Source organism: Plantibacter sp. Leaf314 (assembly GCF_001423185.1).
Lineage (GTDB): Bacteria > Actinomycetota > Actinomycetes > Actinomycetales > Microbacteriaceae > Plantibacter.
On the sequence record NZ_LMOB01000001.1, the window covers coordinates 1,869,059 to 1,923,948 of the forward strand.

The window sequence follows — 54,890 nt, forward strand, 5'->3', positions numbered from 1 at the left end:
CGCGCTCCTGGAGGATCGGGAGCGGATCGCCCGCGACCTGCACGACAACGTCATCCAACGGTTGTTCGGGGCCGGCCTGGCGCTCAACGGCTTGGACCTGCACGCCCTCCCTCCGTCGGCGCGCGCTCGCGTGGACGGGATCTCCGACCTGCTCGACGAGGCGATCGCCGAGATACGGACCTCCGTGTTCGCCCTCCGAGCGACCCATCGACCGGAAGCCGACGCGCGTCACCGCCTCCTCGATGTCGTCGGTGAAGCGGCCGGTTCCTTCCCGACGTCGCCACGGATCATCTTCGAGGGAGAGGTGGACCTCCTCGTGGCGGGCGTGCTGCTCGACGACGTCGAGGCGGTCGTCCGCGAGGGGTTGTCGAACGCCGCTCGTCACGCTCAGGCGACCTCGGTCACCGTCTCGATCACGATCGAACCGACTGCGGCATCACCGGCGAGCTCGTCCGCCGTCGTGGTGCGCGTCACCGACGACGGGCTCGGGCTCGGCGGCGACGGTCCCCGTGCGGCGAGCGGTATCGCCAATCTGGCCGCGAGGGCGGCCTCGCACGGCGGATCGAGCGAGCTGACCCCCGGTGCCGAACACGGCGCCGTCTTGACCTGGCGTGCGCCGCTCCCTGAACCTTCGAAGGACTCCTCCCGATGATCCGTGTCTTCCTCCTCGACGACCACGAACTGGTCCGACGGGGCATCACCGACGTCATCGAACGCGAACCGGACCTGACGGTGGTCGGCGAAGCCGGCACGGTCCACGACGCGATCTCCCGGGTCGATGCGACGACCCCCGACGTGGTGGTGCTCGATGTGCGACTTCCGGATGGATCAGGGGTGGACGCCTGCCGCGACATCCGCTCGGCTCATCCGGACCTCCCCTGCATCATGCTCACCGCGTTCGACGACGACGACGCCCAGCAAGCCGCGGTGCTCGCGGGAGCGCAGGGATGGCTCTTGAAGGACATCCGCGGCGCCGGTCTCGTGAGCGCCATCCGTCAGGTGAGCGCGGGCGCCCAGCTCATGGACGCGGAACTCGTCCTTCGTGCGCGCAGACGACTGCTCGATCACCCCGCGACCGACGAGGCGCGTCTCACCCTGCGCGAGAGCCAGGTGCTGTCGCGCATCACCGAAGGCATGACGAACCGGCAGATCGGGGTGGACCTCGGTCTCGCCGAGAAGACGGTGAAGAACTACGTGTCGGGGCTGCTCGGCAAGATCGGTGTGGAGCGGCGGACCCAGGCTGCGGTGTACGGGCTCACCCACACCAACCGTCCGAGGCCCTGAGGTCCTCAGCATCGAAGGGTGACCGCGGTCAGGGAGCTGAACGGCGGCCGGTCTCCGGTGGAGGACCGTCTGGCGCGGCGACCTCGTCGAGCGTGCCGTCGCGGTGTCGGTCGAGCGTGCCCTTGCGTGCGAGCCGCTCGCGGGTGGCGTGGCACAGCTGCTGCCATCGTGCGGTGTCCACCGTTCGTACCGTCATGCGTTCCTCGATCTGTCGTCGTGTCTGCTCAGGCAACCTCGCCCGAACCTGCCGCGGTAGGGCCGTTCGACCCTCCGTCCCGTCGAACAGCATCCGGAAACCCATGGGACTTTCGGCCCTCACCTCGCGAAGGACGAGCGACGACGATGGTCTTCGAAGGCGCCGCTCCTCCCCCGTCCGCGCAGAACGAACAGAAAGCACACACCATGAGCACCACGACCACCGACAGCGCTGCAGCCACCACGCTCACGTCCCGCACTCGCCTGCTCGCCCGGTGGGCTGGAATCCTCGCCATCGTCGCCGGGATCGTCATGATCGTCGCGGGCGGCGTGGTGTGGGGCGTCGTCAGCTCACAGCTCGCCGACCAGCACATCACGGTGAGCGAGGACGCATCGTTCCTCGCCAACGCGCCGGTGACGGGCCCGTTCAGCGCGTTGGCGCAGGCTGACGCGATCAACATGCACGCCACCGCGATGGCAGACGGCAAGACCTACGCTCAGCTCGAGAAGGACGACCCGATCCGAGCGACCGTGATGGACGCGTCGTTCCTCCGCGCTTCGCTCTTCACCTCGGTCGTGTCGTTCGGCGTCGCCGTCTTCGCCATCGGAGTCGGCATCATCCTCGCCCTCCTGGGTTGGGCCACGACGGCGCTCAGCCGGGCCGTCCAGGTGGCCGCACCGCAGACGGACCTCTGAGGCCTGTCGCCTCGTCGCACGTGGCGGATTCAGTCGTGGCGGAGCGCGGCACCCTCGACGGGTGTCGCGTTCCGCTGTCCTGTTCCGATGCCCGGGCGGATCCGACCGGGGCGCTGTAGGCGGCCTGGTCCCGCGGAGTGCCGGCACGCGCCCGGTAGCTTGGACATCATGGTTGAGATCTCCGACTTCGTCACACACGGCCCTGTCCCGGAAGAGCTCATCGAGGAATATCGGGGCCGAGTCCCGGACGAACTCGTCGAGGTGTGGGAACGCTACGGGTACGGGACCTTCGGCCACGGCTTCCTGCGCGTCATCGATCCGAAACGCTACGAGGACCAGGTCGGCGACTGCATCGGCAAGACGCAGGGTGACGGCATCGCCATCCCGATCATGGTCACTGGTCTCGGTGACCTCATCACCTGGGAGCCGAGCATGGGCGTCGTCGGCATCCTCTTCCGAGAAGGCCGGACGGTGGGACTGAACTCCTCCGTCGACAACTTCCTCTTCATGGTCGATCTCGACGGACCCGACGAACTGTCCGACACCCTGCACTGGGACATCTTCCCCGAGGCGGTCGCGGCGCACGGCGACCTGCCCTACGAGGAGTCGTTCGTCTTCGAGCCATTGCTCTCGCTGGGCGGCACGGCCACGGTCGAGAACCTGCACAAGCGCGAGACCATCGCCGCGATCCAGGTCGCCGTCGACCTCCAGGGCGTCATCGGCCACTGACCGCCGTGCGGCCGTGTCGGCAGGCCTACGGCGCCCACTCGGCATCGAGCCACGTCACCGTGGGGAGTTCTGCACCACCCGCCGGCGTCGGTACTCGACGATGGAGACGACGAAGAACACGACAGCCGCGACGACCATGAGCACGAGGGAGATCGGACCCCACCACGCGGGCAACTGCCGGGCGAAGAGGATCCCTGCGATGCCGGCGATGAGCGAGGCGGCCAAGACGTAGCGACTCCATGCGACCATGATTCGAGCCTAACCGCACCGCACGAGGCACTGTTCTCCGTGTTCCACCACGCGCTGGACAGACCCGCAGCCTGCGCCGACCTCGCCGGGTCAGGGTCGCACTCGACCGCGGCGAAGCCAGGCTGGGCTCGGGTCACGTCGGCTCCACGACGGCTGCCAGCGCGGCTACGTCCCGAGCAACCGCCCCGTCCAGTCGGCCAGAGCCGCCGTGGCGGTCCTGGAGATGGTGGCGTCCGGCATCATGCTCGTGAAACCGTGGAACGCACCCGGCCACACGTGCAGTTCCGCGTCACCACCCGCAGCCCAGAGCGCACTGGCGTAGGCGACCGTCTCATCGCGGAACACCTCAGCGCTGCCGCAGTCGAGGTACGTGCGCGGGAGCCCGGTGAGGTCGGTCGCCCGAGCCGGCGCGGCGAAGATGGAGACGTCGTCACCAGCACGCCGGGATCCGAGGTACGCATCCCAACCGAACCGGGTCAGCTGTCGATCCGCGACCCCCACACCGTCGATCTGCTGCGTCGACACCGTGGCGTCACGGTCGTCGAGCATCGGCGACACCAGGATCTGCGCCAGGAGCGCCGGCCCGTTGCGGTCCCGGGCGAGGAGGGCGGTGCCCGCGGCGAGTCCGCCGCCCGCACTCTGCCCGGCGATCACGATGCGCTCAGGATCGATGCCGAGTTCGTCAGCGTGCGCCGCGACCCACACGAGTCCGGCGTAGCAGTCCTCCACGGGGTACGGGTCCGGATGTTCCGGGGCGAGACGGTAGTCGACGCTCACGAGCACCACGTCGTGGTCGTTCAGGAGCCAGTCGTCGTAGGAGTCGAGGTTCCCGAGGTGGTGGCCGAACATCATCCCACCCCCGTGGATCGTGTAGACCGCGGCCGTCGCTCCCGTGCGACCGATCCGCTGAATGACCGCGAGCGTGATCGGATCCCCGAGGTGGCCGGGAACGGTGAGCGTGCGCCGCTCGTATCCCCGCGAGCGCAACCGCTCGTCGAGGGCCTCCTCGGTCAGCTCGAGGGCACGCATGTGCGGCAGCATCTCCGCCGTCAGGGTGAACGGGCCGCGCGCCTCGAGGGCGGTGAGGAAGGTGGCCAGTTCGGGATCGAACGGAGGTCGGGGCGAGAGGTCAGACATGGGAGGGCTCCTGGATGGTGGGTTCGGACGGGGTGCGACGTGAACGGTGGATGCCGACGGCGACGAGGGCCGCGGCGAGGCAGGTGATGGTGAGTCCGGCGATGAGGATCGCATCCTCGAACGACGCGAGCCGACCGGAGGTGGACGTCATCGTCGTGATGCGGCCGCCGACGAGCGCGGCGAGGATGGTGCCGGTCGCGGCGATCCCGACAGCCGTGGCCAACTCGCTGGCCGTGTCGACCAGGGCCGCACCGATGGACGTGCGGTCCGACGGGAGGCCGCGGAGGACGTTGTTGCCGGCGACTACCCCGACCACGCGCATCCCGGCGGCCACGAGCACCAACGCGACCAGCACCCAGGGGTACCCGAATCGGCCGAGGAGCGCGAACATGGCGAGCCCCGCGACCACCGCGGCAGCGCTCATCCAAGCGGCGCGATCGAGGCCTAACCGCTGCACGAACGGACCGACGAAGCGACCACTCGCCAGCAACACCACGACCTGCGGGAGCGTGCCGAGCGCGGCGAGGGCGGGCGGCCACCCCCACGCGAACTGCAGTTGCAGCGTCGTCAGGTAGGACAGCCCCGCCATCGCGAGTCCAGAGGCGGCCTTGTAGGCCAAACCGGACGCCACCAGAGGCTGGGCGACGAGCCGCAGATCAAGCACCGGGCGACGCGCGGTGCGCTCGCGGACCACGAACCCGACCGCGGCCGCCGTGGTCGCCACAGCGACGCCCCACGCCAGCGGAAGGTCGGCGCCTGCGACGAACAGGGTCGGCGTGAGGAGGGCGCCGACGATGGTCGCGGTGCCCAGGGAGGCGCCCACCACGTCGATGCGCTCATTGTGCAGATGGTCTCGCTGGTCGGCGGCGACTCCGGCGCGGATCCCGATGAGAGCGACGATCGCGATGGGCGCGTTGGCGACGATGAGCACCTGCCACGGTGCGACAGCGAGGACGAGCCCACCGATCGTGGGTCCGGCGGCGAGACCGACCAGTCCAGCGGTCGAGATGACCGTCAGGGCACGCACGCGCAGATCGTCCGCGTCGAACAAGCGGAACGCCAACGCCATGGAACCGGGGGTCGTCATCGCCGCGGCGACGCCCATCAGCGCACGCACCGCGATCAACTGTTCCACCGAGGTGACGAACACCGTCAGGACGCTCACGATCGTGAGCAGCACGAGGCCGATGAGCATGATCCGTCGCCGACCGAACCGATCGGCCACCGCACCGAACAGCAGCATCAATCCGCCGAAGGCGACCGAGTATGCCCCCGACACCCACTGCAGTGACGACGTGGAGGCAGTGAGCTCGCGCCCGATGGTCGGGAGTGCGACGTTCAGGACGGAGTTGTCGAGCATCTCGAACAGGAACACCGCCGAGAGACCGGCGAGCGCGACCCACGCGTCGCGGAGGCGAGCCGGTGGTGGTGGCTGGACCGCCGGGGAGGTTGAGGGTTCGAGCATGGACGCACTCCTTCGATGAAGAAGTGGCGACTCCCACGAGACGCTTGTGCGTTTCCGTCGGCCGAGGCGCGACGGGATTTTTCCCTCTGGGATGAGAGTAGCGCATCGTCGACCGGCCAGATCCCTCGTGCTCGCCTCGCGATGACATCATCGACCCATGACCACTCCCCCGATCACCCGCGAAACGCTGGCCACCGTGGACCTGGAGGGTGCGCCGTCCTTCGCCTCCGTCGAGGTGCGACGCATCACCATCCCGGCAGACGTCCACCCCGGTGCGCACTGGCACAACGGGCCCGTCTTCGGCGTGGTCGAATCCGGGTCCGTGTTCTTCCAAGTGGGAACCGGAGAGCAGACCGTCCTCCGCGCCGGCGACACGTTCCATGAACCGGCGAACGAGACGATCACCCGCTTCGACGCGACCGACGAGGGTGTCACCTTCCTCGCCTGGTTCCCGGTGCCGGCCGGCATCACGCCCGAGTTGACCATGGGCGAACCACCCGTCGGGAACTCCTCGTCCTGACGACGGAGGAAGACCACCGTCAATCGACGGGCGACACGCGGATCAGGTTGCCGTCGGGATCGGCGACGACGAACGTCCGACCGAAGACGTCGTCGTACGGAGGTTCGACGACCGTGACGCCCTTGGCGGTCCACGCCTCGAACAGCTCGTCGACGGCGGTCTCCGAGCCGGGGACCATGAGCCCGACCTCGGACGTGCGCGGCGTGCCAGGCACCGCGTGTTCGTTGCGTCCCGTCCAGAGCGCGAACAGGACACCCGGAGCCACCGGGAACGCCACGTACCGCGGGCTCGTGAAGACCGGTTCGATCTCGAAGAGCTCGCTGTAGAACGTCGTGGCGGCTCGGGTGTCCTGGACCTGGATCAGGAAGAGGTTCGGTGCAGACATGCGGATCTCCTATCGGTGTGTATCGAGGTGTTCCCAGCCAATCGACAAATCACGACAGTTCCTGTCAGGTTTCACCAGAACATTGATCCCATGAAGGCCTCCCGACTCCTGAGCCTCCTGCTCCTCCTCCAGACCCGGCAGCGCATGACCACCGTCGAGCTGGCCGAGCGGCTGGAGGTCTCCACGCGGACGATCCTCCGCGACATCGAAGCGCTCTCGACCGCGGGTGTGCCCGTGTACGCCGAGCGAGGCAGATACGGCGGCATCGTCCTCCTTCCGGGCGCGCGGCTGAACGCATCACATCTGGATCCCGCCGAGATGGACTCGCTGGCGGTCGCCGGGCTCGACGGCACGCAGCGCGAACAGTTGGGGATCGCGGCCGCTCACGACATGGCCCTGCGGAAGATCGCCGCCCGCCGCAGCGGGGACGAGGGCACGAACCTGGCCGAGCTCGTCATCGTCGAGAACTCGAGGTGGCTCGCCGCCGAGACCCGCGAACCGGACGTCGCGGATCTCGCGATGACCTTGCGCTCCCGCTCACGGCTGCGGCTCCACTACCGCCGAAGCGGTGCCGAACACGCCACCACCCGCGACGTCGACCCCTACGGGCTGGTGTCGAAGTCAGGCCGCTGGTACCTCGTCGCCGATGACGACCGGAAGCCGAAACTCTTCGCGCTCGATCGGCTCGAAGGGTACGAGGCACTCCCGGAACGTGCGGTGACACCCGACGGACACGACCTGCGCTCCGTCTGGACCCGACTCCGCGAGCGCACGGAAGCCCCAGGGCAGGTCGAGGTGACCATCCGGCTCCGAGCAAGTCGCCTCGACCTCGCCGCACGCATCCTGGGAAGTCGATTGCACCCAACCGGACCGGTCGACGACGACGGCTGGCAGACCCTGACGGTCACCTATCCGGAGGTCGAAGCCGTACGTCAGCTGCTGCAGTTCGGGGATCACATCGACGTCCTCGCCCCGGCAGCAGCACGGCGACGCATCACGGAACTCGCGGCAGACCTCGCCCGCCGGCACGACGACGGACCCGCTTCCAGCCCGGCACGAGCACACGAACCGACGCCGCAGTGAGATGCCGGCGCATGATCGCGTCCGAGTACCGAGAGAATCAGACATGCGCACACGACGGAACCTCCGGAACCTCTTGGTCACCCTGGGAGTCACCGCGCTCGCGGTCCCCCTCCTCGTGTCCTCCCCCGCGAACGCCGCCGCGGGACTGCCGATCGAGGGATACCTCATGACGGGGTCCGGCGCGCAACACCTCGCCCCGAGTGCCGCAGCCCTCTCGCTCGTCGGGATCGACGGCGTCAACCTGTCCTCCAACGGCGCGAAGGTCACGGCGACCCCGCGGGAAGCCGCGGCCATGGCCACCGAGGCGAAGCGGCACGGACTGAAGACCGAACTCCTCTTCGGCAACTTCGACGCGTCCGCGGGTGACTTCTCGCCCGCCATCGCCACCAAGCTCCTCAGCAGCACGGCGAACCGCAAGGCCGTCGTCGCGTCGCTCGTGTCCAGGGTCGAGCGGGGCGGGTTCGACGGCGTGCAGGTCGACCTCGAATCGCTCGACCGCACCCACACGGCCGGTCTCACGAGCTTCATGACGGAACTGCGCGCCGCACTCCCGGCCGCGTCGACCATCTCGATGGCCCTCATGGCGACCGACACCGCAGCCGGCTACGCGGACGAGGGCTACGAGCTGAGCGCACTGGACGCCTCCGTCGGGCGGTTCGTGCTCATGGCCTACGACCAGCACGGCCCCACCTGGACCAAGGCAGGCCCCATCGGCGGCACCCCCTGGGTGAAGAGCGTCCTCGCCGCGTTCATCGCGACCGGGGTCCCGGAAGCCAAGATCGACCTCGGCGTCGCCGAGTACGCCTACACCTGGCCGGGCGACGGCGCCGACGGCGTGCAGCTGACCGTCGCCCAAGCCCGAGCGAAGGCCGGGAAGCGTGCGACGTTCGACGCGAAGCAGCAGGAGTGGACCGCGAAGCTCGCCGACGGCACGGTCATCTGGTGGTCCGATGCCAAGACCCTCGGCCTGCGGAAGGCCCTCGCAACGCAGCAGGGGGTGCACGGTCTCGCCGTGTGGGAGCTGAGCCTCGGCGACCCGATCAGCTGACCCGTGGGCGGGCGGCGGCGGTCCGCGGGCGCCGAGCGCGATGACGGCGCCTGCCGAGAACGCTGCTCGCGCGCCAGCTCCGGCTGAGCCCACCCGCGTCATCACCGCTCGCGGAGACCAGGCTCACACCATGCGGCGCATCATCCGTTCGGCGATCCGCAGGCCGAACCGCTTCGGCAGGACGCGCGAGGACACCACGGCCAGGATGCTGTTCGCGGCACCGTCGACCACCGACGGTGCCGCCCCGCGCATCGCGCGCCACGCGGTGTCGACGACCTGCTCGGGCGTGCGCTTGTCGGTCGAGGGATTGGACCCCATGCCGGTGTCCGTGTCGCCTGGGGAGACCGCGAAGATCCGGAGCCCGAAGGGGCGGTTCTCCTCGGACAGGGCCTCGGAGAGGTTGATCACATAGGACTTCGTCGCGGAGTACGCAGCGAAGTGCGGCATCGGTTGATAGCCGGCCGCACTGCCGATGTTGATGATCGTGCCCGTGCCCTGGGCCCGCATGCGGATGACCGCCGCACGATTCAGGAGCGTGAGCGCCGTGACGTTCAGCGCCACCAGGTCGCGAAGGTCGCGCTCCGCAGTGTCCGAGAGATCCCCCTCGGGCGCGATTCCGGCTGAGTTGACGAGGTGGTCGACGCGCACGAGCCCGTCGCGGAGCTCGGTGACCAGCGCATCGACGTCAGCAGCGCGGGTCAGGTCGGCGACGTGCACCCGCGCGACGATCTGATGGGCCGAGGCGAGCTCGTCCGCCAGCGCCCGCAACGCCTCGCCGGAGCGGGCGACGAGGACGAGGTCGAACCCTTCGGCTGCATACCTGCGCGCGAATTGCGCGCCGATGCCGGAACTGGCCCCGGTGATGACGGCCACGGGGCGAGAGGAGTGAGGCACGATGGGCCTTTCAGTCGGAATGCGGATAACTTATCCGGACGGATACTCTATCCGCTGACACGCGTGATCCGGGTACGCTGTGACGATGGGTACCCCTCGGCGAGACGTTGCTCGGACGCGGCTGCACATCCTCGAGGCGGCTCGCTCCCTGGTCGCCGCAGGGGAGACGCCCGCTCTCAACACGGTCGCCCACGCGGCCGACGTCGGTGTCGGGACGGTCTATCGCCACTTCGCGACGGTCGCCGAACTCGAAGAGGCTCTGGTCTGGGACCGGTTCGACGCCCTTGCGACGATCCTCCGCCAGGCCGGCCCGGAGCACCTCGACCAGGCGCTCTCCGCGCATTTCCGCCTCCTCGTCGAAGACTCCCTGTTCGAGAAGGTCGTCTCGCGGCAGGAGGCGGCACTGGAACGGACGACGGAGTTGCAGACGGCGTTGATCCAGGACCTCGGGACGCTGATGCAGCGTGCCGCCGCGCTGGGTCACCTGCGACCGGACGTCGGCCCGACCCAGGTGCTGCTGCTCCTGTGCGGCATCGCCCACGCCGCTCGCACGGCCAGCATGGCGAGCGACGACCCCGACAGTTCGCTGATGCTGCAGGTCGTGCTCGAGGGCCTCCGCCCCGACCAGGCCGGGACAGGGCACCCGGTCGCCTGACCGCCGGCGGACAGGACGTGTCCTCGGCCTGGAGCATGCTTGGTCCATGTGGGATACGACGTCACGGACGTTCCGACTGCTGGAGCTGCTCCAGCGGAACGGGTTCATGGCCACCGAACGCTTGGCCGGTGACCTCGGCGTGACGACGAGGACCGTGCGCCGCGACGTGGCACGGCTCCGCGATCTCGGGTACCCGGTCGACACGCGCCTCGGGGTCGACGGCGGGTACTCGATCGAACCGGGCGCGGTGCTGCCACCGATCCATCTGACCACGGAGGAGGCGCTCGCCTGCGCGCTGGCGCTCCGGCGTTGGCAGGACGACGTCGACGGGACCCTCGCGGCCGGTTCGCTCGGGAAGATCGTCGCGTCGCTGCCCCCTCGGGCGCGCTGGATCGTCGACGCGGTCGCAGCCGTCACCCTCGACACCCCCGTGGACGTCCTAGAGCCGATCGACCATCCGACGGTCGACATCGCCCTCCTCGGCGACCTCGCGAGGACGTGCCTGGTGCGGCGCCGAGTCGGGTTCGCGTACACGGGGCGCGACGGGACCTCGACCCCGCGCCGCGTCGACCCACGGCGGCTCGTCAACACGGCACGGCGGTGGTACCTCGTCGCCTTCGACCTCGACGCCGACGCGTGGCGCACGTTCCGCGTCGACCGCATCACCGGGTTCGCGGCGACCGAGCTGCCCACGAGGGAACGTCCGCTCCCGGACCCGGACGTCGAGGGATGGGTCACCCGACAGCTCACCGTCGGCTGGCAGCAGGTCACCGGCACCGTCCGCGTCCACGCGCCGATCGAGGCGGTGCGCCGGTGGGTCGCACCGGCGTGGGGCAGCGTCGAAGCGGTGTCGCCCGAGGTCACGGTGGTGCGCGCCGGAGCGGACAGCCACGACGCGATCGCCCGGTGGTTGCTCCTGGTGCAGGCCGACGTGGAGGTGATCGAACCCGACGGGTTGCGGGCCGCGTTCGGCAGGGTGGCGGAGCAGGCGGGCCGGGCGTCCGAGTCGAGCCCGGCCAACCCGCCACCGGTCACCGGAGCGGTCTGAAGAACTCGGTCAGATCGTCGATGAGTACCGCCGGCTCCTCGAGGGCGGCGAAGTGACCGCCGCGGTCGGTGACGTCGGTCCACCGCGTGATGGTGTGCTCCCGCTCGGCGTAGCGCCGGATCCCGACGTCGTGGGCGAACATGATGACGCCGGTCGGGACGCCGGACGGTTCGTCGACCGCACCCCACGCCGTGTGCTGCGCGTACCCGACGTAGGCGGCGGTGCCGGCGGTCTCGGTGAACCAGTACAGCGAGACGTTCGTCAGCAGACGATCGAGCGGGACGACCGCCTCGGGAAGCGCCTCGCGCGGCACCGTCCACGCGTGGAACTTGTCGATGATCCACGCGAGCAGGCCGACCGGTGAGTCGACCAGTGCCGCTCCGATCGTCTGCGGCCGGGTGGACTGGATCGCGATGTAGCCGTACTCGTCACGCATGAAGGCCTGGACCCGTGCGAGACGGTCGAGTTCCAGCGGGGTGAAGCTCGCCAGCTCCGCCTCGCTCGGCGCCCGCAACGGCATCCCCAGCGAGCCGTTGACGTGCACGCCGACCACGCGGGTCGGCGCCGCCCTCGCCACCTGGGGTGAGACCGCAGCGCCGATGTCGCCGCCCTGCACGCCGAACCGTTCGTAGCCGAGCCGCTCCATGAGCGTCGCCCACGTCCGCCCGATCCGCGCCGCATCCCAACCGCCCTCGACGACGGGGCTCGAGAACCCGAAGCCGGGCAGCGAGGGGATGACCACGTCGAAGGCGTCAGCCGCCTCCCGCCCGTGAGCCTCGGGGTCGGTGAGCGGGCCGATGAGGTCCAGGAACTCGACGAACGACCCCGGCCAGCCGTGCGTGAGCACCAGTGGAAGCGCTCCGTCGACCGCCGACCGGACGTGGAGGAAGTGGATGGTCTGCCCGTCGATGACCGTCGTGAACTGCGGGAACGCGTTCAGTGCCTCCTGCTGCGCACGCCAGTCGAAGGAGTCCGCCCAGTGGTCGACCAGGCGGCGGAGGTAGTGGACCGGAACCCCCGTCGACCAGTCGTCGCCCGGCAGCGTCGGCGGGAACCGGGTGGCCCGGAGTCGACGCGTGAGCTCGTCGATCGCATCCTCGGGGATGTCGATCCGGAACGGCTGGATGTCGGTGTGCATCATGGTTTCCTTCCCTCGCGGGTGGACTCCGCTGAGCCGCACCACGCCGGCGACGATAGGGACGAACGAGGACAGCACCTGTCCGCCGACGGCGAGCGCACCCGCACCAGTAGGCTTCGCGCATGACGATCTGGCGCGAGCCCGGGTACCGATCCGGGCCGGTGGTGTTCGGCTGGGCATTCACAGTGATCGGCCTCGGCATAGCGGGCGGACGGCTCCTCTCATGGACCGGATCGGCTCACGACATCCACGGTGTCGTGCTGGGCGGTCTGCAGTTCGCGATGGGAGTCGGCACCCTCATATGGATCCGAGGCGTGACAAAACGCGCGCGCGAGGAGGAACGCGTCGACCGTCCCGCGGAGGACGCGACGCACCCGGAGAGCGCGCCGTGACGCCGGCGACGCGTCGGACTGTGGCGGTGAGGTTGGCGATCGTGTTGCTCGCGCTTGCGGCGGCGCAACTCGGAGTGCTGTTCGCGGCCGGATGGTCAGGCGACCCCGGCGACGTCTTCCAGCTCGTCCTCGCGGTGGCGCAGCTCACCCTGGCGACCGTCCTCCTCGTGGCGGGTCTCCGCGCTGGCCGCGCCCAGAGCCCGCTGGCCGACGATCCACCGCCGGACGCGCGAACCGACTGACGCAGCGCGCCGGAACCACCGGGAGACTGCCATGCTCGACGCATGCCCCTCCCCGAGATCGAAGCACTGACGTCGGACCGCCTCACGCTGGAGCCGCTCTCGGTCGACCATGCCGCGGCGATGGTCGACGTGCTCGCCGACCCGGCTCTGTACACCTTCACCGGTGGGGAAGCGCCGTCGCTCGACACGCTCACCACGCGGTACCGGACGCAGCTGCGGGGGCCGGCGGACGATTCGGAGGCCTGGCTCAACTGGATGGTGCGCCGCCAGGACACCGACACCCTCATCGGGTTCGTCCAGGCCACGGTGCGCGCCGAGGGTGAGGGTGGTGTGGACAAGGGCACGCTCGCTGAGATCGCCTGGGTCATCGACCCGGCCCACCAGCGACTCGGGTTCGCCGCCGAGGCCACCAACGCGATGGTCACCTGGCTGCACGCCCACGGGGTGGAGCGGTTCGCCGCGTCGATCCACCCGGAGCACACGGCGTCCCAGCGTGTGGCGCAGCGGCAGGGCCTGCGTCCGACGTCGACGGTCGAGGACGGCGAAGTCCGGTGGGAGTCGTCCGCCCCGGAGGCACCCGGGCAGCACGGAGGGACGAGACCCGGTCCGAAGCACTAGCGACGCGGCCGCCAGACCTCGGCGCAGTCACTTGCGATGATCGCAACCCTCGGCGTAGAGTTGCGATCATGGAAAGTCACTTCGAGGACCCTGCGCCGGACCGACGCCCGGCATCTTCCAGCACCTCGCCGTCCGAGGCGCAGACTGCACTCGACGACATGACCCGCGATCAGCAGCACCTCGCCACCCGCATCATCACGCCGTGGTGGTACCACCCGGCGCTCGGACTCATCAGCGCCGTCTTCGCGGGCGCTCACGCTCTCCCCGGGGCCTGGCCATTGGGTGCGATCGCCCTCGGCATCGCCGCGATCCCCGTCCTGACCACGGCGTACGCCCGCACGGCTGGTGTCGTGGTGACGAAGCCGGCCGGCCCGCGGAGCCGACGGCTGCTCCTGGCGACGCTCCTCGTGCTCGTCGCCGCCATGTCCTGCAGCATCGCGTTCAAGTTCCTCGGGGTCTCCCCCTGGTGGGCGCTCATCCCGGCCGGCGTGACGTTCGTGGCGACCGTCGTCCTCGGACGCCGATACGACGAAACGCTCCGCCAGGAGATCGCCGCTCCGACGGCGCGACCCGCCCGATGAGCACACCGGCACCCGCCTTCAACGAGGTGATCCACGCGCCCCTCCGGCTCCGGATCTGCGGGCTGCTCCGCGCCGTCGACGAACTGGAGTTCTCCGTCGTCCGCGACGCCCTCACCATCGACGACGCCAAGCTCTCGAAGCATCTGAAGGTGCTGGTCGACGCCGGCCTGATCACCCTCCGCAAGGAACGGTCGTCGACACGGACCGACTCCCGGCGCCTCACCTGGATCGCCCTCACCCCCGCCGGTTCGGTCGCCCTCGAAGCCCACCTCGCCGCCCTGTCGAGCATCGCCGCCGGGATCCCGGTGGAGTGAGCCGGGACACCGTCGAACCCCGGTGGTCCGTGTACGAAGACGACATCCGAACGCCCTTCGCATGGGCCGGGGACACCTACGCCGTCCGGAGCCGTCGGGGCAGACTGGCGCTCGGCGACACGCACAGACAGGAGCAGGCATGCACCGCCCGACCGCGCTCGATCCCGCCGACCTCGATCGCCTGACCGCCCTCCGTCGGTGGCTGCACCGTCACCCCGAGCTCTCCGGCGAGGAGGACGGCACCGCGGCGGCCATCACCGCCTTCCTCGCCGACACCGCGCCCGACGACGTCATGACGGGACTCGGCGGACACGGAGCGGCGGTGGTCTACCGGGGTGCCGAGCCCGGCCCCACGCTCCTCCTCCGCGCAGAACTCGACGCCCTGCCGATCACCGAGGTGACCGAGGTGCCACACCGCTCCGTGCACGAAGGCGTCGGCCACCACTGCGGTCACGACGGCCACATGGCGATCCTCGCGGGGGTCGGCGTCCTCCTCGGGCGCCACCGACCGACGCGCGGCCGAGTCGTCCTGCTGTTCCAGCCCGCCGAGGAGAACGCCGTCGGCGCCGCAGCGGTCCTCGCCGACCCGGCCTTCGAACAGGTGCGTCCCGATCTGGCCCTCGCGCTCCACAACCTCTCCTCACTGCCATTCGGCCAGGTCGTGCTCGACGAGGGGGTCGTGAACTGCGCTTCGCGCGGGCTGCGGGTCATCCTCGAGGGCGAACCCACGCACGCGTCGGCACCGGAAGGCGGCGTCTCCCCCGCATCGGCGCTCGCGAACCTGCTCACCTCCCTGCCGGCGCTCGCGCGAGGGGACGGGATCGATGCGGACTACCGCCTCGTGACGGTGACCCACGCCGTCCTCGGCGAGCAGGCGTTCGGTGTCGCGCCCGGGCACGGCGAGCTCTGGGCGACCCTCCGCACCATGACCGACGCGGGCATGGATGCGCTCCGTGCCGACGTCGAACGCCTCGCCCTCGGAGCAGCGGACGAGCACGGCCTCCGCGTCACGTTCGAGGAGTCGGACGTCTTCCACCACTGCGAGAACCACCCGGAGGCCGTCGCGCTCCTCCGAGGCGCACTCGACCGCGAAGGGGTCTCCCACACGACGGGCGTCCTCGAGCGGGGGTCCGAGGACTTCGGCCTATTCCGGACAATCGCCCCATCGGCCATGTTCTTCATCGGCTCGCGGCGCACGCCGGAATCACCCGCCTTGCACCACCCGGACTTCGACTTCCCCGACGAACTCATCGGCACCGGCACCCGGGTGTTCGCCAGAGCGGTCCGCGACCTCCTGGGGTGAGGCGATCGTGGCGGGCCGGCGGCACCGACCACCGGCACCGCCCCACCTCACCGACGGTCGAAGCCGGGATCCTCCTCGGGCCGGTCCGCGCCGACCGTCGGAGCCGTCGTCGTCGCGGTGGTGGGCGTCGATGCCGTGGCCGCCGCGGCGACCGGACGCACCCGCGCCCCGCGCGACCCGCTCCGCGACCGACGCCCGCCGGCCGAGCGCCCGTAGACGAGGTACATCGCGACACCCATGATGATCATGAGCAGCACGGTGTAGACGAAGGTGATCGACATCGAGTCGAGGTTGTTCTCGCCCTCGGTGCTCGCCTTGATCGCGATGCCGAGCGGTTCGAACAGCGGCTGGTACAGGAACACCGCGGCGTCGTAGTCGTCGAGCAGGCTGTTGAAGTTCAGCGCCGTGATGGCCGCAGCCGTCGGCAGCACGAGCGGGAACAGCACCTTGCGGAACGTGAACAGCGACTTCGCGCCGAGGATCCGCGCGGCGTCCTCGAGCGAGTCGGGGATCCCGGCGAACGCCGCCTTCAGCAGGCGGAGCGTGAACGGGATCTTCACGATGATGTACGCGACGAGGAGCAGCACCGTCGTGCCGGTCAGGACCGCGCCGCCGAGCAGCGGGTTCGGCCGGTCGAACGTCATGATGAGCCCGAGCGCGATGAGGATCGTCGGCAGGATCCACGGGATATGCAGCAGGTACTCGAACGTCGCCGTGACCCGGTTGCGGTAGCGCTGGATGATCCGGGAGACGAAGAGCAGCCCGCCGACGACGATCACGGAGGCGAGGGCGCTGTAGACGATGCTGACGATGAACGGTCGGAGCACCGACGGGGTCCCGAACACGGTCACGTAGTTCGCCAGGGTGAAGTCACCGGGGGTGATCACGCCGCGCTGGATCGCCGTCGAGTCGAGGAAGGAGAACAGCACGATGAGCAGCACCGGCGTCACATACAGGAGGAAGAGCAGGTAGGCCACGACGTGCACGACGACGCTGCCGAGGCGACTCTGGATCCGTTGCTTCTGCAGGGGCGTCGCCACCTTCGCGACCGAGAAGTACACGCCGGACTTCTCCACGCGGTTCATGATCGCGAGCAGCACGATCGTCGCCAAGCCGAGGATGATCGCGAGCAGTGCGGCGAGGTCCTGGGAGCTGGAACTCTTCGAGAACGTCACGATCATCGGCGCGACGGTCTGGAAGTCGGGACCGCCGAGCACGAGCGGCGCGGTGAGGGCCCCGAGGCCGATGAGGAAGGTCAGCACCGTCACGGCGAAGATCATGGGCCGGAGCGCCGGGAGCACGATGCGCCACAGGATCGTCCACGTCGACGCGCCCATGTTCCGGGCGGCTTCGATGGTCTGGTAGTCGATCTTGGCGAGCGCCGAGGAGAGGAAGAGCATGTGGTTCGTCGTCGTCGCGAACGTCATCACGATGACGACGGCGAAGAAGCCCGAGAACCAGTTGGGGTCGATGTCCGGGAAGACGTTCCGCACCGCGTTGGTGACGAAGCCGTAGCGGCCGTAGATGAAGTTGTACCCGGCGGCGAGCACGATGCCGCCGTAGATGAGGGTCGTCGCGTACCCGAGCCAGAGCACCCGCGCCCCACGCACGACGAAGTACTTCGTCACGAGGACGATGAAGATCCCGACGACGTTGACCGTGACCGACAGCGTCACGGCCAGAAGGAAGCTGTTCGCGAGCGCCTTGAGGGCCCGCTCGGAGCTGAACAGCTTCTCCACCGCGCGTGCGCTGAAGTTCCCGTCGGGGAAGAAGGTCCCGACCAGGAGGTTGAGGTTCGGGAACAGCAGGAACGTGACGACGAACCAGGTGAGGACGACGATCACGATGATGGCGAGCGGCGAGCGGAACATCGGTCCGAGCGTCGAGGGCTTCCCCGAACGCCGACGACGACGGGGCTTGCCGGCGCCCGCGTCCGTTGCGGCTGCTGCAGGACGGGTCGAGGTGGTCATGTCGGCCTCAGTACTGGAGCACGTGGCTCGGGTCGATGCGCAGTTCGGCGGGCGACCCGGGGCTCAGGGCGTCCGTGCCGCTCTCCACGACCATGGCGCGCAGCCGACCGCCGACGGTCTCGACCGTGTAGGTCGAGTACGCGCCGTGGTAGGAGCGCTCCACGATGGTGCCCTGCAGCGCGACCAGACCGGGCGGCGGTGTGCGGTGGTCATCGGCCGCCACCACGGCGACCTTCTCGAGCCGCAGGTACGCCGACGCGGACGGGTCGAGCGGCGCGCCCGCACCCGCGAGCGCCCGGACCGTCTCCGGCGAGAGCTGGTTGATCGCGCCGATGAACGTACCCACGAACTCGGTGGCGGAGTGGTTGTAGATCTCCTCCGGCGTGCCCAGCTGCTCCACGACGCCCTGGTTGAACACGGCGATCCGGTCGCTCATCGTGAGCGCCTCTTCCTGGTCGTGGGTCACGTACATCGTCGTGATGCCGAGTTCGCTCTGCAGGCGCTTCAGCTGCTCGCGCAACTGCACGCGCAGCTTCGCGTCGAGGTTCGAGAGCGGCTCGTCCAGCAGCAGGATGCGCGGCTTGAGGACGAGTGCGCGGGCGATGGCGACGCGCTGCTGCTGCCCACCGGAGAGCTCGGCGACGTTCTTCTCGAGCTGTTCCGGGGTGAGTTCGACCTGCTCGGCGATCTCGTCGACGAGCTTCGTCGTCTCCGGCCGCTTCGTCTTCCGCACCTGCAGCCCGAACGCGATGTTCTCCCGGACGCTCATGCTCGGGAAGAGCGCGTAGTTCTGGAACACCATGCCGACACGACGCTGCTCGCTCGGCAGGCGCGTGACGGTCTTGCCGTCGATGATCAGCTCGCCCGCCGTCGGCTGGATGAAGCCGGCGAGGGTGCGCAACGCGGTCGTCTTCCCACAGCCCGACGGGCCGAGGAGGGTGAAGAACTCACCCTCCTCGATCGTCAGGTTGAGGTCCGGGATCGCCAGGTGGTCGCCGAACGCGACCTGGATGCCGTCGTAGGTGATCATCTACGGGAGGTACTCGAGCTCGGTCTTCTCGACCCAGGCACCGATGTTCTCGCGGACGAACTCGAAGTCGATGTCCTGCTTCGGCAGCGAGTCGATGAGCGCGACGACCTCCGGAAGGGCCTCGGCCTTCGCCTGCTCGTTCACCGGGTAGGCGGAGAACTCCTTCGCGAACGCACCCTGCGTCTCGGCACTGCCGAACCAGTCGATGAACTTCTGCGCCTGCTGCTCACGCTTCGTGCCGGCGATCTCGGCGATCTGCTCGGTCACGTACGGCACGCCCGACTTCGGGGCGATGACGCCGGTCTTCGTGCCGTACTCGGCGTCACGGCTCGTGATGCCGCTGCTCGGGATGGTGCCGAAGTCGACCTCGCCGCGGGTGAGCCGGGCGTAGAGGTCGGTGCCCTCGACAGCGGGCGAACCGTTCTTGAAGTACTCCTCGACGACCTTCCAACCCTTGTCGGAGATACCCAGGTCGCCGTCCGCGTCCTTGTACGGGGCGAGCAGTCCGGCGAGGACGAGCTGCGGGGTGGCCTGGCCGAGGACGGTGTTGACCTCGTACTTGCCCTGGTACTTCGAGTCCTCCCAGAGCTCGGAGAGCTCGGTCGGCGCGTCGGCCTCGGGGATGGTGTTCGTGTCGTAGACGGTGACGATCGCCTGCTCGACGAGCGGCCAGAACGCACCGTCCTTCGGGTCGCCCGACGCCTGGTCGACCTCGCCGGACCAGGCCGGCTTGTAGGCGGTGATGGCCTCTTCGGCCTTGAGCGTCTCGAAGAACATGTTGTTCAGGCCGAACACGACGTCGCCGACGGGGTTGTTCTTCTCGGCCACGATGCGGTTCGCGAGGTCGGCGCCGCCGAGCCCGACAATCTCGATGTCGATGCCGGCCTTCTTCGCCTCAGCGGTGACCCACTCGCCGCGTCCGTCGCCGTTGGAGTTCGTGTAGACGATCAGGGGGCCGGAGGCGTCTCCCCCACCGTCGGATCCGGCGTCGCCTCCCGCGGAGCAGGCACTGAGGCCGAGCGCACCGATGACGAGGGCTGCGATGGCGAGGGAACGGGGCGCTGAACGCTTCACGGGATTCCTTTCGGGACGAACGCCCGGGGTTGCCGGGGTCGCCGCGCATGAGTAACGACGTTGTGACCGCTGGTGCAGTCTTCAACCTAGCGTGACGTTTCCCGGTGAACGGGAATTGAACGGATCTCGCGTGCACACTTGACGGGTGACCCGAAATGTCGCAGTCCGACCCGACCCGACCGAAGCCGACACCGCCCGAGCGGGTATCACCACGGCCGAGCTCCGCCGCGATCGCATCGTGCGGGAGCGGTGCCCGAACGGCTTCATCGCCGCCGGCGGTGGCCTGCCGCTACACCGGTGCGAGCGGTTCCCCGACTCCGTCCGGGAGCTCGACGACGATGTCGTCACCAGGACGCACGACGCCCCCGGCGAGGACGACGCCCATGACCCCCGCCTTGCGGACGGTGCGACCCTCGGCGTCCGTGCCCACCAGCTGCTTGAGGAGGCCGGGTTCGAAGCGGTCGATCTGAACGCACGGGTTCCGGAGGCCGGTCACCTGGACGACGGCGTCCGATCCGAGCCGCAGCACCGCGCCCGTGGGGAGGGCGAGCAGGTCCAGCCCCTCGGTGGTCACGTTCTCACCCAGCTCCCCCGGCGCTACATCGGCGTCGACCTCCTCGAACAGTTCGCGGTGGATCAGGTGCACCTGGCGGAGATTGGGTTGCGTGGGGTCGCGTCGCACACGGGACCGGTGCTGGACCGTCGCCCCGAAGTGCGCATCCCCCTCGACGCCGAGACCGGCGACGAGCGTGATCGCCTCGCGTCGAGGCTTGGAGAAGCCGTGCTCATCGTCGCTGCTCACCGAGACGATCCGGGCGTGTGTCATCACCCCAGTGTGCACCCGGACGGTCGGCGGCGCAGGATCACGTGAGAGCGGTTGTGGTCCTGCACCAGCCCGATGCGACGTCCGGTTCCCGCCGGCTCAGGGGGACGCGAACGGCGAAGCTGAACCGCTGAGCGAGACTCAGGGGCTGACGATGGGGTGGGCCGGGTACTCGCGCAGCACCAGGGCGGTGCTGACCGGACCGAACCGCCCGATCGCGTCGATGATCTGCTCGAGGCGCTCGGGTGAGGAGGCGTGCACGTCGAGGACGAAACAGTCCTCGCCGGTGACACGGTAGATCCGGTGAATCTCCGGCAGCTCGTCGAACTCTGCCAGTGACGACTGGATCTGCGCGTGGGTCGTCCGGAGTCGGACGACGGCGTGCGTCGTGAGCCCGAGCCTCTGCGGCGACACCCGAGCTCCGTAGCCGGTGATGTAGCCGGCACGCTCGAACTTGCGGACCCGCGCCGAGACGGCCGGCTGAGACAGGTGCACGAGCCGGGCCAGGTCGGTCATCGTGGTACGCCCGTCGACCTGGAGCACGTCGAGGATCGTCCGATCCGTGCGATCGAAGGAAAGCGAAGCATCGTCCGTCATCTGCTTAGTAAACAACGGAGACGATGCTTCAGACGCTGACTGCATGGGTTCGGCTGGCACGCTGAGGTCACATCTCCCGACAACGACGAAGGAATCCCATGTCGATCATCACCATGCCCGGGATCGGCGGATCCGACGACGCCCATTGGCAATCACAGTGGGAGCGGGAGACGCTCGCGATCCGTCGGATCGCGCCGGCGTCCTGGGACGCACCGGACCTCGACGACTGGTCCGACGCGCTCGACCGGGCGGTGGCCGACGAACCGGCGATCCTGGTGGCCCACAGCCTCTCCTGTCTGCTTGCCGTCCGCTGGACTGCAGCGAACCCCGCTCGGGTCGCTGGGCTGTTCCTCGTCGCCGCACCCGACCCCGACGGACCGCTGTTCCCGACGGTCGCAGCAGCGTTCGCCGAGGGTCTCGACGTTCGACCGTCCGCACCCGCGCTCCTCGTGACGAGCGAGGACGACCCCTACTGCTCGGAGGATCGCGCCGCCGAGTTCGCCACCACGTGGGGCGTGCCTCGGGTCGGCATCGGGCGCCGGGGCCACCTGAACTCCGCCAGTGGACTCGGCGCCTGGCCGGAGGGCCGACGACTGCTGACCGCCTTCAGTGCGGGACTCGGGAGACACGATCGGTCATCAGCGAGATGAGGGGCCGCTACCGCCGGGCGCCGGTGAGCGCAGCGTGCGATCGGCTCACCGACGTGATCAGCGGACACCCGTCGGGCAGACTGGACCGATGAGCCGAGCTGTCACCGCCCAAGCCGACACCAGCCGGGCAGCCCTGCTCCGCGACCGCATCGTGCAGGAGGTCGCCGAGCAGGGCTTCGGTGCGCACGGCCTGCACGTGCTCGTCGGTGACGACGAGGCCGGGCACCGGTGGACGGAGGACGTCCGTGAGGACGTCCACTCGGCGGCCAAGGGTGTCTGCGTCCTCGCGGTGGGCTTCGCCGTCGACGAGGGGCTCATCACCATGGACACCACACTCGGCGCCGTCTTCCCGGACGCCGAGTTCGGCGACGGCACAGCCGACGTCACCCTCCGACGCCTCCTGAACATGACGAGCGGCGTCGACCTCCCGTGGTCGCCGACCCTGCTCTCGGACTGGCCGGACCTGACCCTCGAGTTCCTGCGCCGACCGTCACGAGGAGCGGTCTTCCAGTACTCGAACGCCAGCACCTACACGGCGATGCGCGCGCTCGAGACCCGCGTCGGCGATGTCGGCGCGTACCTCGACCGTCGCCTGCTCGCACCGCTCGGCATCCACGACGCCGCATGGGAGCGATGCCCGAACGGGTTCATCGCCGCCGGCGGCGGCCTGGCGCTGCGCACCACGGAGCTCGCGCGCATCGGACGCCTCATCCGCGATCGTGGCCGCTGGCACGACGTGCAGCTCCTCGCGCCGGAGTGGGTCGACGCGATGCACACCGAGTGGGTGCCGGCCGGCACCGGTCCCGGCTACGAGCGGTACGCGCTCGCCGGATGGGACGGGCCTGGAGTCGCCTGGCGGCTCCACGGTGCCTACGGGCAACTCCTCATCTTCGCGGGTGATGCCGTGGTGACGATCACCGCCGAGGACCACGAGGGCGCGGACCGCATCGCGGGCTCCGTGTCCGCGTTCCTCGCCGACGCCTAGGCCGGGCCGCCGGTCGTGTGCGCTGCGGTCGCCCGGGCGGGGCCGGACCGACGTCGCGAAGATGTCTCGCTCAACCCTCACCGGTGAGGACCGAGGACTGTCAGCTGGGGATGCGACGTCGACCACGTCCGAGCGTAGGTGGAGCCACCGACACCGCGGCACCGTGTTGCAGACGGCGTCGCACGCGTCAAGAGGAATCACGACGTCGGTGGGCGGAGGTACCGTCCTGGACATGGGTACTTCACGTCCGGCCACCGGTTCCATCGATCGCATCGCGCGCGAGGATTTCGGCTGGGACACGCTCCTGCCGGGGCAGCGTGAGGCGATCCAGTCGGCCGTCGCCGGTCGCGACACCCTCGTGGTCCTCGCCACGGGTGGCGGGAAGTCGGCGGTGTACCAGATCGCCGGCGCCCAGCGTGGCGCGGTGACCCTCGTCGTCTCGCCGCTCGTCGCCCTGCAGGCCGATCAGCTCGCCTCGATCGAGGCCGCACCGGCGGCCCCTCCGGCGGTCGCACTCAACGCCTCCCTCGGTACAGCGGCCATCGAGGCGGCGTGGGAACGCATTCACGAGAGCGGCCCGGTCTACGTGCTGCTGGCTCCGGAGCAGCTCGCGAACGAGGAGACCGTCGCACGGCTCGCAGCGGCCGGCGTCTCCCTCCTCGTCGTCGACGAGGCGCACTGCGTGTCGTCGTGGGGAACCGACTTCCGGCCCGACTACCTGCGGTTGGCCGACGTCCGTCATGAGCTCGGCGACCCGCCCGTGCTCGCCATGACGGCCACCGCCTCCGGTCCCGTCCGCGAGGAGATCATCGAACGGCTGCGCATGCACGACCCGGACGTGCAGGTGCACGGGGTCGACCGTCCGGAGATCCGCCTGGTCGTGCACCGCCATGAGCGCGAGCCCGAGAAGCGGGCCGCGGTCGTCGAGGAGGCACGCAGCTGGACGGCTCCCGGCTTGGTCTACGTCGCGACGCGTCGGGAGACCGAACGGTACGCCGAGGAGATCGCCGCCGACGGACGCCGGGTCGCCGCGTACCATGCCGGCCTGAAGACGACGGAACGTCGCGCGGTCCACGACCGCTGGCGGGCCGGCGAGCTCGACGTCGTCGTCGCGACCTCCGCGTTCGGCATGGGCATCGACCGCGCCGATGTGCGGTTCGTCCTGCACGCCACGACGACCGAGTCGCTCGACGCCTACTACCAGGAGGTCGGCCGCGCAGGCCGCGACGGCGAGCCCGCCACGACGGTGCTGCACTACCGCGCGGAAGACCTCGGACTCCGTCGCTTCTTCACGAAGCGCTCCGTGTCGGAGTCGGCGGTGCGCGCGGTGTGGCGCGCGGTCCGTGCCACACCGGGGCTGACGGTCACCGATCTCGCGTTGCAACTCGACCGGCCGCGACGCACGATCGCCAGGATCGTGAACGACCTCGCGGACGCCCAGCTGGCGGACACCACCGACGGCGTCCGGGCGGTCGACGAGATCGGCCCGAAGCGTGCGATCCGTGCCGTGCGGGAGATGCTGGAATCGCGGGAACGCATCGCCGAATCACGGTTGGCGATGATGCGCGCCTACGCCGAGACCTCGCACTGCCGCCGCCGGGTCCTGCTCGAGTACTTCGGCGTCGACGCCCCCGAATGGTGTGGGAACTGCGACGGCTGCGAGCGGCACGAGGCGCAGCAGGAGCAGCAGCACTTCGGTTCCGCCGACACCACCGGAACGTCGCCGCTCCACGTCGACCAGGGGGTACTCCACCGCGAGTGGGGCCCGGGCACCGTGATGGGCGTCGAGCCCGACCGTGTCACCGTCTTCTTCGACGGCGAGGGCTACAAGGTCGTCGCCCTCTCGGCACTCGAGACCGGCGTGCTCACCGCCCAGGAGCTCGCCTCGGTCTGATCGCGGTGTCGGTCAGACCTCGTCCGCCGGTGCGCGCCCGGGAGCGTCGGCGATGACGCGGTCGATCCAGTCCCGTCGTGACAGGTACTGGATGTCGTCCCTGGCGAACCAACCGAGCTCGAGAAGCTCCTCCTGATCGGGGTTCGCCTCGCTGAGGAGCTCGCAGTCGTAGGCGGTGGTCACGTAGCCCACGTGGTCGCCGTTCGGGTAGCGCACCATCATCGGATCGCCGCCGTACGCCCCGACGATGCCGCGGATGCGGATGCGGGCACCCGTCTCCTCCAGGACCTCGCGCAGCAGCGCGTCCGCCGGTTCCTCGCCGGGCTCGACACCGCCACCTATCAGGCTCCACAGGCCGGAGTGGCGATGGCGGGCGAGCAGGAACCGGTCGCCGTCCCTGATGACGGCGGTGACCCCCGGGAGCATGAGGAACCCCGTTCCGATGTGGGAGCGGATCGAGGCGACGTAATCGGACATCGGCATGCGGGGAGTCTACGGAACCGGTCTGATCGGAACGGGTCAGTCGGCGTGCTCCGGCGGCCACACCACGGCGAAGTACTCGAACACGATCTCCTCGGACTCGGACCACACGGCACCGCGCGCCGCCGTGGTCCGCTCCCAGTAGCGCCGGTGTTCGCGCTGCCAGCTCGCCAGCGTGCGATCATCCTCGCCCTCCGCGAACGCGAAGGCGGCATCGGCACTCGCGAACGGGCCGATGCGGAGCGAGGTGCTGCGGATGACGATCCGCGGCGCCCCCGTGCTGTCGCAGGCGATCCAGTGCGAGCCGATCCGAGGGAGCGGATCGCCGCGATGGGCGAACTCCGACACGAGTTCGGCGGTGGCGCGCTTGCGTCCGCTCAGGACGATCTCCAGCAGTCCGTCGGCGAGTCCGGCCGTGTCGCCGAAGTGCTCCACGGTGTAGTCGGCGTCGTCCAGGCCCGCACCGCCACGATGCTCGGTGTACGCGCGCCACATCACGGTCGCAGCGTCACGGTCGGGCGCTGCAACCGGTGCAGTGTCACTCGGAGAGCTCATGTCCGCGATACTGCCAGAAGGACTGCGGTGTACCGTTCATCGGGCCAGGAAGCCCGCTCACCGTGCCGAGAGAGCAGAACCGTCGGCCGGGGCGACGAACGAGGTGCTGCCGTAGTCGTCCCCGATGCTGAAGGTGACCTGCGGCGGTCCGGCCGGACGGGCGAAGGTGGGGCTGTGGACGTCGGTGTCGGTCGAGCGGACGAGGTACAGGGACGCGTCGCCGACCGGTCGGTCGACCTGCTCGGCCCCCTCCTCCAGGAGCGACCACATCCGGTCGAGCGCGACATCCGACCACGAGAACTGCTCGGCGGCCGACTCGGGTTGGCCGCTCGCAGCGCCCTGGTGGGTGACCTGACCGTACCGGTACTCCCATCGATCGGTCTTGGTGTCTCCCACGGTGAGCGGCGCCTGGGCGATGACGAAATCGGCAGTGACCGTGATCGACACGACCCGGTCGTGACCGATCGCCTCCTGGAGCGCCCGTTGCGCCTCCGCGAGCGCCTCCGGGCGACGGAGGTCGGGTCGGAGGCGTCCGTCCTCGAGGGCGATGATCGACTGGGCCACGGACTGGTGATACGGGGCGACCACGATCGCCGCCGCCGCGACCGCCACGATCGAGAACAGGGCGAAGCGGCCGGGACGACCGGCCCGGCCGACGCCGAGCAACGGTCCGCGTCGACGTCCGTCGACGATGCGCTGGTGCGGCTGGAGAGGGAGGAACGGGAGGGACGCCCGAGCCGGGACGCGCAATCGCGAACGCTCGTCGGCCGAGAGCTCGCCGGCGTCGATGAACGCGACCTCCGGTCCGCCGTCGAGCAGGACCGCGACATCGCGCTCCGTGCCGGGCTGAAAGGTCGGGATGGCCGTCACCGGGACGACGGTGCGCATCGTGGTCGCGAACGCCGGTCCGTTCAGCGGCTGGACGGAGAGGTCGAGCTCGCAGAGCGGCTGGTCGTTGATCTGGGTGCCGGTCTGACGGAGCGTGTCGATACGGGCGACGCCGAGCCGTCTCGCGTCCTTGGCCTGCTGCACGGCCTGTGGTGAGGCGCCGATCGCACTTCCCAACGACCGGCCGACGAGCGAGAGCACCGTCGCAAAGATGCAGACCGGGAGTGCGACACCGGCGACCGCGTACCCGATGTCGGGCGGACCGACGGCGATCACGATGATGCCGCCGAGGAGAGCACCGAGAGCCGCGAAGGCGATCAGACGAAGCATGCCTTCGACCCTATCGAAGCGCTCGATCGCACCACCGCTGCGGTTCAGCCCGGTCCGTCGCTCGCCGCGGCGAGCAACGGCACGACCACGTCGCTGATCGGCGTGGGGATGCCGTGCACGCTCCCCCGCCGCTGGATGACCGCGTTGCGGACGTCCCATTCGAGCGGCTGCCCCTGCTCGCGATCGGCGAGGATCGACGTCCCGCGGTCGAGCGGGGCTGCTCGGAACTGGTCGAGGAGCCGCCGTGGTTCGTCGTCGGCCAATCGCGCACCTTCCGCTCGTGCGACGGCCGCGCACTCCTCGAGGTAGCCGAGCATCAATCGGCCGATGTCGTCGCGGCGGTACATGCCGGATCGGCGACCGGTCAACGCCATGAGTCCGGCGGCGGCGTTCTGCAGGAGCTTCCGCCAGGCGAGGGTCGTGAAGTCGGTCGAGACCTCGACGGTGCAGCGGGAGCCGCGCAGCACGTCTGCCACCACGGCGGCACCGGGTGCCTCCGGCAGGGACAAGCGTGGCGGACTCAACAGCGTGACCGGACCGTCGGGTCGGCGGGTGGCCGGGAACCAGACGACCGCCGGGACGACCGTTCCGGCCCGGACGAGGGGCTCCACCGTCTCACGCTGTTCGACCCCGTTCTGTAGGACGCACACGACCGTGTCCGGACCGCACAACGCGGCGAGCCAGTCGGCAGCGGCAGCCGTCTGGGTCGCCTTGACCGCCAGGAAGACGAGGCCTGCCGTGCCCGGAGACTCCGCCGGATCGGTGTGGACCGGCCCGGGGACCGTCACCGTCTCGTCATCGACCTGGAGCTGGAGTTCCGGCCGTTTCGACCGCCCTGCGATGAACGGCGTCCGTCCCTGTTCGTGGAGCGCTGCGGCGACCGCGGTGCCGATCGCGCCCGGCCCGATCACTGCGACGCGATCGGGTCCCCCTGGCATCACGTCTCGCTCGATCCGGACAGCGCGTCGATCGTCGCGGCGATGACCGCTCCAGGGAACCGACGGAGCTGCTCGACGTCGACCCATTCCTCCGCCGCGTGCAGTCCGCCGCCGGCAGGGCCGCACACGACCGTCGGGATGCCCGCGGCCTGCCACAGCGCCGACTCCATCCAGTAGGGCGCACCGATGGCGGCTGGCACGGTCTCACCGTCGCGGGTGAGCGCTGCCGCCAGGAACTCGGCGAATCGCGCGGCCGGGCCCTGCTCATCGGCTTCCCAGGCCTCGCGCTGATGCGTCAGCCGGGCATCCGTCCGGAGCCCCGGTGTCCGCGCCGCGACCGCGCCGAGCATGGTCCGCACCTCGACGAGGGCGTCCTCGGCGCGTTCGCCCGGCAGCGTGCGTCGCTCGATGACGAGGGTCGCGTCGGCGGCGATCGTGAACGGGGCGGTACCCGCCCGCACGACGGTCGCCGTGAACGAACCGGATTCGAGCAGCGGGTGCGCCGGCCGCTGACGGAGTTCCTCGTCAGCCCGCTCCACCTCCTGCAGCACGTGGCCGAGGGCACGGATCGCATCGACGCTCAACGCCGGTTGCGAGGAGTGCCCGGCCACACCCTGCAGGGTGACCTCGACGACCGCATATCCCCGGTGCGCCGACACCCGGTCGAGCCAGGTGGGCTCGGCGATGAGGCACACGTCCGCCGTCACACCACGATCGGCGAGGTGTCGCAGGACGGCCGCGGCTCCCACGCTCGCATCCTCCTCATCCGCGACACCCGTGAAGACGACCGTGCCAGGGTGGTCCGCAGCGACGAGTCGCTCTGCGGCGACGATCAGTCCTGCGAGGCCGGACTTCATGTCGCTGGCGCCGCGTCCGAAGAGCTTGCCGTCCGCGATCCGCGGGTCGAAGGGGTCGACCATGCCCTCGACCCCGACCGTGTCGAGATGGCCGTTGAACACGACCGTCGGACCCGGCCGCGATCCCGCGTGCACGGCCACGACACTGACGCGCTGCGGGTCCTCAGGCGCGGGAACGAGCTCGACCAGGAAGCCGGCGCCCTCGAGTCGCTCCGCGATCACCGTCGCGATCCGACCTTCACCGGGAGCCCCCGGGACGAGGCTCGGACTGACGGAGTCGATCGAGATGAGCAGGCGGGCGAGCTCGAGCGCGTCGTCGCCGGGGCTGAGGTCGGACATGCCACGACGATAGCGGGGCGGATCGCCGGGAACGGCCCGAAGACCAGAACAGGCGCCCGTCTCCCTGAGGGGACTGGCGCCTGAGCTCATCGCCGACCACGGGGGTCGTCGAACGGGACTAGCGGTTCTTGACCCGCGTGACCGCGTCGGTGTTCTCCGAACGCGCGTTGCCGGCCTTCTTGTCGGCCTTCGCGGTCCGCTTCTCCTTCAGCGTCTTCGCCGGTGCGGTCTTGCCGCCCTCTTTACGTGCTGACTTCTCGCCCATGTTGGTGCTCCTTTGCGAGCCACGGTGACCCTGTACCGCTGAGGGTACCGTCACATCCCGTCCGGGGACCCCACCCCCAGGACCTTGTTAGCATTCGGGGATGACGAACCCGGCAGAGATCACCGACGTCCCGATCGGCGGCGAGGGCATCCGACTCGGGCAGTTCCTGAAGTTCGCGGGTCTGCTCGACTCCGGTGGAGACGTGAAGGCCGCGATCGCCGACGGCGCCGTGCAGGTCAACGGCGAGGTCGATCGCCGACGCGGTCGGCAGTTGCAGCTCGACGACGTCGTGTCGCTGGAAGGGCGCAGCGTCCGCGTCCGTCCCTGATCGCCCGACTGAGAGGAACCCCGTGAACCCGAGCACACCCCGTCCCATCGCCGTCACCGGATCGACCGGCGCGCTCGGCGGCCTCGTGGCGCAGGACCTCGCCGCCCGCGGGATCCCGCAACGTCTGCTCGTCCGCACCCCCGCGAAGGCCCCGCAGCACCCGGACAGCACCGTGCACCGGTTCACCTACACCGATCAGGCGGCGGCCCGCGCGGCACTCGAGGGCGTCGACACCCTCTTCATGGTGTCGGGAGCCGAGAGCGCCGACCGCGTCGACCAGCACCGCTCGTTCATCGATGCCGCGGCCGCCGCCGGCGTCCAGCACCTCGTGTACACCTCGTTCGCCGCGGCGGCACCGGACGCCGTGTTCACGCTGGCGCGCGACCACCATGCGACCGAGGAGCACATCCGAGCGTCGGGCATGCGGTGGACGTTCCTCCGCGACGGTTTCTACCTCGACATCATGGAGGCCCTCGTGGGTGAGGACGGCGTCATCCGTGGGCCGGCCGGCGACGGTCGTGCGTCCTTCGTCGCCGGCTCCGACATCGCCCGGGCCGCCACGGCCATCCTCGTCGACCCGGCACCCCACGCCGGTCGCACCTACGACCTCACCGGCCCCGAAGCGCTCACCATGACGGAGGTCGCGGCCACGATCAGCCGCGTCCGCGATCGCGAGGTCACGTTCCACGACGAGACGATCGAGGAGGCCTACGCGTCGCGCGCCTCCTACGGCGCGCCCGACTGGGAGGTCGACGCCTGGGTGAGCACCTACACGGCCATCGGCAGCGGCGTGATGGCCGAGGTGAGCCCGGCGATCGAGGACCTCACCGGTGTCCCGCCGATGAACCTGGAGACCTATCTGCGGTCGAACGCGGACTGATTCCGCCTCCGCGTCCGTCGCTGAGCGTCGGCCGCCCGGCCGCCCGGATCAGAGGCCGTAGAAGCCCAGCTCCCAGTCGTCCGCCTCGGTCGCGCCGAGGGCGACGCCGGCGGGCTCGCGCGGTCGGACCGGGCGCGGTCCACGGCGTTCGTTGGTCGTGAAGTAGATCGACGTCCCCGGACTGACGAAGACACTCGCCGAGTCCTGGCCGACGACGTCGAGATCGACGAAGCCGCCGCCCGAGAGCGCCGTGCGCTCCATCGTGTCCTTCAGCTTCGGGAGGACGGTGCTCGGGTCCAGGTCGTAGACAAGCCCGCCGAGGGTGAGAGTGCTGCTTTCCATCGTGATGTCCTCAATGAGGTCATGGTGCGTGAACGGCAACCGTACGCCATCCGTCAGCGCACTGCCCCCTCATCGCGAAGCCCGCCGCGCCCCACGGCCGGAATAGGGCAGGTGCCCGAGGTAGTGGGGGCACCTCAGAGCGGAACGTTGGTGTCCGAGCACGGCATCCGCAGCCGGCTCGTGGAGGGACAGTCATGATGATCACGAGCGCGACCTACAGCTCGGCCATGTCGGCCGAGACGAGACGGTTCTTCGAGCGCCAGCTCGAACAGGACCTCGAACGGCGGCGGCGACGCCGCGAGCGCCTGCTCGACGAAGGCGCTCCCCACCACGACCAGGGTGGGACCATGGAGCGGTGACCCTGCCCGCGACGAGCCCGACGATGATCGGGCGCGCGTCCGACCTCGCTGCGATGCGGTCCGTGTTCGACACCGTCGCCGCGGACGGATCGCGCAGCCTGGTGCTGAGCGGCGAAGCCGGCATCGGGAAGACCCGACTGCTGACGGAGTTCACCCGGTCGGTCCGCTCGTCGGCGCTCGTGATCACGGGGCAGTGCGTCGACCTGGGCGACGTCGCCGCGCCGTACGCACCCGTGCTGGGCCTCATGAAGGACCTCGTCGCACGACGGGGCCGGGAGGCCGTGCTCGACGCCGCCGGGCCCGGCCGGGCCTCGCTCGAGACCCTCCTGCCGTCGCCCGGTGTGGAGCCGGAGGACCAGCGCGACGGCGGCGTGGGGCGGCTCCACGAGACCGTCGCCGTCCTGCTCGAGGCGCTCTCCCGAGAGCAGCCCGTGGTCGTCGCGATCGAGGACGTCCACTGGGCCGACGGCGCGACCCTCAGCCTGCTCGCGTTCCTCGTGCGCGTCCTGACCGATGCCCACGTGATGATCGTGCTCACGGTCCGCAACGAGGACGTGTCGCGCGGACACCCCCTGCGCGGCTTCCTGGCCGAACTCGACCGTACGAGGCGGGTCGAACGGCACGGCCTCGAGCGTCTGAGCCGCGGCGATGTGCTGCGTCAGGCCATCGCCATCCGCGGTAGCTCGCTCGACACGGTCTCCATCGACAGCGTGTACGCCCGCAGCGAGGGCGTCCCCTTCTTCGTGGAGGAGCTCTTGGGACTCGGCGACGACGGCGACGATGTCGGCGACGATCTGCCCGACACCCTCCGCGAGCTCCTCCTCGCCCGCTACGAACGACTCACGCCCACCACCCAACAGTTGCTGCGCGTGGTCTCCGCCGGCGGTGTCCGCGTCGAGCATGCGCTCCTGGAGCGCGTGTTCACCGGCGACCACGACGCCCTCGACGCCGGCGTGCGGGAGGCCATCGCGGCGAACGTCCTCGTCGCGGACACGACCACCTACGCGTTCCGTCATGCGCTCGTCCGGGAGGCGATCCACGACGACCTGCTGCCGGGGGAACGGACGCGCTTCCACGCGGGGTTCGCCGAGGCCTTGGAAGCCGCGGCCGGGGTCGAACCGGTTGCGGCCGAGGTGTCGTACCACTGGATGCTCGCTCGCGACGTCCGGCGGGCGTTCCCGGCCACCGTGCGGGCAATGGAGCAGGCGCATGCGGCCTTCGCCTACAGCACGGAGGCGCAGCTCGGGGAACGCCTGCTCGAGATCTGGGACCAGATCCCCGAGGCACAGGACCTCGTCGGCCGCTCACGCTCTGAGCTCATGCGACGCACAGCGAGCGCTCTGCGGAATGCGGGCTGGACGGACCGTGCGATCGCGATGGTCGACGAGGTGCTCGCCACGCCGGAGGACCGCGACGACCTCGATCAGGCCAAGCTGCTGCGCGACAAGGCGTTCTACCTCGCGAACCTCGGGCGGCCAGGGTCGGTGGAGCTCCTCGAACAGGCCCTCGCGCGTGTCCCCGCCGACACCCCCGGCGAGCTGCGCGGTGTGCTGCTCACGAGCCTCGCCGCACGGCACATGATCGTCGGCCGACTGGAGCGGGCGATCGAGTACGCCGACGCCGCCGCGCAGGAGGCCGCGCGCACCGGCTCGGCGCGGAACGCCTCGGTCGCGGCGAACATCGGCGGCATCGCCCGCATCCACCGTGGCGAGCTGGACGCGGGGAGGCCGATGCTCGCGACCGCGGAGTCGCTGGCCGACGGCGACGGCAGCGCGCTCCTCCGATACCGGGTGAACGCCTCCGACATGGCGAACCTGCTCGGTTCGTACGAGGACGCGCTCGCATCGGCGCTGGAAGGTGTCGCACGCGCGAGGGCACTCGGCGTCGAGCGCAGCTCCGGGCTCATCCTGTCGTCGAACGCGGTCGACCCCCTGGTGGCGCTCGGTCGATGGGACGAGGCGGAAGAGCGCGTGCATCGGGCCCTCGCCCTGCAGCCGCCGCTCGCGTTCTCCGTGTACCTCCGCCAGTCGCTCATCCTCCTCATGCTGTGGCGTGGCGATGCCGAGACCGCAGCGACGCTCTACCGCCGCTGGCGGAAGGGGATGCTCTCACTGTCGGGCCTGGAGGTGCAGACCCGGTTCGGCGTCGCGCGTGTCGTGATGCAGGTCGGCCTCGCCACCGGCGACCTCGCCGGAGCGTGGTCGCCCGCCGGTGTCGGCGTGTTCGACGCCCCCGACCACCGCCCGATGCCGGCGTACGACCTTCCTGCGCTGGCGGACGCGGCTCGGGTCATGGCCCGGGTGCGGGTCGCCATGGCCGCGGGGACGCTCGATCTCGGATCCGGGCCGTTCGCTGGCCTCGACGACGCACGACTCCGGGAGCAGGAGACGCGTTGGCGGGCACTCATCGCGAAGGAGCGGTTCTGGCCGACCGCACCGCTCTGGAGTGCCCTGGTCGACGCTGAACTCGGCGGGCCGGACGGCATCGGCGACGACGTGGGCGCCTGGGAGACGGCTCGCGCGATGGCCGAGCGTCCGTTCGCGCCCGCCGCGCTCGCGCCCTACACGGCGCTCCGACTCGCGGAAGCGCGGGTGGCCGCCGGCGATCGTCCGCGGGCGCAGGACGCCCTCATCACCGCCGTCGCGGAGGCGACGACACTCGGCGCTGGCCTCGTCCTCGACGGTGCTCGGGCGTTGGCGGCGCGGGCATCGCTGAACCTCGACGGCCGACCTCGGGCACGCACCTCGGGCGGGTCCGTGGAGCTGACCGCGCGCGAACGCCAGGTGCTGCAGCTCGTCGCGGAGGGCCTCAGCAACCCGCAGATCGGTGAGCAACTGTTCATCAGTGCGAAGACGGCCAGCGTCCATGTCTCGGCCATCCTGCGGAAGCTCGGTGTGTCGACCCGGACCGAAGCCGCGATGGTCGCCGGAGCGAGCGGACTGCTCGCGGCGAGCGCCGAGCAACCCGACTGACCCGGCTGACCCGGGCGGCTGTCCTCGCGGCGGGGTGGGTCCCGGCCGAAATCGAGGGAACGTCGGCCGGGAACCCCGACAGGGCGAAAGGGTCCTGTCGGCATCAGCGTAATCACGGAGCCGGAGGCGGGGCGGGCTGTTGCGTTCTTTGGACAGCGGGTGCGTTCGGGAGGGAGGCGCCCCCGCTCGGCCCTGGCCACTCCGCCGTCAGCCGGGGAGTTCCCACGAGGGATCGCGCAGCAGCTCGGTCGCGTACCCGTCGCCGCGCGCTGCCGCGATCTCGTAGGCCTGCCTCGCCGCAGCATCGTCGCCGAGCGTGTGGAGCAGGTTGCCGAGCATGCGCGCCGAGCGGGCATCTCCGACGGCAATCGCCCGGAGGTAGGCGTCCTGCGCCCGGTCCACATCGCCCGCCCAGTCGTGAATGTCTCCGAGCACGGCCAAGGCGTCCAAGTCGTTTGCCGCCACCCGGTCGCCGAGCAATGCGACCGCATCCTCCACGTGGCCGAGCTTGGCGATCGCCAACGCCCGCCAACACACCCAGATGTCCTCGCTGTCCCCGACACGGTCGAGACAGGCGAGCGCCTCGTCCATGTGCTCCGCGTCGTCGTAGTGGTCCGCGATGAGACCGCCGAGGATTCCGAAGAGCCTGGGATCCTCCCAGTCGGGGTGGCGCGATACGAAGTCGCGGAGCACCGCCTCGGCGCGAGGATCGCCGAGCCAGTCGAGCGACTGTGCCAGGGCGAATCCGGCGAGGTCGAGCCCAGCGGCTGCAGACGCTTCCAACGCGAGGAGTGCCGCCTGCGGGCGGATGTCGTCCCGATCGGACCAGTCGAGCTCCCACAGGGCGGTGCCGCAGTCATACATCGCGTTGGCGAAGGACTCCTCCGGGTCGAAGAACGTCTCCCAGTACTCTTCCGCGAACGGGTGCCCAAGTGCGGCCAGGGAGGCCCGGACGAGCGCGCACGCGCGTTCCGGTCGACCCTTCGCCCTGAGATCGAGGAGCGCGGCGATGAGCGCTTCCGACGATTCGAATCGCATCATGCCACCCCATTCCGCGCCACCGGCCACGAGTGGACATCATGGCAGCATCGCCGTTCGCGGTGCGACGGAGCGCTACCGCCGGTTGTTCAGGGAACGCTGGACGGCTCCGAACGCGATGGTGCCGACGATGAGGATGACGCCGATGACGCCGAGCCAGAACAGGCCCTTCAGCACGAACCCGACGATGGAGAGGACCGCCCAGAGGGCGAGGAGGACGACGATGACGACGGCGAACTTCTGCACGGGTGTGGGTTTCCTGTTCCGGGGGTGATGGCGGCTGACGGGATCGGGTGACGATCAGGCAGGACCCTAGCAGGACGGCCTTTGCGTCGGCCGGAACCGGTCACCCGACGAGGAGCCGTCGCAGGCGGGTCCGAACCTCCTCGTCGAGACCCAGGAGGTCGAAGACGCCGTCGACCTCGGCGACGAACGCGCGCACATGCGGGGTGACTTCGTCGAGGAAGGCGTCGACCTGCTCCGCCGTCCAGGTGGCTTGGCGATCGTGCGTCGGTCCTCCGTGCGGCGCAGCCCCCGCCATCGCCCGGACCGACGCCGCGTAGTCGTCGGGGACGCCGGCGTTGGCGAGGAGGAGGGCGCTGATCAGGCCGGTGCGGTCCCGTCCGGCGGCACAGTGCACGAGGATCCCGGGCTCGCTCGTGGCGACCGTCTCCAACGCGACGCGGACGAGGTCCGGCAGGATGCGCACGTTGTGCTGCCAGTACTCGGGCGAATCGAGGATCGGCAGGCAGACCTCACGGAACTCGGGATCCGCCTGGTCCTCGGTCGGCGCCAGCGTGATGACGAGATCCGCCGGGGGCCGGGCGTCCGGGTCGGCGTCTCGGGCACCGACCTCGTCGGCACTGCGGAGGTCGACCACGGAGCGCAGCCCCCATCGCGTCGCCGCCGCCCACCCGGCTTCGGTGAGCAGCTCCCGTCGTGGTCCTCGCGCGATCCGCCCGCTGACCGTCACGCCGGTGGACGACAACGGCGTCGGCAGGCCGCCGAGGTCTCTCAGGTTGCGCAGGCCGTCCCAGTCCAGGTTCCGCATCCGGCAGAGCGTACCCGACCGGCCTGCGCCGTGCGGCTCGGCGCGGTACGGCGCGGTACGCCTCAGCGCTACAGCTTGCGCTTGCTCGCAGCTCGGCGGATGGCACCGAACACGATCGTCCCGATGAACAGGACGATACCGATGATGCCCAGCCAGAGCAGACCCTTCAACGCGAACCCGACGACGGAGAGGATCGCCCAGAGGACGAGGAGGACGATGATGATCTGCATGGGCGTGGGTTCCTGATTCCGTGGGGTGGTGGTGCTCGGTGATGGGGGTCAGTGGATGCGGAGCTCGGCGACGAGCGGGCACGCGAACGGATCGCGGGCCCCGAGGCCGACCCGGTTGAGGTAGCGGATGACGATGCCGTACGAACGCAGCAGCGTGGTCTCCGTGTACGGCACGTCGAGCGCCGCACAGTGGTCACGCACCAGCCGCCGCACCTACTTCAGTGCGGGCCGCGGCATCGACGGGAACAGGTGGTGCTCCACCTGGTAGTTCAGGCCACCCATGAGGAACGACACCCACAGGCCACCCGTGACGTTCCGCGAGGTGCGCACCTGGCGGGAGAAGAAGTCGACGTTCGCATCGTGGGCGATCGTCGGCATGCCCTTGTGGTTCGGCGCGAAGGACGCGCCCATCATGACGCCGAACACCGCGAACTGCACGCCGAGGAACGCGCACGCCAAACCGAACGGCAGGAAGGTGAACACGACGCCGAGGAGGAGACCGAACCGGGCCAGGAGCAGCGCCCCCTCGATCGCGCGATCGCGGCCGCCGGCCCTCGTCCCGACGCCGCTCACCACCGAGCGGATCGCGAGCCAGTGCAGGTTGAGGCCCTCGAGCGTGAGGAGCGGGAAGAACAGCCAGCCCTGGTGGCGGTAGAAGAGCTTCGCGGCCCGATTGCGCACCGCGCTGACGTCCTCCGGCAGGAAGCGGATCGTGTCCGGCTCGATGTCGGGATCCTTGCCCACGGTGTTCGGGTTGCCGTGATGACGGGTGTGCTTGTTCATCCACCACGAGTAGCTGAGACCCACGAGGAACGTCCCGAGGAAGCGACCGGCACGGTCGTTCCACGCGCGCGACTCGAACACCTGCCGGTGCGCGGCCTCGTGCGAGAGGAACGCGAACTGCGTGAACAGCACGCCGAGCGCCGCGGCGACGAGCAGTTGCCACCAGGACGCTCCGAGCATCGCGAAGGCCACCCAGCAGCCGGCGGTCGCGAGGACGAGTACAGCGAAGAGGGTCCAGTAGAACGCGTACCGCCGCCGGAGGAGACCGGCTGACTTCACCTGCGCGAGGATCGCGGAGTAACTCGACGTACCGCCGGCCCGCGGCGTGCTGCTCGGTCCGGTCTTGCGGAACCCGCTGCTGCGTTCGACCGTCACCGGACCCGCTCCGCCAGGTGGACGGGCGGTGTCGTCGAGGTCGATGATCGCCGACGGCGCGTGGAGAACGGGCCTGATCGGTGCGTGCGCATGATGCTCCCTGGGCATGGACGGATGTGGAGGGATTGTCCGGCGACCGGGGTCTGGGGCAGCGCCCGTTCAGCGTAGGACGGCCCCGGCGATCGATGCAAATCAGGCCGGAAGAGATGCCGCCGCGGTACCACGGAAGGGTTCCGGCTCGGTTACGGTTGATCCGCTACTCGACAGATGAGGACGAACCCAGCCATGGATGACACGCGCGAAGCACGACTCATCGAGACGTTCGTGACACTCACCGACAGCCTCGTCGACGACTACGACGTCGTCGAGGTCCTGCAGATCCTCGTCGATCGGGCCGTCGAACTCTTCGACGCCGCGGCCGGGGCGATCCACCTCGCCGACCGCGACGGCGCCCTCAAGGTCGTCGCCTCCACGAGCGAGCGCAGCAGCTTCTTCGGACTCCTCCAGTTGAACGCCGGCGAGGGCCCGTGCATCACCGCGGTCACCTCGGGCGACCTGGTGACGGCGGAGACCGTCGAAGACCTCCGCGCGCACTGGCCGAGGTTCGCGGAGGCCTCGAGCGAGCACGGGTACGCCGGTGTCCACGCCATCCCCATGCGACTCCGCGACACCATCGTCGGGTCGCTGAACCTCTTCCGCGAGACCGAGGGCGCACTCAACGGCGCCGACGCCCGAGCAGCCCAGGCGTTGGCCGACGTCGCGACGATCAGCCTCCTGCAGCAGCGGACGATCGAGAGCGCGACCCTCGCCACCGCACAACTCCAGCGCGCCCTCGACACCCGCATCACCATCGAACAGGCGAAGGGGTACCTGGCGCGTGCGGCGGGCGTCGACATGGACACCGCGTTCGGGATGATCCGGCAGTACGCGCGCTCCCGGCAGCGGCGGCTCGGTGACGTGGCCGCCGCGGTCGCCCGCGAGGAGGTGCCGCTCGAGGAGGTCGTCGGCAGCACACCGGTGGCCGGGGACGAGTAGTCCACCGCCCTTCGCCGGGGCGGCGTCGTCGGGAAATCCGTGGCAACCCCCTCCACTCTCAGCCGGAACACGGCAGGATGGAGGTTCGAACACCACACGAGCACTCCCGAAGGAACAACCCATGGCAGGCCTCAGCCTCTCCAAAGGCAGCAACCTCTCCCTCACGAAGACCAGTCCTGGTCTGACGATCGCAACGGTCGGTCTCGGTTGGGATCCGCGCACCACCGTCGGCGTGGCGTTCGACCTCGACGCCTCGGCGATCCTCGTCGCGGAGAACGGCAAGATCCGGAGCCCAGCGGACTTCATCTTCTACAACCAGATGTCGACGCCGGACGGCTCGGTCGTGCACCAGGGCGACAACCGCACGGGTGAGGGCGACGGAGACGACGAGCAGATCACGATCGACCTCCGCACCGTCGAAGCCGACGTCTCGCGCATCGTCATCGCGGTCTCCATCCATGACGCCGACAACCGTCGCCAGAACTTCGGTCAGGTCCGCGACGCCTTCTGCCGTGTCCTCGACCAGGACCAGCAGGAGATCGTCCGCTACGACCTCACCGAGGACGCCTCGCAGGAGACGGCGATGCTGTTCGCCGAGATCTACCGCCACAACGGCGAGTGGAAGTTCCGTGCCGTCGGGCAGGGCTACACGACCGGCCTCGCCGGGATCGCCGGCGACTTCGGCGTCCCGCTCGACTGAGCGGCACACCGAAGGCGCTGGAGCTTCCGGCGGTCAGTGACCGCCGCCGAGCTATCGGGCGTGCCTCGCCGACGCGTCCAACCAGAAGTCGACGGCACGCGGGGACGGACGCTGCGTGACCGTCGTCGTATCACCGAACTCGAGGACCACCTCCGGAGACTCCTGGACGGTCGGCCAGCGCTCGACGGTCGGATTGCGGGGGTCCTGTCGGAGGGTGAAGGCCAGCCAGGAGGCGGTCATCTCCGACTCGAGCCGTCGATCCACGGCCCCGTAGTCGGCGTCACCGTCGGCGCCCAGGTTGCCGTAGGCGTACATCACTTCAGCGCCGTGGTACGCGCCGAATTTCTCTAAGCCCTTCGCCGGTGGCACGCGGGAGAAGAAGTAGGTGTAGACGGGCGAACGCCCGGTCTGGGCCGCCATGAGCGCCCACTCGCGCATGGGCGCGGTCATCGACTCGTCGGTACCGGCACGCAGGCGGGAGTCGACGACCTGATCGGGATCCCCACCGGGATACAGCTCGAGGAACCGGTCGGCGTCGGCGCCGTGTTCCGCCCGGACCTCGCGGCGGTAGGTCTCCGGATCCGAGTCCACCCCGGTCACCTGGTCCAGCGAGGTCTCATCCGCGTTGCTTCCGAGCAGCAGCGGCACGTCGTTCTGTCGTCCTTCGGCGTAGATCGCGGACGGGGTCGTGGGGAGCACGGCATCGTCGACCGACGGCCACCAGTGCGCCGACAGCTCGGCCGCCGCGGACGCGATGCGTTCCGCCGGCATCGCCCGCATCTCCTCCAAGGTCGCCCCGCCCAGTGCGGCACGCAGCTCGCGAGCGGCTTCGCCCGCCGTCGGCCGGTCGTCGTAGAGGTCGCCTGCGTCGCGGTCGCCTGCCGTTCCGAGGCATCCGCCGCTCTCCCCGATGATGCCGTGGACGAGGCCCGCGGCGAGCGGTGACGCCCCGAGGATGCAGGCGCTCCCGGAACCTGCCGACTCGCCGGCGACGGTGACGCGGGTCGGATCGCCGCCGAACGCACCGATGTTCTCCTGCACCCACCGCAGCGCGGCGAGCTGATCGAGCAGCCCCTGGTTCCCGGGCGTCGAGCCGCCGATCGCGTCGTCGGCGAGGAACCCGAAGACACCCAGTCGGTAGTTGAGCGTCACGACGATGACGTCGCCGCGGGCAGCGAGCGCGGCGCCGTCGTAGGCGGGGAACGCGCCCGAACCGGCGATGAACGCGCCTCCGTGCAGGTACACGAGGATGGGGCGCGGTCCGGTGGTCGATGGTGCCGACGCGCGCCAGATGTTCAGCCGCAGGCTGTCCTCGCTCGTCCGGTATCCACCGAGGAGGGTCTCTTCGAGCGGGAGGTCGAGCAGGCGGGTCGCCGCCCGGGAGAGGAACGTCGGCTCCGCCTGCATCGCGGACGGACCGAAGTCGTCGGCGATCAAGACCGAGTCCCGGTCCGGCGCGGGAGCCGGCGGTCGCCATCGCAGGGGCCCGACCGGTGGTGCCGCGTAGGGGATGCCCGCGAACGCATCGACCTGAGCGCGGTCGTCCCGCACCCCGACGACCGCTCCCTGCGCCGTGCTCACCGGATCCGTGTGCGTCCCGCTCAGCGTGCGCGTGGTCGGCACCGGCCCTGCCGCGAAGGCGGTACCCACGACGATCCCGGTGACCACGAGCCAGGCGGAGGCGCGGACGAACCACGGCCTGCGGAGCCAGGTCCGGGCAGCGAAGGCGCTCAAGGCCAGGATCCCGCCGAGGAGCAACCACCCCCACCACGGCGCGGCGTTGAGCCACGCGACGAGTGCGCCGAGCAGCCCCGCCCCGAGGAGCGGTACCCCGATCCTCACCCAGGTCGGCTTGTGGCGGCGCTGCTGCATGATCCTCCTCGATACGATGTGTATTGAATACAGATCGTATCGAGTTCGGGAGGAGAGCACCAACCCGGCCATAGGCTGGGGGCATGAGTGACAGCGGGTCGACGGGGCGCAACCGGGGCGAGACCAGACGCCGTCTCCTCACTGCCGCCGCGGAACTCTTCGAGACGAGCGGGACCATCGCCCAGAGCGTCGAGGACATCGCGCGTCGAGCCGGCTTCACGCGCGGCGCGTTCTACTCGAACTTCGCCTCGGTCGAGCAGCTCTACCTCGCCCTGCACCAGCAGCAGGCGGCGGCGGTGTGGGAACGACTCAGCGTCGCCCTGGACGAGCAGCTGCTCGGAGCGCACCCGGCAGGGAGCCTCGACGAGGCGGTCGGGCACCTCCTCGACGCACTCCCGGCGAGCCGTGACTGGTTCTCCCTGCGGACCGTCCTGTTGTCGAAGGCGGGCGCCGATCCGGTGTTCGCACAGGACATGATCATGACCGACGGAGGACGACGACTCTCCGAACTCGGGGGCCGGTTCGCCGCCCTCGCCGCCGTCCACGGGCGCACCCCGGTCGTCGACGCGTCCGTCCTGGCCAAGGCCGTGATCGCCGCGCACGTCGGCGCCGTGGGCCTGTCGCCGGTGGACGCCGAGACGTCCACGACGCAACGCGTGGTCGTCACCGCCGTCCTCCGCGGGCTGACCACGGCCTGATCACCGGCATCCACGCCGGGGCCCGGTCACGATCGCGACCCGACTCCCCCACCTCCTCGGGTACGGAGCCGCGGTCCGTCAGTGACCGCCGCCGAGCTTGCCGGCGAGCCTCGTGTGGATCCGGGTGCTCGCGTCGTTCATCCCTTCGATGACGACGCGCTTGCCGTGGCGCACGTACTTCGTCGTGATCGCGTCGAGCGCGGCGACGGTCGAGGCGTCCCACACGTGCGACTGCGAGAGGTCGATGACGACGAGCTCCGGATCGTCGGCGTAGGCGAACCACGTCGTGAGCTCGTTGCTCGATGCGAAGAACAGCTCGCCCGTGACGGTATAACGAGCGGTGGGCGTCTCCGCAGCCTCGTCGACGGTCCGCTCGACGGTGGCGACGTGCGCGACCCGCTTGGCGAAGACCACCATCGCCGCGACCACACCGACGACGACGCCGATCGCGAGGTTGTGCGTCAGGACCACCACGACGACCGTCGCCACCATCACCACGGTCTCGCCGATGGGCATGGCGCGCAGCGTGCGGGGACGGATGCTGTGCCAGTCGAAGGTCGCGACGGACACCATGACCATCACCGCGACGAGGGCGGCCATGGGGATCAGCTCGACGACGTCACCGAGGGCGACGACGAGCACCAGGAGGAACACGCCGGCGAGGAAGGTCGAGATCCGTGTCCGCGCACCCGACGCCTTCACGTTGATCATCGTCTGCCCGATCATCGCGCAACCACCCATGCCCCCGAAGCAGCCGGAGAGCACGTTCGCGATCCCCTGACCCAGCGACTCGCGGGTCTTCCCCGACGGGGTGTCGGTGATGTCGTCCACGAGCTTGGCGGTCATGAGCGACTCGAGGAGCCCGACGAGCGCCATCGCGGCGGCGTACGGCGCGATGATCGCGAAGGTCTCCATCGTGAACGGCACGTCGGGGAGGAGGAAGCCCGGCAGGCTCCTCGGGAGCTCGCCCTGGTCGCCGACGGTGGGGACGTTGAGGCCGGTCACCACCGTCGCCGCGGTGATGAGGACGATGGCGACGAGCGGAGCCGGGACGAAGGTCGTCAACCGCGGCATCACGACCATGACCACGATGCCGACCGCCACGAGCGGGTACACGAGCCACGGCACCCCGATGAGGTTCGGGAGTTGTGCGGTGAAGATGAGGATCGCCAACGCGTTGACGAAGCCGACCATGACGCTGCGCGGGATGAACCGCATGAGCTTCGCGACACCGAGGAGGCCGAGGGCCACCTGGAAGATCCCGCCGAGGATGACGGTGGCGATGAAGTAGTCGAGGCCGTGTTCCCGGGCGACGGGGGCGATGACGAGGGCGATCGCGCCGGTGGCTGCGGTGATCATCGCCGGTCGGCCACCGAGGAAGGCGATCGCGGTGGCCATGACGAACGAGGAGAACAGCCCGACCTGCGGGTCCACGCCCGCGATGATCGAGAACGAGATCGCCTCGGGGATGAGTGCCATGGCGACGACGAGGCCGGCCAGCACCTCCCGGGTGAGGATCCGCGGGCTCCGGAGGGCTGTGAGGACGGTCGGTTGCGGCGTGATGGGCGTGAGGGGTGTCTGGCCGATGGCCATGGGTCTCCTGTCGGAGTCGGGGCCCTCAGCGCGAGGACCGGATGGGTGCGTCAGGGGTCCGGTGTGGCGAGGCGCGCGTCACCGGCCGCGCGGAACGGTCGCGCGCGGAAGAATGGAGGGGTTGCGGCCGCATCGGCCGTCATCCGTAACTCTACCCTAACGTAAGGGTTGATTTGAAGTGAGGCCATCGTGACGAGCGAACCGACCACCATGCACATCGGTGAACTCGCCGAGCGCACCGGCCTCTCGCTCCGCACCCTGCGGCACTACGACGACGTCGGCCTGGTCTCGGCATCCGCACGCACCGAGGGCGGGTTCCGCCTCTACACCCAGGACGACTACGACCGGCTCATCCTCATCCGGCGCATGAAGCCGCTCGGATTCTCCCTGGAGGAGATGGCCGAACTCCTCCGCGTGATCGACGCCATGGACACGGCGCCCGACGACGACACCCGGGCGATCCTCGACGAGTTCATCGCGGACGCCGCCGAGCGCCGCGCCAAGCTCCAGCAGCAGCTCGCGATGGCCGACGAGTTCGTCTCCCTCCTCGAAGCCCGGCGGTGAACCGCTTCGGATAGCGGACAGCGGGTGCGCTCGTTTTGGCGATGCGCTCGAATGGTGGTCGACTGACTTTGTGAACGACAGTCGCCGCGAAACCCCCGGCCGCCCTGCCCGAACGGCCACTCGATCCCGCGGTCGGACGCCCGTCGTCCTCGCGGCCCTGATCGCGATCGTCTGCGGCCCACTCGCCGTCGCCGGGACGGCCGCCGGGACGGAGCCGTCCAAGCCGACGACGACCCGGACGGTGGCCGCATCCCTGTCACCGGAGGACACCACGGCATGGCTCGACGGACTGCTGCCCGCCGCGCTCGAACGCGAAGGGATCACCGGCGCCATCGTCTCGGTGGTGAGCGGCGGCGAGATCGTCACTGAGCGCGGCTACGGGCTGGCGACGGCGGGCACCGCGACGGTCGAACCGGTCGCGGTCGACGTCGACCGGACGCTCTTCCGCATCGGGTCCGTGTCGAAGCTCATGACGGCGACCGCCGTGATGCAGCAGGTCGAGGCCGGAGTCCTCGACCTTGACGAACCTGTGCAGTCCTACCTCGACGTCACCCTGCCGGTGGCGTTCGAGACCCCGATCACCCTCCGTCATCTCCTGACGCACACTGCCGGCTTCGAAGACCAACTCGCCGGACTCATCGCCTCGGCGCCCGCAGAGCCGAAGCCGCTCCGCGACACGGTCACGATCGACCCACCCGAGCAGATCTTCGAGCCGGGGACCACGCCGTCCTACTCCAACTACTCCAACGGGCTCGCCGCCTACGTCGTCGAGTGCGTCACCGGCACACCCTTCGAGCAGTACGCCACCGAGCACGTCCTGGAGGCGTCCGGCATGACGGACGCGACGTACGAGCAACCCCTGTCGCCGGAACGCCGACGCGACATGTCGGCGGGGTACCGCTTCGCCGGGTCACCCGAGGTGCCGTTCGAGGTCGTCAGTCCGGCACCGGCAGGCGCGATCAGCGCGACCGCCGGCGATCTCGCGAACTTCATGAACGCCCAGCTCGGCCACCCGTCGGCGGACGGTCGCACCCTCCTCACACCGGAGAGCCTCGAGCGGATGCACGCCCCGGCCCTCGACGAGGAACACCTCGGGAACCTCGCGAACGGTCCGCGGATGACCCTCGGATTCTTCGAACGGGACCGGAACGGACACCGCATCCTCAGTCACGCCGGCGATCTCACCGCGTTCCACGCCCAGCTCGAGATCTACCCCGACGACGACGCCGGGATCTTCATCTCCCTGAACAGCACGGGCGTGAACGGCGACTCGAGCACGGCGATCCGTGACGCGGTCACCACCGGCTTCGCCGACCGGTACTTCCCGGAGGAGCGGTCCGCCCCACGCGTCGAGGAGACGGCCGCGGCGCACGCCGCAGCACTGGCCGGCACCTATCAGCTGTCGCGACGTGGCGAGTCGACGTTCGTCCGACTCTTCTACGTCCTGTCGAGTGTGGAGGTCGCCGCCGAGCAGGACGGTGTCGTCACGATCTCGGCGATCACCGACAGCGCAGGAACGCCGCTCCGCTTCGTCGAGGTCGAACCGTGGGTCTGGCAGGAGATCGACGGTCAACGCCGGGTGGCCGCCTCGACCGACGGTGACACGGTGACGGCCGTCGGTTTCGACCCGGCGTTCACGATGCAACCGATGCCCACCGAGCGGGCCTTGGTCCCGACGATCGCGGCCGGATCGCTCCTCATCCTCGTGATCACCCTGCTCGCGTGGCCCCTCGGCGCGCTGCGTCGGGCGGAGACCTCTCGGCCCGTCTCATCTGACCGACGGGACCGCGCGCTCTCGTGGTGGACGCGCGGATCGGTGCTCGCGCTCATCGCCGCCGCACCGTTCTGGTCGGTCGTCGCGCAGGCGCTTATCTCCGACGGACCAGCCCCGTCGCCGGTCGTCATCCGGATCGCCCAGATTCTCACGGCCCTCGCGGTGCTCGGGTGTGTCCCGAGCGTTTGGCGGGCGGTCCGCGCGGCGCGCGGAACGGAGACGGAACCGGGCACGAGCGACGGTCGCCCGCGCCGTCGGGTGGCCACTGCCGTGCGCGTCACGGGTGGCGTGCTCACCGCGCTCGCGTTCGTCGGGCTCGGATTCGTCGCCGTCGTCGGCGGACTGCTCCTCCCGGACCTCAGCTACTGAGCCGCCGATCACGCCTTCCGGCCGCGGGCGGCTGACCGGCAAGGCGATCGTCGTGCCACCGTGATCCTGGGAGGAACCCGCAATCCGGTGGGAAACCCCGGAGAGTCCGACCTCCGACCCGAGGTCGGACTCCATCCCGCCCGTACCATGGACGGAGCAAGGGGAGTACTCCTTCGCGGCATGCTCGTCAATACGGACCCACCGTCGGGATCCCGGGGTGCCGGCTCTCATCGAGAGTGGAGAAGACCTTGTTCCGGCGCCGTCGCCGGAACTTCGTGTCCCTCGACCCCTTGGAGCCGTCATGGCCGTCACCCCGCTCATCTGGATCATCACCATCGGTGTCACGATCCTGTTCTTCGTCTACGAGTTCTTCGCGCACGTGCGGAAGCCGCACGAGCCGACGATCGCCGAGTCCGCCCGCTGGTCGATCTTCTACGTCAGCCTCGCGCTGCTCTTCGGCGTCGGCATCGGGCTCGTGTCCGGCTGGACCTACGGCGGCGAGTACTTCGCCGGCTACCTGACGGAGAAGGCGTTGTCGATCGACAACCTGTTCGTCTTCCTCATCGTGATGGCGGGCTTCGCCGTGCCGAAGGCGTACCAGCAGAAGGTGCTGATGATCGGCATCATCATCGCCCTCATCATGCGTGGCGCGTTCATCGCCGTGGGTGCCGCCCTCATCGAGAACTACTCCTGGATCTTCTACCTGATGGGCGCGCTGCTGCTGTTCCTCGCGTACCGCCAGGCGTTCAGCGACCATGAAAGCGACCCGGCGAACGGAAAGCTCGTGCGCTTCGCCCGCCGCATCCTCCCCATCACCGACACGTACCACGGCGACCGCCTCTCGGTGAAGATCGACGGCAAGCGCTTCTTCACCCCGATGCTGCTCACCATCGTCGCGATCGGCTTCATCGACCTCGTCTTCGCCGTCGACTCCATCCCGGCGATCTACGGCCTCACCGAGCAGGCGTACATCGTGTTCACGGCGAACGCCTTCGCCCTCATGGGGCTGCGCCAGCTGTTCTTCCTCATCGGCGGCCTGCTCGAGCGGCTCGTCTACCTGGCGCAGGGCCTCGCGGTCATCCTCGCCTTCATCGGCGTGAAGCTCGTGTTCCACGCCCTCCATGTCAACGAACTGCCGTTCATCAACGGCGGGCAGCACATCGACTGGATCCCCGACATCCCGATCTGGTTCTCGCTGCTGTTCATCGCACTGACCATCACGGTGGCGACGGTCGCCTCGCTCGCGAAGACCCGCCGCGACGCACGGGCGGGCCTCGAGCAGTAGGCGCGTCCGCAGCACCTCACCGCTACGGGGCGACTGTGCTCAATATCTGACTAGAGTCAGTATTGAGCACAGTCGTCATCGATCGGAAAGCAGACCCACCATGCCCTCACTCACTGGAGCAGTCGTCCTCGTCACCGGCGCGAACGGCGGCATCGGCACCCACTTCGTCCACGAAGCCCTCGCCCGGGGCGCCGCGAAGGTCTACGCGACCGCCCGCAACCCGCGCACCTGGGACGACGAGCGGGTGGTCCCCCTCACGCTCGACGTGACCGACCCGACCTCGGTCGCCGCGCTCGTCGAGGCGGCCCCCGACGTCACTGTGCTCATCAACAACGCCGGTGTCGCCGTCACGACCCCCGGCATCCTCACCCAGACGGACGAGGAGATCCGCAGCAACGTGGAGACCAACTTCCTCGGCCCGCTGTTCCTCGCCCGCGCCTACGCACCCCTGCTCTCGGGGCGCGAGGGCGCGACCATCATCGACCTGCACTCGGCCCTCAGCTGGTACGCGGTCAACGGGATCTACAGTGCGACGAAGGCGGCCCTGTGGTCGGCGACGAACTCACTCCGGCTCGAACTGCTCCCCGCGGGCGTCCACGTCATCGGCGTGCACGTCGGCTACGTCGACACCGCGATGGCAGCACACACCACGGACGCGAAGCTCGACCCGGCGCTGCTCGTCGCCCAGGTCTACGACGCGATGGCCGCCGACGAGTACGAGGTCCTCGCGGACGACACCTCCCGCCACCTCCGCGCCGGGCTGAGCGCACCGCTCGAGGCCGTGTACCCGCAGCTCGCGGAGTAACCGACGCCACCCTCCCGCACGGGACGCGGACACCGGCGATCCGTTTTCCGAAACGGCCGCCACCCTGAGGAGCACCTCTGCCACGATCTCCTCAGGGTGGTCGTCGCGGGGGCGTCCACCGCGACGAGGAGTGACGATGGGTGTGCTGCGGGACCGGATGTCCGGGGTGATCGTGGTCGCCCTCGCGTGCTGCGTCGTCGGTGCGGGAGCGGCACCGGCCGGAGCAGCCACCGCCGCCTGTCGCTCACTCCCGGCACCCGCCGTCGAGCTCCTGAACGCGGGTGATGCGGCGACGACGTTCGGTGTCGACGGCTCCGGCGTCCGCGTGGGGATCATCTCCGGCTCCTTCGGGAACGCCGGTGACGAGGCCGTCGCGGCCGACGTCACGGCCGGCCTGCTGCCCGGGCCCGGGAACCCGTGCGGCTACCGGACACCGGTCACGCTCGTGGACGACCCGGCCGGGGACGAAGACGACGAGGGCCGCGCGATGGCCCAGCTGGTGCACGGGATCGCGCCAGGGGCGGAGCTCCTGTTCGCCTCCGGGACGTCCGACTTCCCCGGCGCGATCGACCGCCTCACCGCGGCGGGCGCGACGATCATCGTCGACGACGTCCAGGGCGGCGACGACCGCCGATACCGGACCGGAGCCGGCGAAGCGGCCATCCAGCGGGCGGTGGACGCCGGTGTCTTCTACACCACCGCCACCGGCAACTTCGGCGTCCCCGGCGCACCGGGTTCGCCGAGCGCCGGCTTCCCGATCGGCTCCTGGGCGACCGAGCAGTACCGCCCGACCAGCTGCCCGCAGAACGTCGCCGACCTCTTCCCCGCCGCCTCCGTCGACTGCCTCGACTTCGATCCCGGCGACCCGGCCGATCCGACGATGGGCGTCACCCTGCCACCCGCCGCATTGATGTTCGGTGTCCTCGACTGGGCCGAACCGGACGGCGCCGTCGCGACGCGGTTCGAGTACGTCCTGTCACTGGCGGACCGCACGATCCCGTTCACGCCGTCCGACCCGGACCTCGCGACCGGCACGGCTCCGCTGCAGAACCCTTCGGAGACCGAGGTGTCGGAGGTCCAGGTCAGCGTCGTGCGCCAGGTGACCGCCACCTCGGGCACCCCTCCGGTGGCGTTGACCTGGCTGCCCTTCCCCGATCGGCCCGAGCTGTCCTCGCAGGAGTACTTCCGCTCGACGGCCACCGACACCGTGGGCTCGGCACTCTTCGGCCACCAGGCGTACCCGGCGGCGTTCCGGGTCGCCGCGGTAGACGCCGCGGATTCGACGTTGGAGACCTACTCCTCTCTCGGACCCTCGACCATCCTCTTCGGCGTCCAGGCGCCCGTGACCGTCTCCGGCCCGACCGCTGCCGGCGTCGACGACCTGCCCGTGTCGACGACGGTCCTCACCGGCTCCGGAAACTTCCGCGGTACCTCCGCCGCCGCACCCACCGTCGCCGCAGCGGCCGCGCTGGTCCGCCAACTCCGACCGGACCTCACGCCCGAACAGGTGCGGACAGCGCTCACCGACCACGCCCGCCTCGACACCATCACGATTCCGTGGGATGCGAGCATCCCGACCGAACGCTCGGTCGGCGCGGGCCTGATCGACGTCGGCGCGAGCCTGCAGGCCCTCGCGTCCGCAGCGCCGTCGCCGTCGACGCCCACGAGCTCAGCGGCGGCGGCGACGGACGTCCTCCCGCCGACCGGGCTGTCGGCTGTGGCGCTGCTCCTGACCATGGGGACGGCGGCCGCGATCATCGGCGGCGGTCTCCTGCTCCTCGCACGGCGGCGGCAGCGACTCGCCTGACCGCGCCTCCCGTCACCGGCAAGGGCTCGACCGCCCGCAGCTGCACTCCTATGCTGAGCGCATGTGCGGTCGCTTCGTCGTCACCGACTCCACGTCCACCCTCCTCGCGGACCTCGTGGCCGAGTTCGAGGCGCCCGCGCCCGACTACAACGTCGCGCCTACCACGGCGGTGACCGTCGTCCGCACCCGTCACGACGAACGGACCGCGACCGCGGCCCGATGGGGATTCGTACCGGGCTGGGCGAAGGACTTCGCCAAGCAACGGCCGCAGCCCATCAACGCCCGCATGGAGACGGTCGCGACGGCGTCGATGTTCCGGAAGGCGTTCACCTCGGCGCGCTGCATCGTGCCTGCCAGCGGGTACTACGAGTGGGTGGTGACGGAGACGGGCAAGCAGCCGCACTTCATCCACGACCCCGATGCGGAACTCGCGATGGCCGGCATCATCAGCGCCTGGCCGGACCCGACCAAGGGCGAGGACGACCCCGACAAGTGGCGGCTGTCGATGGCGATCATCACCCGCGACGCCCACGTCTCGCCGGGCGAGGTCCACGACCGCATGCCGGCCTGCCTCACCCCGGACGGCTACGACGACTGGCTCGGCGACCACCTCGACACCGACCAGCTGCTGCAGCTCCTCGACCGCGAGTCCTTCGCCGTCGCCCACGACCTCACCCACTACGAGGTCACGCGGGACGTGAACAACGTCCGCAACACGGGGTCGCACCTCATCGAGCCGCTCCCGGCCTGAGCGGAGCGCCCCGACGGCCGAGTCCCCCTCAGGGGTTGCTGATGACGGCCTTGCCTCGGATGCCACCGGAGGCCAGCGCCTCGAGCGCCAGGACGGTGTCGTCGAACGGGGAGATGCGCCCCACGACGGGTCGGAGGACGCCGCGTTCGACGAGCGCCGTGATCTCGCGGAGCTGATCGCCACTCGCCCGCATGAACAGGAACCGGTACTGCACGTCGAGCCGCTTGGCCTGCTTGCGGACCTTCGCGCTGAGGGCGGCGATCGCGAGCCGCAGTACCGCGTTCAGCCCGGCCGCCTTCGCGAACTCCGGCGTCGGAGGACCCGAGATGCCGACGACCGTGCCACCCGGACGCAGTACCCGGAGCGACTTCTCCAGGTTCTCGCCACCGAGGCTGTCGAGCACGACATCGTAACCGGACAACCGTTCGGCGAAGTCCTCCGAACGGTAGTCGACCACGACATCGGCCCCCAGGAACCGGACGAATCCCGCATTGGCGGCACTGGCCGTGGTCGCCACCTCGGCCCCGAGCTGCTTCGCGAGCTGGATCGCGATCGACCCGACCCCGCCTGCACCCGCGTGGATGAGGACCTTCTGACCGGGCTGCACGTTCCCGATCTCGACGAGTGCCTGCCAGGCCGTCAACGCGACGAGCGGGAGGGATCCGGCCTCCTCCATCGTGATCGACGCGGGCTTTAGGGCGACGTCCGCTTCGTCGATCGCGATGCGCTCGGCGAAGGTGCCGATGCGGTGATCGCGGGGACGGGCGTAGACCTCGTCGCCGGGCTTGAAGGCGCGGACGGATCCACCGACGCGGACGATGGTACCGGCGACGTCGTGGCCGAGCACGATCGGCAGGCGATACGGGAGGATCTGCTTGAACTCGCCGATGCGGATCTTCTCGTCGAGTTGGTTCAGCCCGGCGGCCTGCACCTGGACGAGGACGTCGTGGTCGCCGACGGTCGGCTCAGGTACCTCGGCTTCGTGCAGTGCGGTCTTGTAGCTCGAGACGACGAACGCTCTCATGACGGTCTTCCTGTTCTCGTAGGGGCTGACATCCATCGCTGTCAGCTTTTCTGAGTCTACTCAGTTTTCTCGACTCCAAGCTCCTTCGTCATCCCAGGTTCTTCCCAGACGATCGTCTAAGCTGGACGGCGTCCTCCTCAGACGATCGTCTGATCAGGCCTCGGACACCCACCAGACCGGATGGTCACCCACTTCGAAGGAGCGCCGGTGAGCGGTCTGCGCCAGTACGCGATGAACCAGGTCCGCGACGAGATCATCGACGCCGCCGGCCTCGAGTTCGGGCGCAACGGCTACGCGGGCACCTCGTTCTCCGGTATCGCCGCCGTCATGGGCAAGCCGAAGTCGGTCATCGGGTACCACCTCTTCCCGTCCAAGCGGAGCCTCGCGCACGCCGTCATCGCGGAGCAGGACGAACGGTGGCAGGCGGCGGACGCGACCATCGGCGTGCCCTACGGCGCACTCCGGTGGGTGACGATGATCCTCGCCTCGGCTCGGGAGGCCCAGCGGTCCCCGATCGCCATGGGCGCCATCCGGCTGCTGCACGAACTCCCCCGCATGGACGACCCGGTCTACACGGTGTTCGACTGGCGCGCCTACACCCGCACGAACCTCCGCATGGAGGCCGCCGCGCACGACCTCGACCTGCCCGACCTCGACGGCGTCTCCGACGTCCTGCTCGACGCCTGCTTCGGCCTCGTCACCACGACGGTGGGCGACGACGACGCGGCCGAGCTCCGAGACCGGCTGATCACGCTCATCCGCCCGATCCTCGCGACCGTCGACCCGGCCGGCGCTGCGGCCACTACCGCCGCCGCCGCCTCGCACGAGCTCGTGAGCGGACCGGCCGAGCACTGACCCTCCCCTGAACCCCGTCTCCGCAATCGGAAGGACGCCCATGTCCCAGAGCGACGCCGTGCACCCCGACGCAGCGCACCCCGGTGCCGTGCCGAACACGACCACCCGCAGCAGCACCGTCACCGACGGCGTCCACTTCGTCCAAGGCCCTGCCGTGAACTGGATCATCGTCGAGGGCGAGCTCGGACCGATCCTCATCGACACCGGTTACCCGGGTGACGGGGCCGCCGTCACCGCGACCCTCGGCACCCTCGGCTACGCGGTCGAGGACGTCCAGGCGATCCTCCTCACCCACGGACACGGCGACCACATCGGCAACGCCGCGTTCATCGCCGGACTCGCCGACTGCGACGTCCTCGCCGCCCGCGACGAGATCCCCAACGTGCGACGGGACGTGCTCGAGCAGGTCGGGCTCGCCGACGTCCAGCCCCACCTGGAGCGTCCGGGCGTCGCAACCTGGTTGAACCACGCCGTGGAGGCCGGCGGACTCGAGGTCGTGCCGCCCACCGCGGTCATGGCGGTCGAAGCGGTTCCCGAACTCCGAGGCGCCCTCGGTGTCGAGATCCGGCCGATCCCCCTCCCCGGGCACACGCGCGGTCACCTGGGGTTCCTGCTCGTCGAGCACGGGGTCCTCGTCGCCGGCGACGCCCTCATCACCGCGCACCCGACGAGCCCGCACGACGGACCGCAGCTGCTCCCGGAGATGTTCCACGGCGACCTGCAGCGCGCCCGACAGTCGCTGACGAAGCTGGCCGGGCTCCCCGCGTCGATCGTGCTGCCCGGGCATGGGCCGGCGTTCTTCGGCTCGCCCGCGCAGGCGGCGGCGGAAGCGCTGGCGTTCGGCAGCGCGTTCTGAGCCCCTGGTCGCCGGTGGAACGCCTGCGCTAGCGTTGGCGGGGTCCCGAACCCGTCCGCCGAGCCACGAGGAAGTGACCATGCAGAACCCGTTCCGCCGCAACGGCAGCCCGTCCGACACCAGCCCGAATGAGACCGGTCCGAGCGACGCTCAGCCCGACGCCACGGACCAGCCGAACCAGGGCCGCACCCTCGAACCGAGCCCCGACGTCCTGGCGCAGCTCGATGCCCTCGACGCCGCCTGCCGCGCAGCACCGGAGGAGATCGACCCGCAGATCCGCCTGTGGCAGGCGGTCGCGTCCCTCGACCGCTGGGTCTTCATCAACCGCGGCACCGACGACGAACCGCGTCCCTACGCGCTCGCGGCTCAGCCGGGGAACCTGCTCTGCGTGTACAGCAGCGGGACCCGTGCCCAGGAGGCCGCCTACGCGAACGGCCTCGTCCCCCCGGACGCCACGGTCTCCCTGCTCGCGGTCCCGATCCCGGCGGCGATCGACTGGGTCCTCACCTTCGGCGAGCGCGGTGTCGTCGGCGTGGCCCTCGACTACCCGCGGCTCGGCTCGTGGGTCCCGCTGCCGAACCTGGCGCGGTTCCGTCCGGCGTCCGAACAGCGCTGAGCCGTCCACCCGGGAGGATCACGATGCACGGTGTCGAGCTGCAGGAGCGCGCCGCCCGCCGGGCCGACGAGCTGCCGGGGGCGGAGCTCACCCACCCCTTCGGTGAGGAGTGGGACGTGTACAAGGTGCGGGGCAAGGTGTTCATGCTCCAGACCGGCGCGACGGGCGAACCGATCGTGACCCTGAAAGCGCGCCCCGAGGACAGCCACAGCCTCCGTGAGGCGTTCCCCGACATCATCCCCGGCTATCACATGAACAAGCGGCATTGGATCTCGCT

General features: G+C 69.9%; 61 protein-coding genes and 1 pseudogene (2 of these 62 running past the window's edge). 35 read left to right on the top strand and 27 right to left on the bottom strand.

The window, feature by feature from the left end:
- Together ASF68_RS08785 and ASF68_RS08790 are read left to right on the top strand one after the other, a co-directional pair.
- Positions 1-652, top strand: the 3' end of a protein-coding gene (locus tag ASF68_RS08785; protein WP_056009365.1) for a GAF domain-containing protein. The gene continues 1,088 nt to the left of window position 1, outside the view; only the last 652 of its 1,740 coding nucleotides appear in the window; its start codon lies off the left edge, out of view; it ends in the stop codon at positions 650-652.
- Positions 649-1,284: a response regulator transcription factor gene (locus ASF68_RS08790; RefSeq protein ID WP_056009367.1), complete on the top strand. Its 636-nt coding sequence runs from the start codon at positions 649-651 to the stop codon at positions 1,282-1,284. Before ASF68_RS08785 ends, ASF68_RS08790 begins: the two co-directional genes overlap by 4 nt.
- Positions 1,285-1,312: 28 nt before the next feature.
- On the opposite strand, the gene ASF68_RS18720 is transcribed toward ASF68_RS08790, so the two are convergent.
- Positions 1,313-1,480, bottom strand: coding sequence for a hypothetical protein (locus ASF68_RS18720; protein ID WP_157580271.1), 168 nt, complete (start codon positions 1,478-1,480; stop codon positions 1,313-1,315).
- Positions 1,481-1,686: 206 nt separating this feature from the next.
- On the opposite strand from ASF68_RS18720, the gene ASF68_RS08795 reads away from it, so the two are divergent.
- Positions 1,687-2,175, top strand: coding sequence for a hypothetical protein (locus tag ASF68_RS08795; RefSeq protein WP_056011654.1), 489 nt, complete (start codon positions 1,687-1,689; stop codon positions 2,173-2,175).
- Positions 2,176-2,343: 168 nt separating this feature from the next.
- Positions 2,344-2,904 (top strand): GAD-like domain-containing protein, encoded by a 561-nt coding sequence (locus ASF68_RS08800; protein WP_056009369.1) that lies wholly within the window; start codon positions 2,344-2,346, stop codon positions 2,902-2,904.
- 54 nt (positions 2,905-2,958) lie between these two features.
- Here ASF68_RS08800 and ASF68_RS08805 read toward each other — a convergent pair whose 3' ends face one another.
- From ASF68_RS08805 to ASF68_RS08815, 3 genes are all read right to left on the bottom strand, one after another.
- Complete coding sequence (locus ASF68_RS08805; RefSeq protein WP_056009371.1) at positions 2,959-3,153, bottom strand: hypothetical protein; 195 nt, start codon at positions 3,151-3,153, stop codon at positions 2,959-2,961.
- 165 nt (positions 3,154-3,318) lie between these two features.
- Complete coding sequence (locus ASF68_RS08810; RefSeq protein WP_056009373.1) at positions 3,319-4,290, bottom strand: alpha/beta hydrolase; 972 nt, start codon at positions 4,288-4,290, stop codon at positions 3,319-3,321.
- Positions 4,283-5,755 carry an MFS transporter gene (locus tag ASF68_RS08815; protein ID WP_056009375.1) on the bottom strand — a complete coding sequence of 491 codons (1,473 nt, stop codon included), beginning with the start codon at positions 5,753-5,755 and terminating at the stop codon, positions 4,283-4,285. Before ASF68_RS08815 ends, ASF68_RS08810 begins: the two co-directional genes overlap by 8 nt.
- A gap of 157 nt (positions 5,756-5,912) precedes the next feature.
- On the opposite strand from ASF68_RS08815, the gene ASF68_RS08820 reads away from it, so the two are divergent.
- Positions 5,913-6,275, top strand: coding sequence for a cupin domain-containing protein (locus ASF68_RS08820; RefSeq protein ID WP_056009376.1), 363 nt, complete (start codon positions 5,913-5,915; stop codon positions 6,273-6,275).
- A 19-nt stretch (positions 6,276-6,294) separates the two neighbouring features.
- Here the strand turns inward: ASF68_RS08820 and ASF68_RS08825 are convergent, their stop codons facing one another.
- On the bottom strand, positions 6,295-6,660 hold the full coding sequence (locus ASF68_RS08825; protein ID WP_056009378.1) for a VOC family protein: 366 nt from the start codon (positions 6,658-6,660) through the stop codon (positions 6,295-6,297).
- Between the two features lie 90 nt (positions 6,661-6,750).
- Here ASF68_RS08825 and ASF68_RS08830 point away from each other — a divergent pair, with 90 nt between their 5' ends.
- Entirely contained in the window at positions 6,751-7,743 is a 993-nt protein-coding gene (locus ASF68_RS08830) for a YafY family protein (RefSeq protein WP_056009380.1), read from the top strand.
- Between the two features lie 43 nt (positions 7,744-7,786).
- Positions 7,787-8,791, top strand: a complete 1,005-nt coding sequence (locus ASF68_RS08835; protein ID WP_056009382.1) for a glycosyl hydrolase family 18 protein — start codon at positions 7,787-7,789, stop codon at positions 8,789-8,791.
- 123 nt (positions 8,792-8,914) lie between these two features.
- Here ASF68_RS08835 and ASF68_RS08840 read toward each other — a convergent pair whose 3' ends face one another.
- Entirely contained in the window at positions 8,915-9,664 is a 750-nt protein-coding gene (locus ASF68_RS08840) for an SDR family oxidoreductase (protein WP_056009384.1), read from the bottom strand.
- Between the two features lie 106 nt (positions 9,665-9,770).
- Between ASF68_RS08840 and ASF68_RS08845 the strand changes: the two genes are divergently transcribed.
- Together ASF68_RS08845 and ASF68_RS08850 are read left to right on the top strand one after the other, a co-directional pair.
- Complete coding sequence (locus ASF68_RS08845; RefSeq protein ID WP_056009386.1) at positions 9,771-10,340, top strand: TetR/AcrR family transcriptional regulator; 570 nt, start codon at positions 9,771-9,773, stop codon at positions 10,338-10,340.
- A gap of 46 nt (positions 10,341-10,386) precedes the next feature.
- Positions 10,387-11,388 (top strand): YafY family protein, encoded by a 1,002-nt coding sequence (locus tag ASF68_RS08850; protein ID WP_056009387.1) that lies wholly within the window; start codon positions 10,387-10,389, stop codon positions 11,386-11,388.
- Here the strand turns inward: ASF68_RS08850 and ASF68_RS08855 are convergent.
- A complete protein-coding gene (locus tag ASF68_RS08855) occupies positions 11,372-12,526 on the bottom strand; it encodes an epoxide hydrolase family protein (RefSeq protein WP_200936402.1) in 1,155 nt (384 codons plus the stop codon). The genes ASF68_RS08850 and ASF68_RS08855 overlap by 17 nt on opposite strands.
- A gap of 122 nt (positions 12,527-12,648) precedes the next feature.
- Between ASF68_RS08855 and ASF68_RS08860 the strand changes: the two genes are divergently transcribed.
- The 6 genes from ASF68_RS08860 (at position 12,649) to ASF68_RS08890 (ending at position 15,976) form a co-directional block, all read left to right on the top strand.
- Positions 12,649-12,918 carry a hypothetical protein gene (locus ASF68_RS08860; protein ID WP_056009391.1) on the top strand — a complete coding sequence of 90 codons (270 nt, stop codon included), beginning with the start codon at positions 12,649-12,651 and terminating at the stop codon, positions 12,916-12,918.
- Between the two features lie 41 nt (positions 12,919-12,959).
- Entirely contained in the window at positions 12,960-13,160 is a 201-nt protein-coding gene (locus ASF68_RS08865) for a hypothetical protein (RefSeq protein WP_157580273.1), read from the top strand.
- Positions 13,161-13,202: 42 nt separating this feature from the next.
- Positions 13,203-13,778, top strand: a complete 576-nt coding sequence (locus ASF68_RS08870; RefSeq protein WP_056009396.1) for a GNAT family N-acetyltransferase — start codon at positions 13,203-13,205, stop codon at positions 13,776-13,778.
- 68 nt (positions 13,779-13,846) lie between these two features.
- Entirely contained in the window at positions 13,847-14,359 is a 513-nt protein-coding gene (locus ASF68_RS08875; RefSeq protein WP_157579889.1) for a hypothetical protein, read from the top strand.
- A complete protein-coding gene (locus tag ASF68_RS08880) occupies positions 14,356-14,673 on the top strand; it encodes a transcriptional regulator (RefSeq protein ID WP_056009400.1) in 318 nt (105 codons plus the stop codon). Before ASF68_RS08875 ends, ASF68_RS08880 begins: the two co-directional genes overlap by 4 nt.
- Before the next feature lie 139 nt (positions 14,674-14,812).
- Positions 14,813-15,976, top strand: a complete 1,164-nt coding sequence (locus tag ASF68_RS08890) for an amidohydrolase (RefSeq protein WP_056009404.1) — start codon at positions 14,813-14,815, stop codon at positions 15,974-15,976.
- Between the two features lie 47 nt (positions 15,977-16,023).
- Here ASF68_RS08890 and ASF68_RS08895 read toward each other — a convergent pair whose 3' ends face one another.
- The 5 genes from ASF68_RS08895 to ASF68_RS08915 form a co-directional block, all read right to left on the bottom strand.
- Positions 16,024-17,847 (bottom strand): iron ABC transporter permease, encoded by a 1,824-nt coding sequence (locus tag ASF68_RS08895; protein ID WP_157580418.1) that lies wholly within the window; start codon positions 17,845-17,847, stop codon positions 16,024-16,026.
- A gap of 106 nt (positions 17,848-17,953) precedes the next feature.
- Positions 17,954-18,976, bottom strand: coding sequence for an ABC transporter ATP-binding protein (locus tag ASF68_RS08900; RefSeq protein WP_056009406.1), 1,023 nt, complete (start codon positions 18,974-18,976; stop codon positions 17,954-17,956).
- Positions 18,977-20,050: an extracellular solute-binding protein gene (locus ASF68_RS08905; protein WP_056009408.1), complete on the bottom strand. Its 1,074-nt coding sequence runs from the start codon at positions 20,048-20,050 to the stop codon at positions 18,977-18,979.
- Between the two features lie 289 nt (positions 20,051-20,339).
- On the bottom strand, positions 20,340-20,876 hold the full coding sequence (locus ASF68_RS08910; RefSeq protein WP_056009409.1) for an MOSC domain-containing protein: 537 nt from the start codon (positions 20,874-20,876) through the stop codon (positions 20,340-20,342).
- 138 nt (positions 20,877-21,014) lie between these two features.
- Positions 21,015-21,470 carry an Lrp/AsnC family transcriptional regulator gene (locus tag ASF68_RS08915; protein WP_056009410.1) on the bottom strand — a complete coding sequence of 152 codons (456 nt, stop codon included), beginning with the start codon at positions 21,468-21,470 and terminating at the stop codon, positions 21,015-21,017.
- A gap of 98 nt (positions 21,471-21,568) precedes the next feature.
- Here ASF68_RS08915 and ASF68_RS08920 point away from each other — a divergent pair, with 98 nt between their 5' ends.
- From ASF68_RS08920 to ASF68_RS08930, 3 genes are all read left to right on the top strand, one after another.
- Entirely contained in the window at positions 21,569-22,120 is a 552-nt protein-coding gene (locus ASF68_RS08920) for an alpha/beta hydrolase (RefSeq protein WP_082498553.1), read from the top strand.
- Between the two features lie 88 nt (positions 22,121-22,208).
- Positions 22,209-23,105 carry a serine hydrolase gene (locus ASF68_RS08925; RefSeq protein WP_056009412.1) on the top strand — a complete coding sequence of 299 codons (897 nt, stop codon included), beginning with the start codon at positions 22,209-22,211 and terminating at the stop codon, positions 23,103-23,105.
- Between the two features lie 232 nt (positions 23,106-23,337).
- Entirely contained in the window at positions 23,338-24,999 is a 1,662-nt protein-coding gene (locus ASF68_RS08930) for an ATP-dependent DNA helicase RecQ (protein WP_056009414.1), read from the top strand.
- A gap of 12 nt (positions 25,000-25,011) precedes the next feature.
- On the opposite strand, the gene ASF68_RS08935 is transcribed toward ASF68_RS08930, so the two are convergent.
- The 6 genes from ASF68_RS08935 to ASF68_RS18725 all read right to left on the bottom strand — a co-directional run bounded on the left by ASF68_RS08935 (position 25,012) and on the right by ASF68_RS18725 (position 29,651).
- Positions 25,012-25,482, bottom strand: a complete 471-nt coding sequence (locus ASF68_RS08935) for an NUDIX domain-containing protein (RefSeq protein WP_056009416.1) — start codon at positions 25,480-25,482, stop codon at positions 25,012-25,014.
- A gap of 36 nt (positions 25,483-25,518) precedes the next feature.
- Entirely contained in the window at positions 25,519-26,034 is a 516-nt protein-coding gene (locus tag ASF68_RS08940) for an ASCH domain-containing protein (protein WP_200936403.1), read from the bottom strand.
- 57 nt (positions 26,035-26,091) lie between these two features.
- On the bottom strand, positions 26,092-27,252 hold the full coding sequence (locus tag ASF68_RS08945; RefSeq protein WP_056009420.1) for a hypothetical protein: 1,161 nt from the start codon (positions 27,250-27,252) through the stop codon (positions 26,092-26,094).
- 44 nt (positions 27,253-27,296) lie between these two features.
- Entirely contained in the window at positions 27,297-28,190 is an 894-nt protein-coding gene (locus ASF68_RS08950) for an oxidoreductase (RefSeq protein WP_056009422.1), read from the bottom strand.
- Entirely contained in the window at positions 28,190-29,386 is a 1,197-nt protein-coding gene (locus tag ASF68_RS08955; protein ID WP_056009424.1) for a M20/M25/M40 family metallo-hydrolase, read from the bottom strand. The genes ASF68_RS08950 and ASF68_RS08955 overlap by 1 nt, the downstream gene beginning before the upstream one ends.
- 118 nt (positions 29,387-29,504) lie before the next feature.
- Positions 29,505-29,651 carry a hypothetical protein gene (locus ASF68_RS18725; RefSeq protein ID WP_157579891.1) on the bottom strand — a complete coding sequence of 49 codons (147 nt, stop codon included), beginning with the start codon at positions 29,649-29,651 and terminating at the stop codon, positions 29,505-29,507.
- Positions 29,652-29,751: 100 nt separating this feature from the next.
- On the opposite strand from ASF68_RS18725, the gene ASF68_RS08960 reads away from it, so the two are divergent.
- Positions 29,752-29,979, top strand: coding sequence for an RNA-binding S4 domain-containing protein (locus ASF68_RS08960; protein WP_056009426.1), 228 nt, complete (start codon positions 29,752-29,754; stop codon positions 29,977-29,979).
- Positions 29,980-30,001: 22 nt separating this feature from the next.
- A complete protein-coding gene (locus ASF68_RS08965) occupies positions 30,002-30,859 on the top strand; it encodes an SDR family oxidoreductase (RefSeq protein ID WP_056009428.1) in 858 nt (285 codons plus the stop codon).
- Positions 30,860-30,907: 48 nt separating this feature from the next.
- On the opposite strand, the gene ASF68_RS08970 is transcribed toward ASF68_RS08965, so the two are convergent.
- Positions 30,908-31,201 carry a hypothetical protein gene (locus ASF68_RS08970; RefSeq protein WP_056009430.1) on the bottom strand — a complete coding sequence of 98 codons (294 nt, stop codon included), beginning with the start codon at positions 31,199-31,201 and terminating at the stop codon, positions 30,908-30,910.
- 194 nt (positions 31,202-31,395) lie between these two features.
- Here ASF68_RS08970 and ASF68_RS18730 point away from each other — a divergent pair, with 194 nt between their 5' ends.
- Positions 31,396-31,560: a hypothetical protein gene (locus ASF68_RS18730; RefSeq protein ID WP_157580275.1), complete on the top strand. Its 165-nt coding sequence runs from the start codon at positions 31,396-31,398 to the stop codon at positions 31,558-31,560.
- A complete protein-coding gene (locus ASF68_RS19360) occupies positions 31,557-34,532 on the top strand; it encodes a helix-turn-helix transcriptional regulator (RefSeq protein ID WP_056009433.1) in 2,976 nt (991 codons plus the stop codon). Before ASF68_RS18730 ends, ASF68_RS19360 begins: the two co-directional genes overlap by 4 nt.
- 207 nt (positions 34,533-34,739) lie before the next feature.
- Here the strand turns inward: ASF68_RS19360 and ASF68_RS08980 are convergent, their stop codons facing one another.
- The 5 genes and pseudogenes from ASF68_RS08980 to ASF68_RS08990 all read right to left on the bottom strand — a co-directional run bounded on the left by ASF68_RS08980 (position 34,740) and on the right by ASF68_RS08990 (position 38,009).
- Positions 34,740-35,573, bottom strand: coding sequence for a lipopolysaccharide assembly protein LapB (locus ASF68_RS08980; RefSeq protein WP_056009434.1), 834 nt, complete (start codon positions 35,571-35,573; stop codon positions 34,740-34,742).
- A 72-nt stretch (positions 35,574-35,645) separates the two neighbouring features.
- Positions 35,646-35,816 carry a hypothetical protein gene (locus ASF68_RS19055; protein WP_200936405.1) on the bottom strand — a complete coding sequence of 57 codons (171 nt, stop codon included), beginning with the start codon at positions 35,814-35,816 and terminating at the stop codon, positions 35,646-35,648.
- Positions 35,817-35,916: 100 nt separating this feature from the next.
- Positions 35,917-36,621, bottom strand: coding sequence for a tyrosine-protein phosphatase (locus ASF68_RS08985; RefSeq protein ID WP_056009435.1), 705 nt, complete (start codon positions 36,619-36,621; stop codon positions 35,917-35,919).
- 68 nt (positions 36,622-36,689) lie between these two features.
- Positions 36,690-36,851, bottom strand: a complete 162-nt coding sequence (locus ASF68_RS19060) for a hypothetical protein (RefSeq protein WP_200936407.1) — start codon at positions 36,849-36,851, stop codon at positions 36,690-36,692.
- A 48-nt stretch (positions 36,852-36,899) separates the two neighbouring features.
- A pseudogene (locus tag ASF68_RS08990) lies at positions 36,900-38,009 on the bottom strand (fatty acid desaturase).
- 285 nt (positions 38,010-38,294) lie between these two features.
- Between ASF68_RS08990 and ASF68_RS08995 the strand changes: the two are divergent.
- Positions 38,295-39,044, top strand: coding sequence for a GAF and ANTAR domain-containing protein (locus ASF68_RS08995; RefSeq protein ID WP_056009437.1), 750 nt, complete (start codon positions 38,295-38,297; stop codon positions 39,042-39,044).
- Between the two features lie 121 nt (positions 39,045-39,165).
- Entirely contained in the window at positions 39,166-39,744 is a 579-nt protein-coding gene (locus ASF68_RS09000) for a TerD family protein (RefSeq protein ID WP_056009439.1), read from the top strand.
- 51 nt (positions 39,745-39,795) lie between these two features.
- Here ASF68_RS09000 and ASF68_RS09005 read toward each other — a convergent pair whose 3' ends face one another.
- Complete coding sequence (locus ASF68_RS09005) at positions 39,796-41,616, bottom strand: carboxylesterase/lipase family protein (protein WP_056009441.1); 1,821 nt, start codon at positions 41,614-41,616, stop codon at positions 39,796-39,798.
- An 83-nt stretch (positions 41,617-41,699) separates the two neighbouring features.
- Here ASF68_RS09005 and ASF68_RS19065 point away from each other — a divergent pair, with 83 nt between their 5' ends.
- Positions 41,700-42,314 carry a TetR/AcrR family transcriptional regulator gene (locus ASF68_RS19065; protein ID WP_056009444.1) on the top strand — a complete coding sequence of 205 codons (615 nt, stop codon included), beginning with the start codon at positions 41,700-41,702 and terminating at the stop codon, positions 42,312-42,314.
- A 78-nt stretch (positions 42,315-42,392) separates the two neighbouring features.
- Here ASF68_RS19065 and ASF68_RS09015 read toward each other — a convergent pair whose 3' ends face one another.
- Positions 42,393-43,907 (bottom strand): SulP family inorganic anion transporter, encoded by a 1,515-nt coding sequence (locus ASF68_RS09015; RefSeq protein WP_056009446.1) that lies wholly within the window; start codon positions 43,905-43,907, stop codon positions 42,393-42,395.
- Positions 43,908-44,117: 210 nt separating this feature from the next.
- Between ASF68_RS09015 and ASF68_RS09020 the strand changes: the two genes are divergently transcribed.
- From ASF68_RS09020 to ASF68_RS09045, 6 genes are all read left to right on the top strand, one after another.
- Positions 44,118-44,471: a MerR family transcriptional regulator gene (locus ASF68_RS09020; RefSeq protein ID WP_056011660.1), complete on the top strand. Its 354-nt coding sequence runs from the start codon at positions 44,118-44,120 to the stop codon at positions 44,469-44,471.
- 70 nt (positions 44,472-44,541) lie between these two features.
- Positions 44,542-46,614, top strand: coding sequence for a serine hydrolase (locus ASF68_RS09025; protein WP_056009448.1), 2,073 nt, complete (start codon positions 44,542-44,544; stop codon positions 46,612-46,614).
- 301 nt (positions 46,615-46,915) lie between these two features.
- Entirely contained in the window at positions 46,916-47,899 is a 984-nt protein-coding gene (locus ASF68_RS09030; RefSeq protein WP_056009450.1) for a TerC family protein, read from the top strand.
- A gap of 100 nt (positions 47,900-47,999) precedes the next feature.
- Positions 48,000-48,704: an SDR family oxidoreductase gene (locus tag ASF68_RS09035; protein WP_056009452.1), complete on the top strand. Its 705-nt coding sequence runs from the start codon at positions 48,000-48,002 to the stop codon at positions 48,702-48,704.
- A 136-nt stretch (positions 48,705-48,840) separates the two neighbouring features.
- The gene (locus ASF68_RS09040; RefSeq protein WP_056009454.1) at positions 48,841-50,511 is read left to right on the top strand and encodes a S8 family serine peptidase; all 1,671 of its coding nucleotides are present in this window, start codon (positions 48,841-48,843) and stop codon (positions 50,509-50,511) included.
- A 61-nt stretch (positions 50,512-50,572) separates the two neighbouring features.
- Positions 50,573-51,262 (top strand): SOS response-associated peptidase, encoded by a 690-nt coding sequence (locus tag ASF68_RS09045; RefSeq protein ID WP_056009455.1) that lies wholly within the window; start codon positions 50,573-50,575, stop codon positions 51,260-51,262.
- Between the two features lie 28 nt (positions 51,263-51,290).
- Here ASF68_RS09045 and ASF68_RS09050 read toward each other — a convergent pair whose 3' ends face one another.
- On the bottom strand, positions 51,291-52,286 hold the full coding sequence (locus ASF68_RS09050; protein WP_056011663.1) for an NADP-dependent oxidoreductase: 996 nt from the start codon (positions 52,284-52,286) through the stop codon (positions 51,291-51,293).
- A 207-nt stretch (positions 52,287-52,493) separates the two neighbouring features.
- Here ASF68_RS09050 and ASF68_RS09055 point away from each other — a divergent pair, with 207 nt between their 5' ends.
- The 4 genes from ASF68_RS09055 to ASF68_RS09070 all read left to right on the top strand — a co-directional run.
- Entirely contained in the window at positions 52,494-53,141 is a 648-nt protein-coding gene (locus ASF68_RS09055; RefSeq protein WP_162235748.1) for a TetR/AcrR family transcriptional regulator, read from the top strand.
- Positions 53,142-53,181: 40 nt separating this feature from the next.
- A complete protein-coding gene (locus ASF68_RS09060) occupies positions 53,182-53,997 on the top strand; it encodes an MBL fold metallo-hydrolase (protein WP_056009459.1) in 816 nt (271 codons plus the stop codon).
- Positions 53,998-54,076: 79 nt separating this feature from the next.
- On the top strand, positions 54,077-54,613 hold the full coding sequence (locus tag ASF68_RS09065; protein WP_200936409.1) for a hypothetical protein: 537 nt from the start codon (positions 54,077-54,079) through the stop codon (positions 54,611-54,613).
- A gap of 23 nt (positions 54,614-54,636) precedes the next feature.
- Positions 54,637-54,890, top strand: the 5' portion of a protein-coding gene (locus tag ASF68_RS09070; protein WP_056009462.1) for an MmcQ/YjbR family DNA-binding protein. Its footprint extends 136 nt past the window's final position; the window shows 254 of its 390 coding nt (coding positions 1-254); it begins with the start codon at positions 54,637-54,639; its stop codon lies beyond the right edge, outside the window.

Bases quoted from the DNA above. Each gene is read 5' to 3' on its own strand.
- ASF68_RS18720 (WP_157580271.1), bottom strand. From the start codon at position 1,480: ATGACGGTACGAACGGTGGACACCGCACGATGGCAGCAGCTGTGCCAC.
- ASF68_RS08845 (WP_056009386.1), top strand. From the start codon at position 9,771: ATGGGTACCCCTCGGCGAGACGTTGCTCGGACGCGGCTGCACATCCTC.
- ASF68_RS19060 (WP_200936407.1), bottom strand. From the start codon at position 36,851: ATGCAGATCATCATCGTCCTCCTCGTCCTCTGGGCGATCCTCTCCGTC.
- ASF68_RS08910 (WP_056009409.1), bottom strand. From the start codon at position 20,876: ATGACACACGCCCGGATCGTCTCGGTGAGCAGCGACGATGAGCACGGC.
- ASF68_RS08970 (WP_056009430.1), bottom strand. From the start codon at position 31,201: ATGGAAAGCAGCACTCTCACCCTCGGCGGGCTTGTCTACGACCTGGAC.
- ASF68_RS08930 (WP_056009414.1), top strand. From the start codon at position 23,338: ATGGGTACTTCACGTCCGGCCACCGGTTCCATCGATCGCATCGCGCGC.
- ASF68_RS08800 (WP_056009369.1), top strand. From the start codon at position 2,344: ATGGTTGAGATCTCCGACTTCGTCACACACGGCCCTGTCCCGGAAGAG.
- ASF68_RS09035 (WP_056009452.1), top strand. From the start codon at position 48,000: ATGCCCTCACTCACTGGAGCAGTCGTCCTCGTCACCGGCGCGAACGGC.
- ASF68_RS08895 (WP_157580418.1), bottom strand. From the start codon at position 17,847: ATGTTCCGCTCGCCGCTCGCCATCATCGTGATCGTCGTCCTCACCTGG.
- ASF68_RS08870 (WP_056009396.1), top strand. From the start codon at position 13,203: ATGCCCCTCCCCGAGATCGAAGCACTGACGTCGGACCGCCTCACGCTG.
- ASF68_RS08935 (WP_056009416.1), bottom strand. From the start codon at position 25,482: ATGCCGATGTCCGATTACGTCGCCTCGATCCGCTCCCACATCGGAACG.
- ASF68_RS08890 (WP_056009404.1), top strand. From the start codon at position 14,813: ATGCACCGCCCGACCGCGCTCGATCCCGCCGACCTCGATCGCCTGACC.
- ASF68_RS08790 (WP_056009367.1), top strand. From the start codon at position 649: ATGATCCGTGTCTTCCTCCTCGACGACCACGAACTGGTCCGACGGGGC.
- ASF68_RS08795 (WP_056011654.1), top strand. From the start codon at position 1,687: ATGAGCACCACGACCACCGACAGCGCTGCAGCCACCACGCTCACGTCC.
- ASF68_RS19065 (WP_056009444.1), top strand. From the start codon at position 41,700: ATGAGTGACAGCGGGTCGACGGGGCGCAACCGGGGCGAGACCAGACGC.
- ASF68_RS08875 (WP_157579889.1), top strand. From the start codon at position 13,847: ATGGAAAGTCACTTCGAGGACCCTGCGCCGGACCGACGCCCGGCATCT.
- ASF68_RS09040 (WP_056009454.1), top strand. From the start codon at position 48,841: ATGGGTGTGCTGCGGGACCGGATGTCCGGGGTGATCGTGGTCGCCCTC.
- ASF68_RS09000 (WP_056009439.1), top strand. From the start codon at position 39,166: ATGGCAGGCCTCAGCCTCTCCAAAGGCAGCAACCTCTCCCTCACGAAG.
- ASF68_RS08915 (WP_056009410.1), bottom strand. From the start codon at position 21,470: ATGACGGACGATGCTTCGCTTTCCTTCGATCGCACGGATCGGACGATC.
- ASF68_RS08900 (WP_056009406.1), bottom strand. From the start codon at position 18,976: ATGATCACCTACGACGGCATCCAGGTCGCGTTCGGCGACCACCTGGCG.
- ASF68_RS08960 (WP_056009426.1), top strand. From the start codon at position 29,752: ATGACGAACCCGGCAGAGATCACCGACGTCCCGATCGGCGGCGAGGGC.
- ASF68_RS09030 (WP_056009450.1), top strand. From the start codon at position 46,916: ATGGCCGTCACCCCGCTCATCTGGATCATCACCATCGGTGTCACGATC.
- ASF68_RS09020 (WP_056011660.1), top strand. From the start codon at position 44,118: ATGCACATCGGTGAACTCGCCGAGCGCACCGGCCTCTCGCTCCGCACC.
- ASF68_RS08940 (WP_200936403.1), bottom strand. From the start codon at position 26,034: ATGAGCTCTCCGAGTGACACTGCACCGGTTGCAGCGCCCGACCGTGAC.
- ASF68_RS18725 (WP_157579891.1), bottom strand. From the start codon at position 29,651: ATGGGCGAGAAGTCAGCACGTAAAGAGGGCGGCAAGACCGCACCGGCG.
- ASF68_RS08855 (WP_200936402.1), bottom strand. From the start codon at position 12,526: ATGCACACCGACATCCAGCCGTTCCGGATCGACATCCCCGAGGATGCG.
- ASF68_RS08830 (WP_056009380.1), top strand. From the start codon at position 6,751: ATGAAGGCCTCCCGACTCCTGAGCCTCCTGCTCCTCCTCCAGACCCGG.
- ASF68_RS09065 (WP_200936409.1), top strand. From the start codon at position 54,077: ATGCAGAACCCGTTCCGCCGCAACGGCAGCCCGTCCGACACCAGCCCG.
- ASF68_RS08955 (WP_056009424.1), bottom strand. From the start codon at position 29,386: ATGTCCGACCTCAGCCCCGGCGACGACGCGCTCGAGCTCGCCCGCCTG.
- ASF68_RS08950 (WP_056009422.1), bottom strand. From the start codon at position 28,190: ATGCCAGGGGGACCCGATCGCGTCGCAGTGATCGGGCCGGGCGCGATC.
- ASF68_RS08920 (WP_082498553.1), top strand. From the start codon at position 21,569: ATGTCGATCATCACCATGCCCGGGATCGGCGGATCCGACGACGCCCAT.
- ASF68_RS09050 (WP_056011663.1), bottom strand. From the start codon at position 52,286: ATGAGAGCGTTCGTCGTCTCGAGCTACAAGACCGCACTGCACGAAGCC.
- ASF68_RS08880 (WP_056009400.1), top strand. From the start codon at position 14,356: ATGAGCACACCGGCACCCGCCTTCAACGAGGTGATCCACGCGCCCCTC.
- ASF68_RS08835 (WP_056009382.1), top strand. From the start codon at position 7,787: ATGCGCACACGACGGAACCTCCGGAACCTCTTGGTCACCCTGGGAGTC.
- ASF68_RS08850 (WP_056009387.1), top strand. From the start codon at position 10,387: ATGTGGGATACGACGTCACGGACGTTCCGACTGCTGGAGCTGCTCCAG.
- ASF68_RS09060 (WP_056009459.1), top strand. From the start codon at position 53,182: ATGTCCCAGAGCGACGCCGTGCACCCCGACGCAGCGCACCCCGGTGCC.
- ASF68_RS09015 (WP_056009446.1), bottom strand. From the start codon at position 43,907: ATGGCCATCGGCCAGACACCCCTCACGCCCATCACGCCGCAACCGACC.
- ASF68_RS08985 (WP_056009435.1), bottom strand. From the start codon at position 36,621: ATGCGGAACCTGGACTGGGACGGCCTGCGCAACCTGAGAGACCTCGGC.
- ASF68_RS08810 (WP_056009373.1), bottom strand. From the start codon at position 4,290: ATGTCTGACCTCTCGCCCCGACCTCCGTTCGATCCCGAACTGGCCACC.
- ASF68_RS09045 (WP_056009455.1), top strand. From the start codon at position 50,573: ATGTGCGGTCGCTTCGTCGTCACCGACTCCACGTCCACCCTCCTCGCG.
- ASF68_RS08805 (WP_056009371.1), bottom strand. From the start codon at position 3,153: ATGGTCGCATGGAGTCGCTACGTCTTGGCCGCCTCGCTCATCGCCGGC.
- ASF68_RS08925 (WP_056009412.1), top strand. From the start codon at position 22,209: ATGAGCCGAGCTGTCACCGCCCAAGCCGACACCAGCCGGGCAGCCCTG.
- ASF68_RS18730 (WP_157580275.1), top strand. From the start codon at position 31,396: ATGATGATCACGAGCGCGACCTACAGCTCGGCCATGTCGGCCGAGACG.
- ASF68_RS08825 (WP_056009378.1), bottom strand. From the start codon at position 6,660: ATGTCTGCACCGAACCTCTTCCTGATCCAGGTCCAGGACACCCGAGCC.
- ASF68_RS08860 (WP_056009391.1), top strand. From the start codon at position 12,649: ATGACGATCTGGCGCGAGCCCGGGTACCGATCCGGGCCGGTGGTGTTC.
- ASF68_RS08820 (WP_056009376.1), top strand. From the start codon at position 5,913: ATGACCACTCCCCCGATCACCCGCGAAACGCTGGCCACCGTGGACCTG.
- ASF68_RS08815 (WP_056009375.1), bottom strand. From the start codon at position 5,755: ATGCTCGAACCCTCAACCTCCCCGGCGGTCCAGCCACCACCACCGGCT.
- ASF68_RS08980 (WP_056009434.1), bottom strand. From the start codon at position 35,573: ATGATGCGATTCGAATCGTCGGAAGCGCTCATCGCCGCGCTCCTCGAT.
- ASF68_RS08995 (WP_056009437.1), top strand. From the start codon at position 38,295: ATGGATGACACGCGCGAAGCACGACTCATCGAGACGTTCGTGACACTC.
- ASF68_RS09005 (WP_056009441.1), bottom strand. From the start codon at position 41,616: ATGCAGCAGCGCCGCCACAAGCCGACCTGGGTGAGGATCGGGGTACCG.
- ASF68_RS08945 (WP_056009420.1), bottom strand. From the start codon at position 27,252: ATGCTTCGTCTGATCGCCTTCGCGGCTCTCGGTGCTCTCCTCGGCGGC.